Genomic DNA, 57671 nt, shown 5'->3' with positions numbered 1-57671 from the left:
GAGGGAAAGGCTTTTGTCCATTTGCGGCTTGTAAAACAACATTACCTTGCGATACGCCAACTAATTGCTTACCAGTTGCCACCTTAATCGTATTTTCCACCGATGCAGCAGTCACTTCGGCACGCATATTAAAATCTGGAATATTTTCGCTCCATACCTTCGCTAACATGCCACCTAGCGGATAATAGGTTCCACTTTGACTCCCGGTGCCAATGGTATAACTCGCTGAAAATGCAGGCAGCGCAAACAATGTTGCGGCTAGAACTAACAATCCTCGTTTGATCGACTGGTACATACATGTACTCCTTTTTTATAGGTAGGTAACCCAGCAAATTTCGTCCAAATACAACATGTTGCTGAGCTGTATACCCAAATGACCTCAAGATGAGCTCCCGAAGGGCGAGTTTTATTCGCTTCTAGGCTGTGTGACTGATTTTCAACGTAGAATGACTATGTCTTCAAATCAGTGCCTTGCCTAAGGGCGAAACAATTCTCGCTGAAACAGCATCTTGAGGTTACTTGGGTATATTTATAATCCTTTATGGGTATAGTGCATTTATTTATGAAAGAGATTCGGTTTTTCGTCAATCAGACAAAACGAGAAATGAGAGGTATGAGGGAATTTAAATAGAATAAAAACCCACATATTAGGGTTTTTATTCATATTTAGTGATTAGTTATTTATTTAAGCGTTTAACTTTGCCACAGCAGCTTTGATCTCATCAGCGACAGCACTATTCGTTGGCTGACCTTTTTCGAGATCAAAATTATCGTAAAAACTTGCGACAGAAACGGTTGCTTTCACATTACCACCAAAGAAAGGCGCTGACCCTTTTGCGGCAGCTAAAACAGATTGTGCTCCACCTGGGCCAGGTGAAGTGGCTAAATAGACAGCGGGAATATCTTTAAAGACCTTTTGATCAATACGAGTTGACCAATCAAATAGATTTTTATAAGCCGCTGGGTAATGACCATTGTGTTCAGCAAAAGAAATGACCAAGGCATCAGCGGTGGCAATTGCATCGAGAAAGGCTTTGGCGGCTTCTGCTTGTCCAATTTCTTTCTCTTTGTCTTCACTAAACATAGGGACTGGATAATCGTTGATGTCTAACACGGTTACATCCGCGCCAGGGATAAGGTTGGCTGCATATGTTGCCAACGCCTTGTTAATGGAAGTAGAACTGGTACTTGCTCCGTAAGCGATAACCTTCATTTGATTAACCTCGTTAATGGTTGAATATAAAAAGATTAGTCCGACTTACGGTTTGCAACAACCATAAATTTTCCACGTTATTATTCAAAAATTTAAAACTTCAATTTTTATAAATTAAAACCATATTCCCAAATGAAGTGTTTGATGTTCTCTTACGCCCCAAATAAAAATGGAGCCTAATTAGCTCCATTTTTATTCTTTAATTGACTATTTTAAGCGGAAACGTTCGCCAATAACTCCTGCCAAAGCTCATTCACGATCACTCGATCTGCGGGTGTCAGTTCTGAACGAGCATCGTTCAAACTTGCTTCAATACGCTCTTTTAGAACATCCACATCACTGATATTTTCGTCTTCACATGACGCTGCTGATAAAGAGATATGACCACGTAAATAACCACCAGCAAACAACTCATCATCATTAGCAGTCGCGATGCGTTGATCGATGATATCTAACAATTTCTCTTCAAATTCAATAATCATATCTTTCTCGTTAATCCACTTTATAGGCAAATTAAGCCACTAAAAATTGCTCGGCTGACAATGGTGGCGTGTGATAAAACTCGCGTAAAGCTTGGGAAAGCTGTGCCACCCGAGTAGGTAACCCTTGTTCTAATATTCCCATCACTTCACGATGTACGCGCTGCATGAACGCTAATCTGTCAGGCTCACAATCCCCGTTCAAATTATCGCAACTGACATTGAATGGGAATCCTGCGCTCATCGCTATAATCCATTCATACGCTTGCGGACGAACTTCTACATTTTCAAACTGGGCCTGCACTTCTGCAGTTCGTCCATCAGGTTCGTACCAATAACCAAAATCTTCCAGTAAACGCCTTTCCGGCCCTGCCACCAGCCAATGCGCAATTTCATGCAATGCTGAAGCATAGTAGCCTCGAGCAAAAATAATACGGTGATCTGGATGGGATTCATCTGCCGGTAAATAAATCGGCTCATCGCCACCTAGCTCTAATCGCGTTTGGTATTCAGCGTAAAATGTATTATTAAAAATTTGGATAATATCGGTATTTTGATGGGTCATGGACTTATGGGTATAAAATTTCCGTCTACATAGACGGAGAGCATTTTCCAGATTTTCTCGCCAAGGTAAAGGAGAAACAAAAAAGACATCCAAATGGATGCCTTTTGTAACGAACTAACGACGGTTAAATTTGCGGTGTTTCAGTCGTCACATTCGCATTTTGACCGCGATGGCGTAATAAATGATCCATCAGTACAATTGCTAACATCGCTTCTGCAATGGGTACCGCACGAATACCGACGCAAGGATCGTGACGACCTTTCGTAATCAACTGAGTCGCTTCGCCTTGTTTGGTTATCGTATCACCAGGTACGGTAATACTCGACGTTGGCTTAAGTGCAATACTCGCAACAATATTTTGGCCGGTCGAAATCCCACCGAGAATACCGCCAGCATGGTTACTCCCAAAGCCTTGAGGGCTGAGTGGATCGCGATGTTGGCTGCCTCGTTGATTCACAACAGCAAAACCATCACCAATTTCAACACCCTTCACCGCATTAATACTCATAAGAGCATGAGCAATGTCGGCATCTAAACGATCAAAGACGGGTTCGCCCAAGCCTACAGGCACTTGTGTAGCGACGACTTCAATCTTAGCACCAATAGAATCGCCATCTTTCTTCAGATCACGAATAAGCTGATCAAATTGCTCAACCTTATCGACATCTGGACAGAAAAACGCGTTGTTTTCAATCTCATCCCAATCGACTTTATCGATGGTCACGTCACCCATTTGCGAAAGGTAAGCACGAATTTCAATACCAAATTCTTGCTTTAAATACTTCTTAGCAATTGCCCCCGCGGCCACTCGCATCGCCGTTTCTCGGGCTGAAGAACGGCCGCCACCACGATAATCGCGAATGCCATATTTTTGATGATAGGTATAGTCGGCATGTCCTGGGCGGAATTTGTCTTTAATCTCAGAATAATCTTTAGAGCGTTGGTCGGTGTTTTCAATCAGTAACCCGATTGAAGTCCCTGTCGTTTGACCTTCAAACACCCCAGAAAGAATTTTCACTTGATCCGGTTCACGGCGTTGAGTGGTATAACGAGAAGTGCCTGGACGACGACGATCCAAGTCTCCCTGCAAATCGGCTTCGCTAATTTCCAGTCCTGGTGGACACCCGTCAACAATACATCCCAGTGCGATACCGTGACTTTCTCCAAAGGTAGTGACCCGGAAGTGTTGTCCGATACTATTTCCTGCCATTCGTTCCTCAATTAAGTGGTTAAAAACCTATTTGGCGATGAGTTTCTAACCAACATTACTATTCTTCGTGGCTCAATAGTCGCTTTATTACGAATTGATGTAAAGCCTTATTCTCCGACAAAGAGAGTAAAAACAAATAACGCCGACCCTAAGGTCGGCGTTATAAAATCATTTAGATTGCTAAGTATCTTAAATTAATCTAGATACAACGAGAATTCATCAGCACAATCCACTAACTGTTGGCGAGTTAACATGAAGACACCGTGACCACCATTTTCAAATTCAATCCAAGTAAATGGGATATTTGGATATTGTTCCATCAGGTGAACCATAGAATTACCCACTTCACAAATCAAAATGGCATTTTCACTCATGTACTTAGGTGCGTTAGCAAACATACGGCGTACTAGTTTCAAGCCATCAGAACCAGCGGCCAAACCAATTTCAGGTTCGTGACGGAATTCCTCAGGCAAGCTCGCCATGTCTTCCTCATCCACATACGGAGGGTTAGACACAATCAGATCGTATTTCACTTCTGGCAAGTCGCGGAACAAGTCAGAACGCATAGGAATCACTTGCTGCTCAAGACCGTGATCTTGAATATTCTGCTCTGCCACTTGCAGCGCATCCAGCGAAATATCAACCGCATCAACTTCTGCATCAGGGAAAGCATAAGCAGTGGCAATAGCAATACAGCCACTTCCGGTACATAAATCCATAATGCGAGTAGGCTCTTCAACTAGCCACGGTTGAAATTGGTTTTGAATGAGCTCACCAATCGGTGAACGTGGAACAAGTACACGCTCATCAACGAAAAATTCAAGGCCACAAAACCAAGCTTTATTCGTTAAATAAGCAACCGGAGTATGGTCGTTAATACGTTTGATAACGCGTTCAACAACACGTAAACGCTCGCTGCTTGTTAAGCGAGAGTTCAATACATGGGGAGGCACATCAATCGGCAAATATAGGGTTGGTAGAACCAATTGCACCGCTTCATCCCACGCATTATCAGTCCCGTGGCCATAAAATAGGTTCGCTGCATTAAAACGGCTGACCGTCCAACGAATCATATCTTGAAGCGTATACAGTTCAGAAACCGCTTCATCGACGAAAATCTTATCCAAATTTGCCTCCAAAAAGCGCTACAATACTGCCAGTTTCGATTAATTAAAGTTTATCTATCCCCAATGAGCAAAAAAGACACCGACTTCAAAAACCAGAATGAATTCGATGGCGTTGACGATTTCGCGTTATTTAAGGATGCAGTAAAGGGCGTAAAAAAGTTGCGTCAGGATACCATAATCCAGCCGCCAAAAAGAAACATTAAACAGAAAGAAATTCGCCGTTCTGTACGAGAAGCCAGCGATAACGACTTTTATTTCTCAGATGAGTTCGTCCCTTTGCTCAGCGATGATGGTCCAACCCGTTATTCTCGCAGTGATATTTCTAAATATGAGCTAAAAAAGTTGCGCCGTGGCGTATACGTGCCGGACGTTTTTCTCGACATGCATGGTATGACACAGCAAGAAGCCAAGCGAGAATTAGGTGCTATGGTGGCTTACTGCATTAGAAATAGTGTCCATTGTGCCTGCGTTCAGCATGGTATCGGGAAGCATATTCTTAAGCAGAAAGTGCCTTTGTGGTTAGCACAACATCCAGAAGTACTGGCTTTTCACCAAGCGCCTTTAGAATTTGGCGGTAACGGAGCATTGTTAGTGCTGTTATCCATTCCAGAAAAATAACGCGACGAAGCCTAATAACGAAAGTCAGGAGGGATTGGCATGTTATTTTCATCCAGCACAGGTCTTTTCCCACCTTTACGACGAAATTGTTTGAGCTGGAATACATAGGCCAGAATCTGTGCCACAGCAACAAAGAGACCATCTGGAATTTCTTGTTCTAGCTCAGTGGTATGATACAGAGCACGGGCAAGAGGTGGCGCTGGCACAATGGCAATATCATGCTCACGTGCCACTTCACGAATCTTCATTGCAATATGATCTACCCCCTTGGCAACCACCACCGGCGCTTTATCCGTATTCTGTTTATAACGCAAAGCCACCGAGAAGTGCTCAGGGTTAGTCACTATGACATCGGCCTGTGGCACATCTGCCATCATACGTCGTTGCGCCGCTTCACGTTGTAACTGCCGAATACGTCCTTTCACTTCCGGTTTACCCTCAGTGTCCTTGTATTCGTCTTTCACTTCCTGCTTAGTCATTTTCAACTGATTGGCGTGCTGCCAAATTTGAAATGGGATATCAATCGCCACAACAACCAACAGTGAACAACTGATCATTAAGATAAAATTAAGCAGAATGGATAAGGCATGGAAAATATTGGACGGAAATGAATCTGTAGCCAGTTCGAATAAGTCTTGCTTTGATGCTTCAATCAAATAAAACGCAACGCCAGCAACCAGTGTCACTTTTAAAATTGATTTTAAAAGCTCCACCCAACTCTGCATACCAAACATGCGTTTAAACCCACTCAGTGGATTCATTTTATTAAATTTGGGCATTGCGGCTTGTGCGGAAAAACTGATCCCCCCCAAGCCGATAGCCCCAATCACAGCAGAAACAAATAACGTAATAAGAATCAGCAATAGCGGCCCAATTAAATGAGTTAAGGCGCCAAGTGCAATATCAAATAGCTTACTTAAATTGAACACTTCTTCGCGGCTCAAACTAAATAAGCGTTTCATCACCACCATTAAGCCTTTGGCTAGCGACTCCCCAAACCACATTAAGGAGACAGCTCCCATCACCAAGACAGCAACAGATGCGAGTTCTTTCGAGCGGGCAACCTGGCCTTTTTCCTTGGCCTGCTGTCGCCTTCGGGGGGTGGCTTCTTCGGTCCTTTCTTGACCGTCTGATTCTGCCATCTCAGCCTCCTAGCAACTGGAATGAATTAGGCGACACAATTGCTGTTCACCATGGGACCAGAAGAGATCGTATTGATTATATAACCCGCCGATAATGTACCAGCACAGTAATAAACCAACTAAAAGAGCAAATGAGAAACCCAAAGAGAAAATATTTAATTGCGGTGCTGCACGGGTCATGACACCAAACGATAAGTTCACCGTCAATAAAGCCACAATTCCTGCGAGTGACATACTCAACGCTACTTTAAATATAGTACTTAACCACAAAGCCAATTCACGAAAATCGACAGCTGTTAGCGAACCACTACCGATAGGAATGGTTTTAAAACTGAGCACCACTAAGTGGATCATTTCTAAGTGTCCGTCGCTCGCCAAAAAAAACATGGTTGCTAAGAACATGAATAATTGACCAAGCAATGGTGTGCTTTGACCATTCGCAGGATCGACCATAGACGCAAAACCTAAGCTCGACTGCATACCTAAAATTTGCCCGAGTAGCACAAAAGTTTGAATCATAAACTGGGTAATCATCCCCATTGCAACACCAATTAAAATCTGCTGAAAGGTAATAATCAGACCTTGCAACGAAAATAATTCGATATTACCGGGGATAGCCGGAATAGCAGGCATCACAGCAAAGGTAATCGCTAGACCTAAAAACAGTCGAATTCGCGATGACACAAAGCGGGCACCTGTCACAGACATGACCATTAACATGGCCGATATGCGGGTATAGGGCCAGAAATAGTTGGCAATAAAGTCGAGAATCACACTCGCAGGATATTCCATATCGAAACCTTAGTGCAAAACCTGCGGCAAGCGTTCAATCATGGAATAAAAGAACTCCATCAGCATTTGCGTCATCCAGTGGCCGAAAAACATCAGCGCCAGTAACGTCACAATCAAACGAGGTAAAAAGCTTAATGTCTGTTCGTTGATGGATGTGGCTGCTTGAAATACAGCAACGACCAAACCGATTAATAAGCTAGGTACAACAATAGCCGACACCATGATGAGGACGATCCATAGAGCATGACGAAAAAGCTCAACAAATATTTCTGGTGTCATTATCTGTCCTCCATCACATCACAAAACTGCCGGCTAACGTCGACAGAATTAGGTTCCAGCCATCAACTAATACAAATAGCATCAGTTTAAATGGTAAAGAAACAATCATAGGTGACAACATCATCATACCCATGGCCATCAACACAGATGCCACGACTAAGTCGATGATCAAAAAAGGTAAAAACAGCATAAACCCAATTTGAAAAGCCGTTTTTAATTCCGATGTAATAAAAGCGGGAATCAGAATCGCCATTGATACATCTTCTGGCTGATCGACCTTAGCGCCGGCGATATGTACAAAGGTTTCCAAATCTTTTATACGGGTCTGTTTAAGCATAAAAGATTTCATCGGCTGCTCGGCCTGAGCAAACGCTTGGCGCGCATTAATTTGCTCATTCAAGTAGGGCTGAATTGCACGATCATTAATTTGATTGAATACTGGTGCCATAATGAAAAAAGTCAGAAACAGAGCAATACCAATAATGACCTGATTTGATGGTGTTTGTTGTAGTCCCATCGCTTGGCGTAAAATCGACATCACCACGACAATACGCGTGAACGAGGTCATTAAAATCACCATGGCAGGCAAGAAACCTAACATGGTCATTAACGCTAAGATTTGCAGATTAATCGAATAATCTTCACTGCCATCAGGATTAGTCGTCACTGTTAACGCCGGAATACCGCCATTTTTATTAGTGATTGCGATAGACTTTGCACCATTAGCACTTTGTGTCGTGCTAGTCGATATACTCATCGTTGGACCACCAGCAGAATCTTGCTCTTGCTGAGCATAGCTCGCAAATGGCGTCATGAGTATGACCACGCTGAGGCTGAACAGTAAACACCCTTGTTTGAGATGCTGATTTATAGCCTTAAGAAGATGATTTATCATGCTTTTTCAACAGTTGGGAAAGTTGCGTAGCAAAAGGAGCAGTCGAACTTTCCTCTTGCGCAAGTGGGGTTTCTAATTTAGCAATAAGTTGGATAGATTGAGCTGTAGCACCAATTAAAAATTGCTCTTCTCCGGCTTGAATAATCATGACACGCTCTTTGGTCCCAACAGGTAGTTGGCGCACAATACTTAAACCTTTCTGCTGCCCCATGCTTGGCAGACGCATACGTTTAAGTAACCAGCCTAAAAATAAAATCAACGCAATAACGAACAATAGCGACCCTAACGTGGTCGCTATATCAAACGGTTCCGGTACTTCACTTTGAGCCCATACGGGGCAAGAAACGACCGTTAAGCCAATGATTTTCTTCATTCGCTATCTCAGTTTCTTAATGCGTTCAGTTTGGCTGATAACATCAGTGAGACGAATACCAAACTTATCGTTCACGACAACCACTTCGCCGTGAGCAATCAAAGTACCATTGACCATCACATCTAACGATTCGCCTGCAACTCTATCTAACTCAACAACTGAACCTTGGTTCAATTGCAGTAAGTTACGAATACTGATTTTTGAACGCCCGACTTCCATAGAAATAGTGACAGGAATGTCCATGATGGTATCCAGTTTTCGACGCTCATCATCACTGATTGGCGCTGAAGTGTCTTTCAACTCATCAAGAGGCGCAGCTAAGACTTCGTCGACATCTACTTCAGGCGCATCAGGATCTTCACCTAAGGCAGCAGCCCACTCATCGGCTAGCTTTTGATCTTCGCTTTTTGACATTTGTGTTACCTTTTTTCTTAATCTAAGCCGTTAGACTCATCTTCGGCCTCTTCATTTTCAAGTTCGGCAATAATATCCTTACCTAAAAATGCCAGATCAGTTTTAACTACATCTGGGCGGCGGATTTTTTCTGATATTTGTACCGCTAGCTTGTCATTACTCCGCCCCATTTTTACGCGATAAGTCGGTAATTCTTCAACAAACATAACAGCATGTTTTGGCATATCTATCGGTATAATATCGCCAGGTTGCAATTCCATCAAATCTCGCAGTGCAATATTTTTTTCCAATAAATTGACGCGAAAGTTAACTGGAACATCCATGATTTCTTCTTTCAGCGCCGAGCTCCAACGTACGTCCGTTTCCATTTTATCGGACTGAACACCCGCATCGAGCAACTCGCGAATTGGTTCAACCATCGAATATGGCATCACCACGTGAAAATCACCGCCACCACCGTCAACTTCAATATGGAACGAGCTGACAACAATCACTTCCGTCGGACTAACAATGTTCGCCATACTTGGGTTAACTTCTGAATCCAAGTACTCAAATTCAACGCCCATGACCGGCGACCATGCTTCTTTGTAATCGCCAAACACAATTTTCAACAGCAGTTGAATGACTCGACGCTCTGTCGGAGTAAATTCTCGCCCTTCAATACGTGCATGGTAGCGCCCGTCACCGCCAAAAAAGTTTTCTACAAGAATGAAAACGAGACGAGCTTCCATGGTAACTAACGCCGTCCCTTTTAGGGGACGAAAGCGCACCATATTTAAACTGGTTGGTACATACAGAGTGTTTTGGTATTCACCAAATTTCATCATCTGTACGCCGTTAATCGATACCTCAGCGGTTTTACGCAGCATGTTAAACAAGCTGATCCGCATGTGACGCGCAAAACGTTCATTGATCAATTCCAAGGTCGGCATGCGACCACGGACAATACGATCTTGCGATGAAAAGTCGAACGAAACCGTATCGGCTCCCTGTTCCTCTACCTCATCTTCGGCATCATCGACGCTGTCAACGCCATGCAACAACGCATCAATTTCGTCTTGGCTTAATAGATCGGTCACAGCACACCTATTGCATTACAAAATCAGTAAATAAGACACGTTCAATCACTGGGCTGCCTACTGCTTTTGACAATGCCATTTTGATATCTTCTGTCGCCTTATCGCGTAACTCTATTCGTCCCGTAGGGGTACGAAGTTGCTCTACCGTCGCAGCTGCAAAAGTGGAGAGAATCGTACTTTCGATCAATGGTGAATGATAACGAGCAAGATCTTCATTTTTCGAGCCACGCACCATCAGTTGTACTTTTACTTGAACCATCCGATTACGCTGGTCACCCGTCACGTTAAATACAAACGGTTGGGCAATATTGACATAAGCAACTGGTTCAACAGGTGTCACAACCTCTTCTTTAGGATCACTGTTAGCCGCTTCGTCGCCACCATCATCCCCCATCAAGAAAAAAGCCGCGCCACCACCAACAGCAAGTAACACCACAACGGCGATAATAATGATCAGTAATTTACTTTTGCCCTTGGGCGCGTCTTGTACGTCTTCATCTGCCATAGTCTTTCTATGTTCCTACGCGGTTATGTTATTCATTTTTCTTATTTTAAGCGTAATAACTAATTCCATCACGCTTTGATGTGACATTCAAATCAACTTTGACGTCTCCATCAAGATTTTCTTGCTGTCCTGGCAACTGACTGCTGTTAGTTTGACCATTTCCAGAAGCAAAACTCTGTTGCTGTTGTTGTCCCCCCCCTGAATGCTGCTGTACAGAGGTTCCCCCCAGCTGGACACCTTGTTGAGACATCATTTCACGCAAGCGAGGCATTGATTGCTCAAGTGCATCTCGAGCATGTTGATTAGCAACGGTAAAATGCACAGATGCACCACCGTCATTATGCATATTCATTTTGATATGTAGACGACCAAGCTCTGGTGGGTCGAGACGAATATCGACACTTTTCAAGTTTTTAGACATCATCATCTGTACTCGCTCTGCTAATTGATCAGCAGAGTCTTTAGACAATTGTAGTGGAGATGAAGCAACTTGCTGCGCTTGCTGCGTACCATCGGCTCGCTGTAACTGTTGTAAAGAATGCAAACCTTGCCCTCCAGCAGCAGCCGCTAGTTGATTTGCTAATTGGGATTCTTTACCGCTTAACACCGAGTTTTTCCCAGTCACACCAGCTAATGCTTTTGCTCCTAACGCTTCTTTTAGTGCCGATTCATTCAGCGCTTTTTCTTTGAGAAGATTCACCCCTGCAGCAGGATTAAACGCTCCAGCCACGGTTTGATTACTATCGACTTGCTGAGCCACATGGGTTGCACTATGACCTTGCAATTGTGCAGCTAAAGCCGTCTTATTCTCACCTTGATTCAGTTGCTGTAGAGCTTGTTGCAACGCTGCAGGAGACAAATGCTGTCCTTGTCGAGCCGCTGCTTCTTGAATTAACTGTATTTTTTGTTTATCTGATAACGCGGCTAACTCTTGAGCTTGGGGGGGCATATGTCCTGCGGCCAAAGCACCTAACTGCGCTTCAACCTGAGGTAACGCCGCTTGCTGCTGCTCTTGCTCTCTTTTTGCCACTAACAGCTGTTTCAGCTGATCATCGGTGAGTTCTGGGTGTTCTTTTTTCACTTGAATTAACTGAGCTAACTCTTGCTCAGTAATTGGCTTTTCAGCTAATACATCGGTTGCTTCTGCTGTTGCTGAGCTAGAATGCAACGCTTGCCATTGTTTTAAAGCACTGAGTTCTTGTTTACTTAACACAATCTCTGGTTTAGATTCATCCTGCCCATTGTGCTGTCCTGCTTTAACCAATGATTGAGGCGATATTTTAATTGCCGAATGCTCATTACCTAGAGGCAATGAATTGCCGTCTGAACCTTTCGTCAACGTTTGATTCGCTTGTTGCAGTTTGCCTAGCAGTTCACTGCCCTTAGCCATCACTTGAGCCGTTTTTTCTTTAGCACTCGGTTCAGCTTTTGCTGCTGCGACGTCCTGTCTAAATGTCTCTAATTGCGGTTTTTCTTTCAGTTGCGCTGCTATTGCTTGCTCTAACTGTTTTAGATTCAAACCCTTACTGTTTGCTAAATGGGTTAGTTGTGAGCTATCAAGTTGTAGTAATTGCTTAACTGATAACTCAAGCAGTTTTCCATCTTTATCCGTGAGAGCCTGTTTCAATAAGTCATCTGCGCTAACCGCCGCTTTTCCTTCACTCTTTACGTCGCTCTTCACATCACCCTTGGCATCTGGTTTACCGGTAACTTGTACAGATTCGTCCTCCGTTCCACCAAACATTAACGAGATGAGCTTATCGAAAAACCCTTGATGATCATCAGCACTTTCACTTTTGTCGACTGCTTCAGCCCCTTTGCCTTTGACAGCAACCGTTGCTTTTGACGTATCTACTGTTGGGGTTGTATTGACATTCATATCCATTATCTCGTATTCATGCGCTTAGTAGCTAAATATCACTAATGCTCAGCAACTTAGATGGGGTAGCCATGGCCTGACCACCATAAACCGTAAGAACGAAACATCAAACGGCAATCAGAAAATCTTTATTCAATGCGATTTTTGCAAGATTCAAGCCACATATTAATGGGGAGGGAAACGAATATAGGAACAACGTAAATAATGCTACGAATCAGAATTTAGACGACGGCGATTAAAGCTCAGTGTAGAGAATTCATCCATCATTTTCTGTTCGCGCTTCTCTTCAGCAAGTTGCTGTTCGTGTTGTTTTTTCTCGATCAACCATTCATAAGAACGCCGTTTTTTTCGAACTTCTAACCAATGTTGTTCACAGTTAGTTACTTGCTGCTTAAAGTGATTTTCTGCCTCACGCTGCTTAGACAGTGTTTCATCTAACTGGTTGAGAAAACGCTGTAGATGCCCGTACTGACTCGCCGTTAACCCTTCTTTACCACGATCAATCAACTGTTGGCAGTAATCCATTCGATACTGTTCAATTTGTTTAAGCTGTTGATAGTAATTATCAAGCTCAGTTCTAGACTGATTAAGCGCCATAACCGCTTTATCTTCATTATCTTTGGCTTGCTGTAGAAGAAACTCTAACGCACTATCCATTTCATTTCTCCTTCAGCTTTAGCACAAGATGCTCAAGCTACAATTATTCACTTTGCACACCTAGCACATTACGTAACATACTCAAGCACATATCATAAGGTACAGACTCTTTCATACTTTGCTGCAGATATTGATCTAACTGTGGCTTAAGAGTAAAGGCACTATCAATCGCTTGATCCGTACCAGGCTTATAAGCACCAATCGACACCAAATCTTGGTTTTTACGGCAAATAGACAGTACTTGGCGCACCGCTTTCGACATAAGAACGTGTTCTTCATTGGTGACCTGCGGCATAACACGGCTCACTGATTTTTCCACATCAATGGCTGGATAATGCCCAGCATCCGCCATTTCACGCGATAGCACAATATGACCATCAAGAATCGCTCGAGAGGCATCTGCAATTGGGTCCTGTAAATCATCCCCTTCCGTCAGTACGGTAAAAAATGCCGTGATAGAACCTTGATTCGGACCACCATTACCCGCTCGCTCTACGAGCGCAGGCAATTTAGCAAATACTGAAGGCGGATAACCTTTTGTTGCAGGCGGTTCACCTACTGAAAGGGCAATTTCACGTTGGGCTTGGGCAAAACGAGTTAACGAATCCATGAGCAGTAATACATCTAAGCCTTGATCGCGAAAATATTCAGCGATAGTCAGTGCGGTTTGGCACCCTTTCAAACGCATTAGCGGTGAAGAATCGGCAGGAGCAGCAACAACAACCGAACGCTGACGACCTTCTACACCCAAAATTTCTTCAATGAATTCTTTTACTTCGCGACCACGTTCACCAATCAGACCCACGACAACAACTTGCGCGGTGGTGCCTCGCGTCATCATGCCTAAAGTGACCGATTTACCCACACCTGAACCTGCAAATAGCCCGATGCGTTGCCCTTTTCCCACGGTCAATAATCCATTGATCGCCTTAATACCAACATCCAATGGTTCATCAATGGGTTTTCTTGCTAAAGGGTTAATAGGCTCAGCACTAAGGGACGCTCGATTTTCGGTATAAAGCGGACCTAATCCATCAAGGGGATTACCCACACCATCGACAACCCGACCGAGAAGCTCCATTCCTACAGGCATTCCAGCTTCTTGAGTAAGCGGTGTGACTTTTGCACCTGGCAAAATGCCATTGATTTGTTCACTTGGCATGAGGAAGAGGTTATCACCTGAAAATCCAACCACCTCAGCTTCCATATCACCATTCATGGTTTCTATTTGGCACAAACTACCAATAGGTGCTTTGCATCCAGTAGCTTCCAGAGTGAGTCCAACCACACGAACTAACTTACCCGATGCAATCGGCCGACTCGTCAGTCCTTGGACTTTATAATTGGAAAGTCGCTCAGATAGAGACAGCATTACTCAATTCCTGCGTGATGACGGTTAGCTGCACAAAATTGATTAAGAACGGTACGAATTCTCTCTTCTAACCGGTAATTGACACTGGAGTCACTCGCTTCAATTTGTACATCACCAATATCTAATGCAGGTTCAGCCACAAGAGTCCAATTACGGAAATCCAGCTCCTGGTTCCCATAGGCTTGCTTAACAATTGCAACATCATCCGGATGCAATTTAAGTGTGATGGCATGACCTGCAATGGGTAGTGATTCTACCGATTGCTTAATGGTATCGAGGATAATTTGTGGATTGGTTTTCACTTCAACATGCACGACTTCTTTAGTTAGCGTTAACACCATATCCACCAGCTGTTTCTCAACTTGGGCATTCATCAACTCAAGGGGCTGAGCAAACTGATTAGCCAGTTGGACAAAACGTTCAACTTGTTCTTGAATATGTTCCTGACCGGCGGCGATACCTTCTTCTTTACCAGCAACTAAGCCTTCTTCGTGACCGGATTGGAACCCGGCTTCTTTACCCTGCTCTAAACCCGTTTGAAATCCTTCCTCTTTTCCTTGTTCAAGTCCTTCTTGGTAGGCGGCTTGACGGATTTGTTCAATTTCTTCAACTGAGAGAGGTTTAGGTTCTTCGACTTCGGGTTCATCAAACGAAGGCATCCAGCCAGGGTCATAATTCATGGCTGTTTCTTTAGCAGTTTTCGCCGATTCCGCACCGTAGTCAGGTAGGCCCCAACGTTTTGCTTGTTGCTCTTCTGCGGCGTTGGAATCTGGGCGGATAAACCCTCGTTTTCTTTCAACAGGCATCATGAATCCTAAGTCAATTACTAAAAGAACGAGAAGGAGGCACGAGCGCACCTCCTGAAGGCATTACAAGAACTCGTCAGCACCACCAGACAACATAATTTCGCCTTGGTCGGCCATCTTACGAGCAATTGCCAAAATTTCTTTCTGTGCCGATTCGACATCGGACACCTTGATTGGAGGCATCGCTTCCAAGTCGTCTTTCATCAATTCAGCCGCACGTTTCGACATGTTTTTGAAGATCTTATCACGCAGAGCGTCATCGGCGCCTTTCAATGCACGTTGTAATACATCTTGAGGTACATCGCGCAGCAGTTTTTGAATACCTTGGTCATCCACTTCAACCAAGTTTTCAAAGACGAACATAAGATCTTGAATCTGCGTTGCGAGGTCTTCATCTTGCTCACGCATTTGGTCCATCAACAAGCCTTCAACGTTATTGTCGAAGTAGTTCATGATATCAGCAGCCGCTTTAAGACCACCAATTTTCGCGGCTTGAGCACCCGCTTGACCAGCAAATTGTTTTTCCATGATTTCGTTCAATTCTGCCAACGCAGACGGTTGAACTTCTTCTAGGTTTGCAATACGCATCATCAGGTCGAGACGGTCACGCTCCGCAAACTGAGCCATAATTTCTGCTGATTGATCCGGCTCTAAATAGGAAAGAACAATAGTTTGTATTTGTGGGTGTTCGTTGACAATAATGCTCGCCACCTGGCGCGGATCCATCCATTTGAGTGAATCCAGACCTTTCGACCCCGTACCCAACAGGATCTGATCGACCAAGTTATTTGCTTTATCTTCACCTAACGCAGCGACTAATGCATTACGCATAAAGTCTTCACTACCCATACCAATATTGGTGTATTTCTGAATATCTTCCAGAAATGCACGGTGAACTAACCCCACTTTTTCTTGGCTGAGGTCTTTCGCTTTCGCCATGGCACTACCAACACGTTGAACCTGTTTCGGTTCTAAGTGACGAATAATCCCCGCCGCATCTTCCTCATTTAAACTCAATAACAGAATTGCTGCGCGATCTTCGCCAGAGATCTCCGAAATATCAACGGTTGATTCTACCACTTCTCCACCATTTTCTTTTGTATCAGGCATTTTGCATCCAGTTCTTAACTACTTGAGCCGCCAATTCAGGCTCGTTGGCAACCAAGGCACGTACGGCTTTCAGTACGTCCTCATCCTTGTGCAAGTTTGGTAAATCGATACCACTACCAAACTCAAATAGTTCGCCACCATCAATATCACCACCAATTAGGCTTGTTTCACCATCAGCACCAATCGGTAACCCATCAGGACCATACAAAGTATCTTCGTCGCCCACAGAAGCAGGGTTGAGTAGTTTTTTCAGTGCTGGGCGAACCAGTACGAGCACAACTACAATAATAACGAGAGCACTTGCTAGCCAACGAACCCAGTCACTGAAGTTCGGATTCTCCCAGATAGGAACATCTTGAGCTTCTGCAACTTCAGGCTTAGCAAACTGCATGCTCAGCACGTTTAACACATCACCACGATTTTGATTAAAACCGACAGTCCCAATCAGAACTTGGCGAATTGAATTTAGTTCCGCTTCGCTCAGCGGTGTATAGGTGACATCCCCAGTCGTAGGGTCAACTGTCTGACGATTTTTTACTGCGACAGCAACCGTCTGACGAGCAATCACCCCTGTTTGTTTACGCTCATGACTAATTGTAGTATCTAACTCATAGTTTCGAGTGGCTTCTTTATGTACTGAACCTTGTCCCATACTGCCATTCTTCATTTGAGCTACATCTTCTGGAATAGAAGCATCCGCAGGAGGTTGGTTACTTAACGCTCCAGGCACACCAGCCGTAGTATTACCATTGTTATAATCTTCTAACGTATATTCACTACGAGTTGACGGTGTTTTCGGGTCAAAACTTTTACGAGTCTGCTCTACAGCACTGAAATCAAGATCAATATCCACTTGTGCGGTGTAATTACCCAAGCCCAAAATTGGAATCAAGACAGAATCAATTTTTTGTCGTACGTCCTGTTCTTGTTTACGTTCGAGTTCTTGTTCTTTACGACGCGCTGTAGAAATAGGGTCTTGGGAGCCTGAATTAAGCAATCGTCCATGTTGGTCTGTCACCGTTACTCGAGTTGGAGACATCCCAGGAACAGCACTAGAAACCATATCGACGATAGAATCGACTTCTTCTTGTTTAAGTGATGTTCCCATATTAAGTGTTAAAAAGACCGAAGCAGAGGCTGGCTGATTTTGGCGAACAAAAACACTCTCTTTCGGCATAGCCAGAAGTACCCGTGCTTTACGCACCTGACGCATTTCTTCAATAGTCGTTGCTAACTGTCTTTCACGACTCAGTTTTAAACGTTCTTTCTCAAGACGCTGAGAAACACCAAACCCCATATCTTTTAGCAAGATATCATCGCCAGCAGAGTCAGTGTTAGTATTTAGCCCGGAACGGACCATATTTAATTTCAAATTATTGTAATCAGAAGATGGGACGAGAATAGTATTACCATCAAGCTTGTAATCTTGTTTTTGCTGATCAAGATAATCAAGGACAGGTATCAATTCTTCCGTTTGATATACGCCAAGTGGACGCATTTCAGGCTCTCGAACCCAAAAGAACAGCATTACGATTAAAGCAACACAAATCGAAATCGACAGAACCAGTACGATCTGACGTAATAAATCCAGATCGCCCATCCCAAAATCCAATTTGTTCGAGCGCTTCTCTTCAAGATCAGGGTTTTGTGTTTCCCCACTCAAAGCTGCCTGTTCAGTGCTCGGCATCATTGCATTATCACCGCCGCCACTCACAGCAAGATCAGTGGTATGATTCTCTTCAGCCACAATTACTACCTACTTGTTAAACGGGCATATTCATCAATTCTTTATACGCATCAACAAGTTTGTTGCGTACTTGTATCGTGGCTTCAAAGGCCACACTCGCTTTATTTCGTGCAATCATGACATCGGCAAGTGACACGTTTTCATCCCCACGGTCAAAACGAGTTTGCATATCCCCAGAGGTCTTCTGCAGTCCATTTACGTTATTGATCGCCTGTGACAGCATTTCACCGAAGTCTGCGCCAACCTTTTGACCCGTTGCTGCTGGACGAGAACTCGCAGCTTCAAGCTTCATTGTCTGCATTTCACTTTGTAAACCGTCTAATCTCATCACAACCTCGTGCCAAATGTTTGACTAAAATTTATTCACTATTCTTTAAGGAGCAAGTTACATGCCATACCATTACGAATCGCCCACCGGCGGTGGCGAACAGATTAGCCTGGGATATCAATCCCCGCATCACGCATTTTTGCCAGCTTATAACGTAATGTTCTTGGGCTAATTCCTAGCTTTTCAGCCATCTCCTTACGGCGACCATTACATTCAACTAATGTGTCCATAATGATCGCGAACTCTTGATCACGAAGTTCATCACCCAACCCCACAGAAGATTGAGCAACTGGCTGATCGTCAGTGTTTGAGTAGCCACCAAGTGCTTTGGATAGTTCAGGATCTGCTATGGGTTTAACCGTGGGTGCAACTGCAGTTTCAGCTTGTACAGCTTGCTGTAAACTTGACGCATCTTGCCAATCCAAACCTTCAAGCAAAATGTGTTCAGCATCGATTTCGGCTTGCTCACTTAAAATAAGTGCACGCTGCACCACGTTATCAAGCTCACGCACATTACCTGGCCATTGATACTGTAATAACTTGTTAATAGCAGCCTGAGTAAAATTAGGGACTGGCATTCCGAGTTTTTTACAATGACGCTCCACTAAGTGGTTAGCAAGAGGAGCAATATCTCCCTTGCGGTCACACAGTGCTGGCCAAGCAATTGGAAATACGTTTAAACGATAATATAAATCTTCACGGAAATGTCCTTCTTGGACATACTGCTTGAGATCTCGGTTGCTCGTTGCTAATACCCGTACATCCAACTTAATACTTTTACGACTACCTAGACGCTCCACTTCACGTTCTTGTAACACACGTAATAGTTTAGCCTGCAGGTTAAGATCCATTTCACTGATTTCATCGAGTAAAATGGTTCCGCCTTGCGCTTGTTCAAATTTACCAGGGCACGCTTGAACCGCACCAGTAAACGCCCCTTTTTCGTACCCAAATAGAGTTGCTTCCAGCATGTTGTCAGGAATTGCGGCACAGTTAATCGCGACAAACGGACCATCTTTGCGCAATGAAGCGTTATGTATGTAACGCGACATCACTTCTTTTCCTGAACCACTAGGGCCAAGTACCATGACACTTGCATCTGTTTTCGCTACTTTATCAGCAAGCGCAAGTAATTTAAGACTTTTTTCATCAGCCACAACCGCATCGCCGTTATCATCAGACTTCACTGGAGCGTAGCGACTCACCATATTTAACAGCACTTCGGGAGCAAATGGCTTAGCCATATAGTCAATGGCTCCTTCCTTCATTGCTGACACTGCATCTTCTATATTGGCATAAGCTGTCATAAGTAACACAGGTAGGTTTGGCCAGTGCTGCTTGATATTACGCAACAGAGCAAGCCCACCCATTCCCGCCATTTGCACATCAGAAACAACGATATCCACAGCGTCACTTTTAAGTTTCACTAGGGCATCTTCTGCACAATCTGCTTCCAGCCACTCGTAACCAGCAAGAGCTAAAGTGTCAACTAACGCCTCGCGTAGACCTTCATCATCTTCAACGATTAAGACTTTACTTTGAGCCATTATGCTTCTCCAGTTTCTGTTGAGTCGGGGCTGATCTGACGTTCAAGAGGAATGCACATAGTAAAACATGCCCCTTCTTCATTAGATGAGATCAGTTCCAAGCGCCCATCATGCGCTCGGCATACCATTTGTACGACAGCAAGACCCAGCCCAGTGCCTTGTGAGCGAGTAGTAAAAAACGGCTCCATGATCTTGCTCTGTAATTCTTTGGGAACACCGGGACCGTTATCTTGTACGGAAATCTTTAGTTCACCATTGACAGGACGAAAGAACACATCAATTTGGGCACCTTTGCCCACAATTTGAATCGCATTCATAACTAAGTTACTGAGCGCTGACGCAATCGCATTGGCATTACCCAATAACATAGTCTGCTCTTCTTCTACTTCCTGCACATAATCAATCTGGTTGTTACGTAACGCGGTTTCCACCATAGGATGAAATTCATTCACCAATTCACCAATTGTAAAAGGCTTCACCACTTTGTTATCGCCCCCCTTGGCAAACAGCAACATGTCATTGACCTGCTTTTCGAGATCATGGAGTCGATCAACCAGCTTAGTTTGAAATCGCTCTCGAGTTGTTGCTGGTAAATTAGGAGCACCTAGATTGGAAGCGTACAACATTGCACTAGACAGCGGTGTACGCACTTGGTGAGCCAGTGAGGCAACCATACGTCCTAATGAAGAAAGACGCTGTAAATCACTCACTCGAGCTTGTAAAAGGCGGGTTTCCGTTAAATCGGTGACCAAAATTAATTGCCCGGTCGCTGAAGCTGAGATCGCCAAACGAACCTTACGGCCATTGCGTAACGAAATTTCATGCCCATCGTCATCACGTGGGGCAAACGCCGTTTGAATAATGGTGAACCACTTTTCACCCACTAATGGCACATCTAACAACCGTTGCGCTTCTGGGTTCGCTTCCCGAACAATGCCCTGTGTATCTAAAAGGATCACACCAGCAGGCATCACATCAAGTACTTGCTGATAGCGAGTCACCTGCTCTTCTAGAGAGTCAAAGTGTGAATGTTGCTCCATCGCATTGTCCATCGTCGAAAAACCGCCTAATACAAATAAACAATAGTCTAACACGCAAGAGTCATGCCAGACTATTTTTCTTTATTTACAATTGGTTATCTAGGTGACAATTTATTGACAACAACCATTAAGTGCCAACTCGATCACACTTTGACTAGCGCTGCATATTATATTTACGCATTTTTTCCACTAGAGTAGTTCGACGCATACCTAACATGTCTGCGGCTCTGGCAACAACACCAGCTTGCGCTTCAAGTGCTTGATTTATCATGCTCACTTCTAGATCTGATAACATTTCTTTCAGATTAAGCCCTTCGGGAGGTAAAGACTGAGGAGCATCAACGCCAGCCATAAAATCATCCGTATCATCAAGAGAGAAATCTTCAGCAAAGATATTTGCTAACACATCTCTCTCCTGCTCCTCCACTGATTGAATATCGGTATCATGCAATTGCGGAGAAAATTCAGGAACATCACTATAACGATACTTAGCTGGCAAGTGGTTTACATCAATCAAACTGTTTGGATACAGAATGACCATCCGTTCAACAAGATTCGCTAATTCACGCACATTCCCGGGCCAATGATGCTCCATCAATGAGTTAATCGCTCGAGGAGTAAAACTGATCGGTTGACTGCCTTCCGACTCCATACGAGACATAAGCTCTTGTAGCAACAAAGGTACGTCTTCCTTTCTATCTCTCAGAGCAGGCATTTCAATCGGAAATACATTCAAGCGATAAAAAAGATCTTCACGGAAAGACTCTTCAGCAATCATCTGTTCAAGGTTGCGATGAGTGGCAGCAACGATACGCACATTAACTTTAATCGTTGTATTCCCGCCAACTCTTTCAAAACTACGTTCTTGTAACACGCGCAATAACTTAACTTGCATCGCCATCGGCATATCACCGATTTCATCAAGGAAGAGTGTGCCACCTTCGGCTAATTCAAAGCGCCCTTTTCGAGACGTAATAGCTCCTGTAAAAGCACCTTTTTCATGGCCGAATAGTTCACTTTCCAGTAAGTCACCCGGGATGGCACCACAGTTAATCGGGACAAAAGGGCCATCTTTACGTGATGAATGGTAATGGATATTTCGAGCAACAACTTCTTTCCCTGTCCCCGATTCACCTAGTACCAAAACATTCGCTTCTGTGTTGGCTACCTGGTCAATCAAATGACGGATATGCTGAATGCCATGACTTTGTCCAACCATACTGCGATATAAACTGTCATTTTTCAGCGGTAAGTTAGCTTGTATTCCTTGGCGACTTAAGAATTCCTTACAGCAACGTAAGGCATCACACACTTGAATATAATTCAGGGGGAACTCAAGCTCGCCTAAAAAATTAGAGTAATCAGCAATAGAATAAGGCTGCTTACCTGCAACAAGCAGAGGAATATGATTGGTTCTTAGTAATACATCGGCTAAAGATTCGGGTAGCGTATTACCACTGATGGATCCAAGAATGCAGCCAGCCCAAACAGATGACCATTCAATTTGCTCAATCTGAGAAGACGATATGGACTCACATTGCTCTCCTACAAATTCTAATATGGTATTGAGACTGTGACGCGTCGCTGCATCATCTTCAATCACAATTAATTTTGCTAAACCTTGCATAGGTGAGAATAATTGCCTTAGTTCTGGGAAGTTGCTCTCTGTCGATTGAAAACCGTCACTTAATCTGACAATTTTCTGTCACATCCGTTTTAACGATAGTCAATAATATGAAAACAGCAACAAAAAAAGCCACGTGGCTACTACGTGGCTTTTATTGTATGTGATAAAAATTTAAATACAACCAATCGCTTATAAGTTGAGACAGCGAATTATTGTTTTTTTGTTAACGAACTACCCAATTACTGAGCTGTCAAATTGTGATACTCAGTAGGTATTTGGTCCCAAGCTGACTTAATTTCGCGTACGATATCGATGACGTCATCAATTGGCTCAGCAATATTCTGTTGATTGGCAGTCGTAATCTGACCAATCATAAATTCATACAATTGATCCAAATTTTTTGCGATGTCACCACCATCGTCCATCGACAAACAGCCTCTCAAGCTAATGATGATATCTAAAGCTTTACCAAGACGTTCACCTTTTACAGGGATATTCCCCTGCTGCATAGCTGCTTTACCTTGAATTAAACGCTCGATAGCGCCAGCCATTAGCATCTGAACGACTTTATGCGGTGAGGCCGCACTTAGCTGGCTGTCCACTGATACTTTTTTGTACGCCTGTAAAGAACCACGCATAGTCTTCCTCTTCATAAAAACTTTTTGTATTGCTGAACGGATTTATTCCCATGACGATATCGACGTAATTGTTCACCGATTACCGACGTCTTTGACTGCATCAATTCAACAAGCTGTTGTGTATGACTTATTGCATCACGCCACTGTTTTGATTCGGCTACCTGTGGATGTTCGGCCACGTAAGGTATTAAACTCTGCAATAACTGTTCTCTCTTATCGACCATTTGCACAATTTCTTCAGCGTCAAAATCATTAGTCTTAAGAGTTTGTTCAATTAGGTGATCTAAATCACATAATTTTTGAAGTTGGTCCGTCATCTCACTGACCTAACGCATTCATCATTCCAGCTAATTGAGAATGCATTTTACTGGTTGCATCTTGCATAGCTTCGAATTTGTTGTGCGTACGTTTCTCTAAATCTGACATACGGCGGTCTAACGTACTTTGGTCATCACGTAAACGACGAGTTTGCTCTGAGAGGGTTCGTTCTCGTGTACGAATAGAGCCAGTCACTCCTGTCATATTTTGAATGGCGTCTTCGATACGTTTGGCAAATCCATCTCGACCACCAAAAAATTCTCCTAACTTATCAAAGTTATTCACTAATTGACGGTTGAGCAAATCATAATTGATTTCTAAGTTACCTTGACGAGTGGTGGTAATACCAAGCGAAGTTAGAGAATTCATGGTTTCAGGAGCATCATTCACTGGTTCAGAAAAAACCGCTTTCAAACGAGCATCTGCACTACGAGTAATACTATCCCCTGCCAAAGGCCCTGCTTTCCCTGTGGTTGGATCGACGTTACCTAAACTTTGGTTGACCTGATAAAACTGATTATAGGCACTGACAAATTTTTCAATGTAAGAGCGTACCGTGTCACGGTCATATTCTACATCGACATCAGGCGGACGCTGATTTGGATCGGTCTTCGCCTTTAACGTCAAATCGACACCTGCAATAGCGTCTTCAATCGTATTGTTATTACTCGATAACTTAGCGACGCCATCAAGAATGACCTCTGAATCTTGGGCTTCTTGAACTTGGCTTAAACCATTGTAGTGATCAAAAGAATCTTGCGCGGCTTTGAGGTTATTCTGCGCAGTTTCTACTTTGTCTAAATAAGCACGTTCGTCAGGCGTTAACTTGGCTCTTTCCGCATCTTTTGCTTGTTCCGGCGTCATTTTGCCGCTTTGAACTGCCGCCTCAATTTTTTGCTGCTCTTTATTTAAAACTGCCTGCAGTTTTTTCTCAGCTTCTTTAGGGGTGACGTAGGAGTCATACAAAGTCCCTGAGGCCGTATTTGTCCAACCGGGTACATCCTTGGATTTTGCTTGAGCTTTTTGGTCGAGTTCTGGTTCTGGCTCTTTGTAAGAGTCAAGTAACGTGCCTGATGCAGTCTCGCTCCAACCCGGAATACGATCTTGTGGTCGAACATATTTATTCGAACCATTTACTGTACTGCTTGCTTCTGGATTGGTTGGATCAACTGCTTCACCAGCTGGTTGAGCTGTTTGAGATGCTTTTTCAATTTCTTGGGCAACATCTTTATCCACGATGTGCGCTGCATTCTCAATTTTTTCAGCCACCTTTGCGGCAATTTTTTGCTGCTGTGGTGTCAGTGGATGCAACAATTGCTGTGCTTGGGCACGAGCTGTTTCGAGATCTTTTACTCGATCAGCCAGCGTTTTGAATTCAAGACTTTTTAGTGCATCACCCGATTTAGCTTCAACAGAAATACCAATCCGGTGATCTTTACCTGTTTGGTCTGACGCTAAAATAAGACGTGGACCGTTAGTATCTTTAATGACTGCCGCGCGAACCCCAGGGTTCGCTTTATTACTATTAATGCCATTAACAACATCCATCAAACGTGAATAGGATGAAATATTGACATCAAATGAACGGTTACCTAAGGAAATATGCAGCTTGCCCGGTCCGAATTGTTGACGCTCGTCAAAAGGATTTGACGCCAACTTATGGCTTTGAGCAAGCTGCAACACATCGACTGAATACTTGCCAGCTATGGCATCAGTAGTCGCTGTTGCCGAGACTGCTTTTGAATCAGATGAGTCAACTTTTCGTGAAGCGAATATTTCATTCTGACGAAAGTCACTCATCAAATTCTTCATGGCATCCAACGACTCTCTGAGACGACCATAAGCACTAATACTAGCGGTCACCTTGGCGCGATCATTATCGATGCGTTGCTGCTTAGGAGCACGCTCAGCACCGACAATTTTCTTCACCATGGCATTTATATCCATGCCAGTATTCATACCCATTGGGCCGACACTCATTCAATCACCTCATAAAACAATCACACTTTGGCATTTACAAGACCAGATTTATGGTCTTGCTCTTTCGCTAAGCGGCGCAGTACCTCAAGCATTTCTTCTTCAGGAATTTGACGTATGACATCGCCTGTTGACGCTTCATAAATCGTTACTACCTCTCGACCGGATTCCTTGTCCATTCTGAAAGAAAGCCCCTTATTAATGGAATTAACAAAATCATGCATCTGTTCCATCATTTTAGCGCGTTGCTCCTCATTGAGTTGCTCCCGTTTACGCACCATTTCATTGGTTGCGTCAACAGCACGCCGGCGACGTTCTCTCATCTGTTCAGTTGCAGGATCGGGCATCGAGCCTGCACCTCCGACAGAGGGTTGTTCATCCTTCGAATTCGAAACGCGTTTCACGCTATCGTTTTCTGAAGCAAGTTTAATGCCATTTTGTGAGCCGTAAGGCTGGATGTTCGATGCGTAGGACGGTACTTCCATAACAATCTCCCTTCCACCTCTAGGTGACTAGACAGCTATATGCCACCTATAAGCCCATATAAGTCTACTGGTTTAACCCAGTAGGCTTAGAGCCGCAGATGGTGACTGCTTAGCTTGCGCCAACACAGATGTACTTGCTTGTTGCAATATCTGAGCTTTCGTTAAAGCAGTCGTTTCTTTAGCGTAGTCAGTATCCTTGATGCGACTACGAGACGCATTGACGTTCTCGTTGATATTTTCGAGGTTACTGATCGCATGCCCAAAACGGTTTTGGAACGCCCCGAGTGATGCTCGATGGCTATCAACCGCTTTCAACGCGCTATCAATAACCGATACCGCTTCTTGTGATCCACCGATCGTTGATACGTTAATATCTTTGACCGTCACATTCTTACCTTGTTCAAAGCCAAGTGAAGAACCTAGATCACCACCAATCGTCACATCGCCTGTGATCTTTTGCGAAGAAGCAAACAGTTGTAATTTACCGCCTTCTCCGACCGAAGCGTTGATATCGTCACTTTGACCATTGATGAATGTCGCTAATTCTTCTACGTCATCACCCTTTTTGGCCGTGATCGAAACATTTTTAGCTTCACCTAATGAATTAGTGTAGCTAAAAGTGATGTCTCGAGCATCACCCACTTTCCAATCAGAGCCTAGGGCTTGTTTGGTATGGTATGCTCGTCCACCCATTTCAATATTGTCTGAACGTAAATCACCCATGCTCAGTTTCACAGCTTCTCCAGAATCGGCACCAATCTGAAACGACTTACTACCAAATTTGCCGTTCAAAAGTTTGTTGCCACCAAAAGAAGTTGTTTCAGCAATACGATTTAATTCATCGTTTAGCGCAGAGACTTCTTCCTGAATTGCATCACGCTCAGATCGAGAGTTGGATCCATTTGATGATTGCAACGCAAGATCGCGCATACGTTGAAGAATGTTGGTACTTTCACCCATTGCACCTTCTGCTGTTTGCGCAATAGAAATACCGTCATTCGCATTTTTAACAGCCATATCCAATCCTCGACTTTGAGAAGTCAAACGATTGGAAATCTGTAACCCGGCCGCATCATCCTTCGCACTATTAATGCGATATCCAGACGACAACCGTTCCATGGACTTTTGCGAACTGTCTGCCGCGCCATTTAAATAGCGCTGAGCAGTCATCGCAGACACATTTGTGTTTACGTTAATTGCCATAGTGATCTCCTTTGGCGGATAGTTGATGCATCTTCGAGTCTCTCACCTCTCTCCGATACATCTCATTTCTCTCGTAGTCTATAACGGCCCCTTCTATACATCCTTTAGATAAAATAGTGTTTATTTATTGATCTGTATTAAAAGTGTGATTATCACCTCTTTTTTTATGCAAAAAAAATCCAGCCGAAGCTGGATTTTTGATATAGAGCTAATTTTCTAGCTGATAACTTAACGTAATAAGCTAAGTGCCGCTTGTGGTGCTTGTTTCGCTTGCGCCAAGATTGAACTTGATGCTTGAGAAAGAATCTGTGCTTTCGTCATTGCAGTGGTTTCTTTCGCGAAATCAGTATCACGAATACGGCTGCGAGAAGCATTAACGTTTTCGTTGATGTTATCCAAGTTGCTGATAGCGTGGCCAAAGCGGTTTTGGAATGCACCCAGTGAAGCACGTTGAGAATCTACGTATTTCAATGCAGAGTCGATAACACCAACAGCTTCTTGTGAACCGCCAACAGAAGTAACATCAATATCGTTTACTGTGACTTTCTTACCTGGTTGAAGTTGCAGTTCACCAGCTAAGTTACCGGAGAAAGAGACATCGCCTTTCACTTTATCATCACCAGCAAAGATTTGTAGTTTACCGTCATCATCAACTGATGCTTGAACCATATCAGTCTGACCATTGATATAAGTAGCCAATTCTTCAATATCATCACCTTTCTTAGCTTTGATATCGATATTTTGAACAGTGCCATCTTTACCTGTCAAATTAATGGTTAAGTCATTTTTCCCCGCTTGCACAGTCCAATCTTTATCTTTTGGATTAGCAGCTTTGAATGCAGTGCCGCCCATAGATTCGTTATCGCTACGCATTCCTTTTAGGTTCAACATAACCGCTTCACCGTTATTTGCGCCAATTTGGAATGACTTAGTACCGTAAGTACCATTAAGTAGCTTATTACCACCAAAAGATGTTGTTTCTGCGACGCGGTTTAGTTCGTCATTTAACGCTGTTACTTCTTCTTGAATCGCTTTACGGTCATCTGTAGAGTTTGAACCGTTCGATGATTGCAATGATAAGTCACGCATACGTTGCAGAATGTTGGTTGTTTCCTTCATCGCACCTTCAGCGGTTTGCGCAATGGAAATACCATCGTTTGCGTTGCGTACAGCTACATCCAAGCCGCGACTTTGTGCTGTCAAGCGGTTAGAAATTTGTAGACCTGCCGCATCATCTTTTGCACTGTTGATACGGTAACCTGATGACAAACGTTCCATTGCTGTTTGTTGTGCATCGGTTGCTTTATTTAAGTAACGTTGTGCGGTCATCGCTGATACGTTAGTGTTTACATTAACTGCCATGCTGATATCTCCAATTGATTTTCCGATGTTTCCGGTTTCCGACGTCTCGGAAAACCAAGTAGTCCTCTCAAAGTTACTTTCTGTAACGGCATGAATTTCAGAACCTTTAATGTTTTTTTTCTAATTTAATAAAAAAAGATTCGTCCCGTTGAAAAACGTGATTACATCACCATATTTCACGCTATTTTTAAATTTTTTCTAAAGCTATAGATTCCCGTGTCGATACATTCCCCCCTTCATATTCAGACCGTTTATTTTGCCTAAATAATGAGCGAAAATAGTCTTCATCCACAGCAGAGCCTTACCTAAGAGCGAAACCATTCTCGCTGCAACAGCATCTTGAGGTTACTTGGGTATAAGTGTTCGCGATTAGCTTTTAAAATAAAACAGCCACTATTCAATAGTGGCTGTTGAAATCGGCTTTAGTTATGTCGTTTACTATTGCAATAAGGCGACAACGAGATTTGGCTGCTTTTTAGCTTGCGCTAAGATAGACATGCCAACTTGCTGCAAGATCTGCTGTCGGACCATTTCAGTTGTTTCTTTGGCGTAATCCGTATCTTTAATCCTGCTATTTGAAGCCGCTAAGTTTTCGTGAATATTATCCAGATTACTAATTGCATGCCCGAAGCGGTTCTGCAATGCACCAATACCTGCTCTATTGCTATCAACATACTTCAATGCAGTATCAATAACAGAGACAGCACGCTGCGCCCCACCAACGGACGTAATGTCGATATTGTTTACAGATTCATACCCTGCCAGTCCCATATCAAGCTGACTCGCTAAACTACCACTAAATGACAACGTACCGGAGGTTTTCGCCCCTGCCATATAAATCTGTAACTGCCCATGTTGATTGACAGAAGCAGAAATTTTGTCAGTTTGACCATTAATATAAGTCGCTACTTGCTCAATATCATCACCCGCTTTAGCACTGATATTAATGGTCTGGGAGTGTCCCTTCGCGTCGGTATAATGAATGGTTAACTGATTTTGCCCGGATTCGACGCGCCAACCCTTGTCCGCTTCATTTTTTGCAATGTAACTAAAACCACCCATATTAATGCTGTCAGTTCGCATATTATTCAGTGGTATTTGAACCGCTTCGCCACTTCCAGCACCAATTTGAAATGATGGAGAGCCAAATAAACCATTTAATAACTTCCGTCCACCAAATGATGTTGTTTCAGCAATTCGATTCATTTCATCATTAAGGGCCGCCATTTCTTCTTGTAAAGATTGACGGTCATCATCACTATTTGAACCGTTAGCAGCCTGTAAAGAGAGATCACGCATACGTTGCAACAGGTTCGTCGACTCTTTCATCGCCCCCTCAGCAGTCTGCATAATCGATATTCCATCATTGGCATTCCGTACAGCCACATCCAGCCCGCTCATCTGAGTTTCTAAACGGTTAGAAATCTGTAAGCCCGCCGCATCATCTTTAGCACTGTTAATACGGCTACCCGAAGATAAGCGCTCCAACGACTGATTTAACAGATTCGTTGAATTTGCAAGATGTCTCTGTGCGACTAATGCTGCCACGTTCGTATTTACCGTAATGGCCATAAGCTATCCGCACTATATAAGAGAGTAATCTCATTAATTCTCTTATCGTGCCTAACAAGAAAAACTTTAGAAAAAACTTGATTATTGTGACGAGAAAAGCCTTATTTTCTCTTACCTGTAAAAATAAGCCCTTTCTAATATAAATAACACAAAGCAACTTATTTTATATATAACCTCGACAAAATATCGCGCAACACCTCCTAAAAAACCAAACACTAATTAAGTAAATATTTATTTATTATGATTATTATTTAATATGTTAGGTATTTAAATCACTAATTTTGAGCATTTTTCAATCAAACAGAACTTAAATGCTATTTTTTAAGTTTTATTACTAAAGGTTTCCTTAATCTCTCCGCTAATTATGGGTACATCATACGTTAATGATTTTTGATACAGGGGATTCCGTGTATCAAATGAATATATGTCGGAGTAATTAGAAAGTGACTATCGGGATACGCAGTAACGTTGCTGCCCTAAACGCCCAGCGCTATTTAAATAAATCAAGTGGTAGTCAAGAGGCTGCCATGGAAAAATTAGCCTCAGGTAACCGCATAAACAATGCAACAGACGATGCCGCTGGGTTACAAATATCTAATCGCCTTATGGAACAAAGTAGTGGCTTAAATATGGCGATACAGAATGCGCACAACGGTATTTCTGTTGCTCAAACGGCCGATGGTGCATTAGATGAAACAAGCCAATTGCTAAGAAACATGCGCGATTTATCATTACAAGCCTCCAATGGTTCAAACTCTCAAGATGACCGTAAAGCAATTCAGCAAGATGTTACCGCAATTAATAACGAAATAAATCATATTGCCAAAACTACTACCTTTGCTGGTGATTTATTACTCAATGGCACCTATGGGACCAAATCATTCCAAATCGGTAATGATGGCGGTACTGCAGTACATTTGCATCTGGAGAATATGGGTTCAGACGTCGCAATGATGGGAGGAAAAACCTTTCAAGCGACGAAAGAAGCCGATCAAGACTGGGAAGTTTCTAGTGGTAAAAATGACTTGTCTATCACTTTAAGCAGTGGAGATCAGGCCCAAACCATTAACATTTCAGCTAAAAAAGGGGATGACATTGAAGAGCTTGCCTCTTATATCAATGGACAAACCGACCAGTTACAAGCGTCAGTTAACGAGCATGGCCAACTGCAATTATTTGCTGGTAATAGTAACGTAAACGGCTCAGTAAAAATTACCGGATCATTAGCGGATGAACTAGGCATCAAACAAGGTAAAGATACAACGGTCAATGACATTCAAGTCACGACTGCTGGTGGAGCACAACAAGCTGTTGGCGTCATTGATGCCGCGCTTAAATTTGTGGATCAGCAGCGAGGGCAGCTCGGTGCATTACAAAACAGATTTGATCACACCATCAATAATTTAACCAAAATTAATGAAAATATCATCGCTTCCAATGGCCGGATTCGTGATACAGATTTTGCAAAAACAACCACTGATATGACTAAAGACCAGATTTTATCGCAAGCATCAAGTGCTATTCTGGCGCAAGCGAAACAGTTACCTCAGGCAGCGTTAGGTCTATTACGTTAATTAGCCACTATCCGACATACTTACTATCTAAAATAAAGGACTCCAATGAGCCCTTTATTTTTATCATCTGATTCAACCACAATCTTACGATTCGATCGTCAATGAATTTAACATCTCTTGTGATGGTGCAAAAAAGTAAGCCCCTGTTACCGGCGTAGTAAAACGCAGCATTTGATCAGTTTTACCATCAGACTCACCAAACATACTATTTAACATCACTTGGAAATTATGCAGAGTATTACAATAGGCGATAAACAATAAGCCATGATCACCGGTTACTGAACCATATGGCAAACTATGACGAAGAATTTTTAAGCCTTTGCCATCTTCTTTAATATCGACACGGCCAACATGAGATGCCGGTGGAACATTATCTAGCTCAACAGAATCAGGTTTAGTTCTACCAATCACCTTTTCTTGAGCAGACATATTTAAACGGTTCCACGCAGGTAAGTTATGAATATAACGCTGAACCATGACATAACTACCACCAGCGAATTCACCGTCAGGAACAATAGCGACTTCTTGGCGTTTTTCATTTTTAGGGTTTTCTGTCCCATCAATAAAGCCCGTCATATCTCTCGAATCGAGGTAACGGTAACCATAAACTTCATCAACCACATCAACGTCATCAGCGATGTCAGATAAACAATTACGTAAAACATAAAACAGTAAATCATGGCGAGTTGAATGACAGTGAATTAAGAAATCCATCTCGGTAGTAGGTGCCGTTACCTTATCACTGCCCAACTCAGGAAAATCAACCAACTCAGGAGGCATAGGCGTATTTAGATGCTGCCAAAACGCGTGAGAAAATGAAATAGACACCACCAAGTTGGCACCCGGCTGTTGTTGATTCAATTCTTCAACCAAACGAGGTAATGCTTGTAACTTATCCAGCACCTTAGTTCGGTTCTGTGTGATATTAAACATTGCATATAATGCAAAAGGACCTGCTTCCGGCAGGATTGCAGACTGTGATTGTGACATTGAGTGTGCTCACTTATATTGCTTTCAGTGTTTATTGCCATTCGTCATAGCAATAAATAAATATGGTCACCTAACATCATTTATTAGTGGAGTCCGAATGACGTTGGTGACTATCCCTTTTCTTTAAATGGCCCAATAAAACAAACCTTAACAACTCGACTTTGTTGTAAATACATTCCAAACCACAAAAGTAGCATTAAGGAAAGCCCACTAAACCAATAAAACTGACCATAGTGTAACAAAATGGTGTAGACGCCTATTCCAAATTGCACTAGCGTGATGATAATTGTAATAGGCTTCGCCGAAGCTTGGATAAAATGGGTCAAAGCTTGTCTATCAGGCCCCCTCAAATGCACCAACCACATGTACACCAACGAGGGCAGCCCAAGTACTAACTCTATGTATAAATGACCCTTTTGTGGATAGAACAACTCTAATAATTGAGAGCCTGTATCTCGACTTACTCCAGCCATAACAATTACAACCCAAGCTTTTGCTAACCAACCCCACCCTAGCCACAACCAAATCGGCGGACTGAGATAACCATCCGCATTATATCTATCAATTGAATATTTCACTAACCACCTAATGATTTTAACAATACTTATTACCATTTCATGTGGTTAATTTCTATGCCAAATATAACTATCTCTTGGCTTCCACGAGAAACTGCTATGTATTATCCGCCAAGTAACCTCATTCTACTGTTACTTAGGAATAGGTATCATGTTAATCTATAAAGAAAAATATTGTATCCCCAGATAATCTTAAGCTGCAGGATTCAGCACTGATACATTTACTATTCAATTGGATAATCTTATGAAAAACAAGTCAGTCCCCTCTGTTGAAACGCAAAATGAAGCAGCACAAATCGCCAAAGCAACACAGAAACCAGGACAAACGAAAGAACAAACCAAATTGATTGCTCAAGGAATAGAAAAAGGCATTGCTCTTTATAAAAAACAGCAAAAAGAGAAAAGTAGACAGGCAGATAAAGCCAAAAAAAGAGCTCAAAAACAAAAACAGATAGAACAAGCGATAGATTCTAATGCGACCACTCAGCAAGATATAGATCCGCAACAGGCTTCACAACGTAGTCGCTTCCTACCATGGGCTTTATTGGCAATAAGCTGGGTTGGTTTTATCGCTTACCTGTTAATAAACAAAGCCTAAATTAATGCTGTTTAATAAGAAAAAGCCAGCATGGGCTGGCTTTTTATGCTCTGAATCCAAGGCTTTCTGCAATATCACCTCTACGGTCTAGCACCCATTGACTATCGAATGGTCCCCAATCTGATAATTGATAATAGCCATCGTTATGACGCCGCCCATCTTGAACAAACATGAGCTCAATACCAATACCCGGTAATGCTTTAATCACGTCTTGAATAGTACGACGTGGCCAACCGGTCTTTTCAATCAACTTGGGCACATTTGGTCGTTCAAGGCTCTCAACCAACAATGCTAAATACAGTCGCCTCGCAAAAACTGGACTCAATTCCATTGATACCTCCTAAGTTGTGCAGCACCCATTATTTCTGTTTTAATTTTCAGAGTGTTGAGATTGATCAATAACTCTACGATCGATAGGGTCTTTATCGTAAAATTTGTGCCTCAGCCTTGATTATCACGTGGAATGTTTTGGTGATGCTATGTAAAGCGGCTATTAATGCAATTTTATTCGCCTCAAGTTAAGCATTAATAACCAAACAACCGTCGGGATAGACTTTGTCACATGGCCTGCTTCCTGTTAGGATTTACCCAAATAAGTAACACCCGGCAGCAACATCTGCTAGGGGCATAATAATTCAGTCTCACAAGGATAATTATGAGTATTACCATGTATGGCATCCCAAACTGCGATACCATAAAAAAAGCACGTAAATGGCTAGAACAAGCAGGCATCGACTATCAATTCCATGATTACCGTAAGCAAGGTGTGGATGCAGATATGGTCGCGGAGTTTTGTTCAAACCTTTGCTGGGAAAATGTTTTAAACAAACGTGGCACGACTTACCGCCAACTGACAGCTGAACAAAAAGAATCGTTGAATGAAACTAATGCTGTTGCACTACTCGTGGAAAAACCCGCGATGATCAAACGCCCTATTTTACGCGTTAACAATGATCTACACCTTGGTTTTAAACCTGAACAATACTCTTCTATTTTTGCTTAACAAGGAATTCAAGGATGACGGACAGCCCTGTATTGGCTCTCGCCAAAGACCTCATTAGCCGTAAATCAGTAACACCTGAAGATGCGGGTTGCCAACAAGTAATGATTGAGCGTCTCAAAGCTTTAGGCTTTGAAATAGAAGTCATGGTATTTGAAGATACCACCAACTTTTGGGCCCGCCGTGGCACACAAGCGCCATTGTTTGCCTTTGCTGGCCACACTGATGTCGTCCCCGCGGGTAATCTCGATCACTGGGATACCGCCCCATTTGAGCCCACTGTCATTGACGGTATGCTGCATGGCCGCGGCGCTGCAGATATGAAAGGCTCCCTTGCTTGTATGATCGTAGCAGTCGAGCGATTTATTGCCGAGAATCCTGATCATAATGGATCAATCGCCTTCCTAATTACCTCGGATGAAGAAGGTCCATTCATTAACGGCACCACTCGCGTCGTGGATACTCTAATGGCTCGCAATGAACCCATTGATATGTGCATTGTGGGTGAACCATCCAGCACCAACTATGTCGGCGATGTGGTAAAAAATGGCCGTCGTGGTTCAATTACTGGTGACTTAAAAGTGAAAGGGGTACAAGGTCACGTTGCTTATCCACACTTGGCAAAAAACCCTGTTCATCATGCCCTACCTGCATTAGCTGAACTCGCAGCAACAGAATGGGATAAGGGGAATGACTACTTTCCTCCAACCAGTTTTCAAATTCCTAACCTTCATGCTGGCACAGGCGCTTCTAACGTGGTTCCTGGGGAATGTGACGTTCAGTTCAATTTCCGCTTTAGCACCGAACTCACTGATGTGGCGATAAAAGAAAAAGTTCACGCTATTCTCGATAAACATGCGTTGGATTATGACCTGAAATGGACCCTAAGCGGCCACCCATTTTTAACTGACCAAGGTTCTTTACTGAAATCTGTGGTGAGCGGCGTGACAGAAGTCAATGAAGAAGCACCTCAGTTACTGACCACAGGCGGAACATCAGATGGTCGCTTTATCGCTCGCATGGGAGCTCAAGTTGTCGAGCTTGGTCCTGTGAACGCCACCATACACAAGGTCAATGAGTGCGTTAAAGTTGAAGACCTTGAGAAACTGACGGATATGTACCAACATACTCTTAACCATTTATTGGCTAAGTAATGAATGACCCAAGTTATCTTTTCCGATAACTTGGGCTTTCTTTGATTCTATAAACGGTAACGTCATGACACCAAAGCAATTGACAGGTCAAACAGACACCCATTTGCAACCTGAACAGATAGGCCAAAAAACTTTTTTAGTCGCACCTAGTGTTGCTGACGATTTACACCATCTTCGCCAAGCCGCATTAAACGATGGCTTCAATTTCCATATTGCTAGTGGTTTTCGTTCATTTGAGCGCCAATTATCCATTTGGAATCGCAAAATGTCTGGTGAACTGGCGGTGCTGGATGAAAATAGCCACCCTATCGATATTCATTCGCTCAGTGAAGAAGAACAGATTCAAGCGATTTTACGTTGGTCTGCTTTACCTGGCGCAAGTCGGCATCATTGGGGATCTGACTTTGATGTATTTGACAAAGATGCCCTACCTGACGGGGTTACGTTAAACCTAGAACCAGAAGAGTACCTTAAAGGACATCAACACTCCTTCTATCTATGGTTAAAACAACATGCGGCACAATATGGTTTCTTCTTTCCATTTCAAGGAAAAAACCATGGAGTAGCATTTGAACCTTGGCATATTAGCCATCGAGCAACCGCAACGCATTATCTGCAAAACTTTTCGCTTGAGATGCTCACTCAACAGATCTCTTTAACGCCAATTTTGGGACAACAAGCAATCCTTAATCAGCTACCCTCGATCTACAATCAGTATATTGTCAATATTAGCGATTAGGCTTTCCCTTAAGCTCAGGTGATTCTAAATGGATTTACTATTTAACCCATGGGTTATCAGTATTGTCGTGATTTGTGTGATCGTAGGAAACATAGCGGCGTTGAAATACACTTCACAAATAAAATACGAAGAATTCATGAAGAAAAAAGACCTCGACCGTCTCAATCAGTTAGACAAAGAACGACGTGATGGACACCAAACAGAATCAGTGAACAGTGAGCAGAAAACACACGAACAATTAAACAACGACGAAACATCATCAAAGAATAAGCAATAAAAAAGGATGCAAACAAGCATCCTTTTTCTATCACTTCGATGGCAATTATTTTTCAGCAGGCGCTGGAGATTTAGCCACCACAGAAGACCAAAGCGGTACTAGTGCTTTTAAAATGTCTTCTTTAACTGGCTTACCTTTTGAGTCGGTAAGGTTTATCGATGTACGGTTACCTAAATCACCTAACAGTAAGGTGTACTCTCCAGAATCAAGATCAATAGGTTGAGTATTATGTGCTGTCCAGAAATCGCTATCCGGTTCGTTATACTTTACTTTTACCGTACCTTGAGAACGGTTACGGTCAGTAATATTGAAGCCCATTGGTGTTAGGATTTGCGGTAAACGCTGCCAGAAAACATCATACTCAGCACGAGCTATCATCACAGGCAAACCACTACGATCGTAACCAAACGTAATTGGAATATGTTTCACTAAACGCTGCGCTTTACGCATCTCTTCATGACGTAAATCTGAATCATAACGAGTGGTGATCATATTAGCCATATAGGCCGTATAGCGTGATTTATACTCAGGACTTGGTGTTTTTTGCGTACCTTCACTACGAAAATCAACTAAGTGCACTTTGATCCCAAAGCGATGATTCGCTTGAACACGAGAAATTTGATAACGAGCATCAATTTCACCGTCTTCATCCTTAGAAGCCCAACGAACCCATGCCGTTTCTAACAAAGTATCCGTGGTTTTCACCATAGGAACTTTATTATCTGTTAGTGCTTGTTTGGTTGTGTTCCACACTTTATCCGCTTCATCTTGACGAACCATCCATAACAAAGCATCGCCATTCGACACTTCCGCGCGAGCTCCAGGAATTAATTCGAGGATCTGTTGCGGAGGACGAATATCTACTTTATCGCCTACGCTACCATGGTAGTTACCTTGTGGGATTTGATAATCAGGGTAGAAATGGATAGTAGTACCTTCTGGCATCGCCCACTGATGAAAATCTTTGGCATCCAAATAGGCATAATCGTCTTTTGCTTGACGGCGTTCTGCTGGGGTGCTTGAACAAGCGCTTAACACTAACACAGCTAGTGAGCTAATAACTAGCTGACGCGAAAACTTCATTGAAACTCCTAAAAATAGCCGAGGTACAGAATTGATACCTCGGCATTGTAATCGAAAGTGCCTCAATAATTAAATTTTGGCAGCGGTAATCGCTTCGGCAACAGTTGGTCGAGCTAGTTCAGATAGTTCCGTCAAAGGTAGACGTAGATCACCATTTGAAATCAAACCTAACTTGTGGGCAGCCCATTTTACAGGGATAGGGCTTGATTCAACGAATAAACCTTTGTGTAGAGCCATTAAGCGTTGGTTTATTGCATCAGCTTCAGTATTGTTACCATTGAGTGCGGCATGGACCATTGTCGCCATATCTTTTGCTGCAATATTGTTGGTAACAGAGATAACGCCGTTACCGCCTAATTTAATAGAATCTAAACCCGTTGCATCATCACCACTGAACAAAAGAAAATCTTTGTCACACATTTCACGATGTAGCGATACACGGCTCAAATCACCCGTTGCATCTTTCAAACCAATAATATTGTTAATTTCAGATAAACGAGCCACCGTTTCTGGCTTCATATCAACACCAGTACGACCTGGTACATTGTATAGAATAATTGGGATATCAGTGCCCTGAGCGATCGCCTGATAGTGCAAGAACAAACCTTCTTGAGTTGGCTTATTGTAGTAAGGGGTCACACTTAAATACGCGGCAATGCCCGTTTTATCAAGCAAACGAGAAAACTCTACAGCTTCATGTGTTGCATTAGCGCCAGTTCCAGCAATCACTGGAATACGCCCTGCAGAAAACTCCACGGTTTTTTCTACGACTTTGACATGCTCTTCAACGGTCAGAGTGGCAGATTCACCTGTCGTCCCTACAGAAACAATAGCGTCAGTCCCCGAAGCGATATGATATTCGACCAACTTCTTGAGGTCTGCATAATCCACTTCGCCAGCTGAGGTAAAGGGGGTAATTAACGCTACGATACTTCCTGAAAACATGTCTATCTCCCTAGATGAATACTCTCTGCATGGTACTGCATCGTCGTTGTGCAACACAAGAGATTAAACACGCTTAAACAGACCATTTTTATGAATATTTATCAGATGTTAGAACTAAAGCAAGAATACTGTTTTAACATACTTAATTAACAAAGGCTTGTAGTCAATGTCAGTCTTATGCCATTTTGATGCAAAGCGAAACTAAAAAGCCTTTTGCTCGCGCTTTCCCTATACATCAGGTGTGATAACATTAACGAAAAAGACATTGTGAAGAAATAGCATGACTCAACACTTAGTGATTACTGCGGTAGGGACAGACCGCCCCGGCATTTGTAACGAAATAGTCCGGCTCGTCACGCAATCAGAGCTAAATATCGTCGATAGCCGTATTGCGTTGTTTGGAAAGGAATTTACGCTAATCATGTTAGTCTCAGGGAGCCCTAGCGCCCTGTCACGTATCGAAACTAGACTGCCTCTTCTAGGCCAAGAGCATGATCTGATCACAATGATGAAACGTACAACGCCGCATGAAAGCCTAGATAATAGTTATTTAGTTGAAGTATTTATCGAATCTGAAGATAAACCAGGCTTAACTGAAAAATTCACAAATTTCTTTGCAAATCAAAATATTGGAATGGAATCCCTGAGTGCCCAAACCATCAACAAAGATAAAGTATCTAGCACCACCGATCAATTCCATATTGCAATTACTGCAAAAGTGGACGGCGAGTATAACTTAATGCAGTTACAGGAGGAGTTCGGTCAGTTATGTGACACTCTCAATGTACAAGGCTCTTTAAATTTCATTAAAAATAGTCAGTAATAAAGGAAGCATGATGAATACACTGCAAGCAGGAGATAAAGCTCCAGCTTTTTCTCTCCCAGACCAAGACGGAAACGCGATATCTTTAAGCGATTTTCCTGGTAAAAAAGTTCTACTTTATTTTTACCCGAAAGCAATGACGCCAGGTTGTACCGTTCAAGCTCAAGGCATGCGTGATGTAAAAGCAGAGCTCGACGAACTGAACGTGGTCGTACTTGGTGTCAGTATCGATCCAGTAAAACGCTTAGGAAAATTTATTGAACGCGATAACCTAAACTTCACGCTTCTTTCTGATGAAGACCATGCAGTCGCTGAAAAATTTGGCGTTTGGGGTGAAAAAAAGTTCATGGGCAAAGTCTATGATGGCTTACATCGCATCAGCTTTTTAATTAATGAGCAAGGTGAGATTGAACATGTGTTTAATAAATTCAAAACGAAAACTCACCATGAAGTTGTTCTCGACTACCTTAACCAGGGAACCAAATAACAACTAATCACTCATCATAAAAAATGAATAGTTATTCAAAAGAAACGTCGCCAATTGGCGACGTTTTTATTGAAAAATGAATCAAGATTACACAATAAATTTACTCATGATCGCCGCTTGCTCTCGGACATTTTCCGTTTGAGCTTCTAAGGACACGTTGGACCCTTCAGCGATATCCGCAACTTGAGTAGATAAATCTTTAATCTTCACAGTGTTATTATTAATTTCTTCCGCGACTAAACTTTGCTCTTCTGCCGCTGAAGCAATTTGAATGTTCATATCATTGATTTGAGAAATAGCCGCTCGTATCGTTTGTAATGCCGTATCTGCTAGTTTTGATTTCTCAACAGCATCGATAGCAGTCGTTTTACTCTCATTCATCGCAACAGAAACTGAACTAGCTCCAGCTTGCAGCTGTTCAATCATTGTTTTTATTTCCGTCGTCGACTGTTGAGTTCGTGATGCTAAAGTTCGGACCTCATCAGCTACGACGGCAAATCCACGCCCAGATTCTCCCGCTCGAGCGGCTTCGATCGCCGCATTAAGCGCAAGAAGGTTAGTCTGCTCAGCAATTTCACTGATCACTTTCAAAATAGTTTCAATGTTAGCTGTCGCGGATTCAAGGCCATGAACTTCTTCAACAGCTTGATCAATGCGGGCGGACAATTCATCGATAGAACGAGTGGTATCATTTACCACATTGGTTCCCTCTTCAGTTGCAATATCCGCTTCTTTAGCTGCGGAGGCCGCACTTTGAGCATTACCTGCCACCTGTGTCGCCGTCACTGACATTTCATGCATTGCCGTTGCAAGCTGTTCAAGTTCTTGTAACTGTTGTTGTAAAGCATCTACTGATTGCCGAGAGCCCTGCAGCGTTTGCTCTGTACCATGAATAATTTCTTGACCAATCGCTTTGGATTGCTGGATAAGTTGCTGCAAGGTACCATTAAAGGTGTTAAAACCTTCGGCAAGTTCGGCAAATTCTGGATCCGTGTTGGTATCGATACGCTGAGTTAAATCACCGTGCCCAGATGCCACATCTTTAATCGCATCACGTAATACAACCAGAGGTCGCATCAAGAAACGAATCAGTAACGTCAAGCAAACAACACTAATCACTAACGCGATAACAGCATAAATAATTGAGCTATTTCTCAATTTGCTTAATGCAGAAAAAGCGACCGACTCATCCACAATAGAACCCACATACCATCCTTCTGATGGGATAGGCGTTAAACCAACCAGATACTTATTACCGTTGAGAGTGACCTCTTGTGAGCCCTGTTGAACCTTCACACCAGGTAAATATTCGCTGACGTTTTTACCATTGTTTTTAATATCAGGATGAGCAATTGTGGTGCCATTAGAAGTGATAAGGAAAAGGTAGCCGGCATCAAATAGATTCACAGAATTGACTAATTTCGCAAGCTTACTCAACTCTAGGTCATAAAACATCGAACCGATATATTGCCCATCTTTTTCCACTGGAGTGCTGATTGATATGATCATTTTTTTGGTCGACATATCAAGATAAGGCTGGGTAATTGTTATCTTACCTGCATTTTTAGCATCCTTATACCAAGGACGAACACGAGGATCATAATCTGCTGCTGGAACCCATCCATCATCATTTTCGACCGTTTTACCATCGCTTTGGTAACCTAACCCTATGGCAAGAAAGTTACTTTTTAACGTCGGCTTTTCAATCACATTTTTAACATAATCACGATTGGTAGGATCAATAGCTAATATTTCTGTAGCCGCTTGAGCCATCGATTTCTTGCTTTGCATTTCAGAGCTAATGGTGTTTTCTACCCCATTAACCATCTCTTTCAAACTTGTATTTACCAATGACTCAACTTGAGTCCGCACAGTCGACAACTGCTGAATCGACAGTAAAGCTATTGTTACTAATAGCAATACTGACGAAGCAGCAACGATTTTTTGACTAAATTTCATATATTCCCTCTACAACTTACTATCCTAATTTAGTTCTCGCGCGCATTATTAGCTCACCGTTAAGTACTATCGGCAAGGTTATGCAAATACTTGAATGAAATGACAATAATTTACGAATTATTCGCATCAAACTGAGTGGATGGTGCGATGTACTCGGTCAAGATCACGGTGTATTAGCCATCTCATCATCCTGAGCGGGTAACGCATGCCAAACAGCTTTGACTAAGGTTGCGAGTGGAATAGCAAAAAATACCCCCCAAAACCCCCATAGCCCACCAAAAATCAGGACAGCTGCGATAATAGCCACGGGATGGAGATTAACGGCTTCAGAAAATAAGATAGGCACAAGTACGTTTCCATCTAGCGCTTGAATAATGCCATAGGCCACCAACAGAGTATAAAATTCAGGACTCATTCCCCATTGGAATAAACCAACAATCGCAACAGGTACCGTCACCGCAGCGGCCCCTATGTACGGAATTAATACCGATAGACCAACCGCCACGGCCAAAAGTACCGAGTAACGCAAATCAAGCACCGCAAAAGTAACATAGCTGACAAGACCAACAATGAGAATTTCCAATACCTTACCACGGATATAGTTAGAAATTTGTTGGTTCATTTCTACCCAGACTTGTTTAGCGAGCACTCGATTCCGAGGCATCAATTTACTCACAGATCCCATCATTTGGTTTTTATCTTTAAGAAAAAAGAACACCAATAAAGGCACTAAAATCAGATAAATCGCTAATGTGGCAATACTGACTAATGATGAGAGAGATTCAGTGACAATCGATTCACCGACCCCTAACGCCTTGTCTTTTGCGTTATTCATTATGGGTTCTACGATATCTAAATCCGCTAATTCTGGATAACGTTGGGGAATCGTCGCGATAAATTTTTGCAGCCCGTTATACATTGATGGAATATCATTAACCAAATTCGCGATCTGCTTCCACATGGTAGGTACCAGTCCTAACAGCGCAATTAACATCACACCTATAAAAAGCAGTAACACCAACACAACTGCTACAGTCCGCGGCAATTTTAGACGGCGCAGCTGTACCACAGGCCATTCAAGTAAATAAGCAAGCACAACGGCAACGAGTAAAGGTGCTATCAAATCACCAAAAAAGTAGATAACAATAAATCCGAATAGCAGAATGGCGATAAGACTGACAGCATTGGGATCGGAAAAACGCCGTTGATACCAACGACTCACCATTTCAAACATGAATCCCTAACTCCTTTAAATGTAAATACTTGGGGAATGCTACACAATGGGAGCAGATAACCCACAACATCGTTGTGCTGGTTTTCTTTCAAGAAGCATAGCGTTGCGCTAATCACAGTGCCAGTAGTTGGACGGGCAGAGACTTTCCGATTATGAAATAAATCTTTAGTGAGTAAAGCACTAAATCGTGAGCGAATATGACAAAGATGATTGAGGAAACTTTATTGACTCCTCATTGATATTTAAAACTACAGCCCCACGTATAGTAAACCAATGATATGAGTCACGTTATGTCTGAATTTCAAAAAGAATTTAAGCAAAAGTAACGATTAATCATTATGATATGTTAGGTCTAAGAAGTCTTTTTTAAACGTAAAGCACCTAAGCAATATCGTAGGCAAGTGCTTTGTAAAAAAGCAAAGAAACCTTTACGGTTGCATAGTGTCAAAAAATAGAGTTGGATGAGGAGCTATACCCATAATTATGTTTGCTAAACGTACCCGTTCTTTGCTCTGTTTATACACGGCAACTGCATTTTGTTCGCTCAATCCAATGCTGAGCTACGCTGAGGGAAATGAGTTGCCTGACATTGGTACTGTTGCAGGAGCAACTCTTTCGATAGACCAAGAGCTACAATACGGTGATGCGTATATGCGTATTATTCGAGGTACTCAGCCGGTCATTAATGATCCAGTCATGAGTGAATATGTCGATACTCTGGGTCATCGCTTAGTCTCTCATGCACAAAACGTAAAAACTCCTTTCCATTTCTTTTTGATTAATGATCAAGAAATTAATGCTTTCGCCTTTTTTGGCGGCTACGTGGCGTTACATTCCGGCTTGTTTCTTTATACCCAATCTGAAAGTGAATTAGCATCGGTGATGGCCCATGAAATATCTCATGTCACCCAACGCCATCTTGCCCGCAGTATGGAAGACCAAGCGAAACAAACGCCTGCGACTATTGCAGCTTTGGCTGGTTCATTATTACTCGCCATTGCCGCGCCAACGGCAGGTATCGCGGCGATAACGGCAACCACTGCAGGCAGCCTGCAAGGCAGACTGAACTATACTCGAGCTTATGAAAAAGAAGCCGACCGTTTTGGCATGCAGGTCTTGGCTAAATCAGGTTTTGATGTGATGGCAATGCCTCGTTTCTTTAGCCGTCTAGCAGCAGAGTCTCGTTATTCCAGTAAACCACCTGAAATGCTATTGACTCACCCATTACCGCAGTCACGTATTACAGATAGCCGCGAACGCGCCCAAAGTTATCCTCAAATTCATCCCAAAGCTTCATTACGTTTTAATTTGGCACGAGCTAGGGCAATCGCTCGGTATGCAGGATTGAGTGAACAAGCGGCATTAGCTTGGTTTAATAGGACAGAACAAAAAACGGCCCCTTCCGTTGAGTCAGCGTTCGAATACGGCAAAGCACTTGTTTATCTAGACAATAAAAAGTTACAGCAGTCTGAAAAAATTCTGTCTAAACTGCTAAAAAGCGATCCAGACAACGATTTCTATCTTGATGGAATGTCAGATTTATATTTAGCACTAAAACAAGCACCTAAAGCACAAGCTATGCTTAAAAAAGCACTTGATGAAAATCCGGATAACTCAGTATTACTCATTAACTATGCAAATGTGTTGTTGAAAGAAGAAAAATATGAATCCGCGATCCAAGTGTTACATCGGTACACTCACGACCACCCTGACGACCCTAATGGCTGGAGTTTGCTGTCTGAGGCCAGCAGTCGTTTGGGTAATAGTGAAGAAGATTTAGCGGCTAGGGCTGAGTTACTCGCGTTGAAGGCACAATGGAATAAAGCCATTCAGTACTATACTCAAGCCAGCCAAATAGCTAAGCTAGGAAGCTTAGAGCAAGCTCGATATGATGCTCGTATTGATCAGCTTATCGTGCAAAGAGAACGCTTTATGGCTCTGCAAAAATAGAAGCAATAGGAAGATACTATGTCAGTCGTTATCTATCATAACCCTCGATGTTCCAAAAGTCGTGAAACTTTAGTCTTATTAGAAGCCAATAACGTTAAACCTGAAGTCATTAAATATTTAGAGACGCCACCTGATTTAGCACAGTTGAAACATCTCTATCAGCAGTTAGGCTATACAGAAGTGCGTAAAATGATGCGGACTAAGGAAGAACTGTATAAAAGTCTTAATCTCGGTGATTCATCCGTTTCAGATGAAGATTTGTTTAACGCCATGGTCGAACATCCCAAATTAATTGAACGTCCCATCGTGGTGGCTAACGATAAGGCTCGCATCGGTCGCCCACCAGAAAGTGTATTAGAGATTTTATGACCACTAAGATAGTCGTCCTCTACTACAGTCGTCATGGTAGTACTTTATCAATAGCGAGACATATCGCGCGGGGGGTGGAATCCATCCCCGGTTGTGAAGCGCTCTTGCGCACTGTAGAAGATATTTCCAATGGTTGCAGACCACATCAAGATCCGATCATTCATTTGAACGAACTCAAAGAGTGCGATGGCCTTGCTTTGGGCAGTCCGGTCTGGTTTGGCAATATGGCAGCATCATTAAAACACTTTTGGGATCAAACGACATCATTATGGATAAGCGGCGATCTCATTGATAAACCTGCATGTGTTTTTACTTCGTCATCAACATTACATGGCGGTCAAGAGACCACCCAAAACTCAATGATGCTGCCCCTGTTACACCACGGTATGATGGTGTTAGGCATTCCATACTCAGAACCAAAACTTCATACAACAGAACGGGGCGGAACACCCTATGGTGCAAGTCATGTAACGCTGGGAAATAAGAAACCCGTTTTAACAGAAGATGAGATAACCCTTGCTCAGCAGTTAGGGAAACGTATCGCAACGATTGCTCAGCATCTAAAAGGGATAAAAACTATCTAATCTCGATTCCATTCTAAATAAAGTAGCATCATAGCTGCTCTATGATGGTTTAAGCATTTGGTTTAATTTGGGACAATAAAAAAAGAGCCAACGGCTCTTTTTTTATTGTGCTTATATTCTAGTACTACTCTTTCCATTTGAAGTAGAGCGTACTTGGCACCTTAGCCAACTCATCATCTGCTGTAGCGCCCTGCTCTGTTTCACTACTACTTGTAATCTCTGTATTGTTACTCGCATTAGTTGCGTCGGGGGTTGCTTGAGCATTATTAGCCACAACGGCAGTATTATCGGTGTCCGTACCTTGAGGGGCATTAATACCAGAACCAATCACGTAACCAAAATCAGGTACGGTCTCCCCGCTTGACACAGTTTGAGTATCAACTTTATCCACTAACTTGGTCCGTAACACTTCTTGCTCAAAGTTTTCCGGTGTGGCCAATAGATGTACCCGATATTGCACATCATCACCTTGGATTCTGACGATATCTAAAGCCGCAACAGAACTCAGAGATTTTAAACTTTTCTCTAACGTAAAAAATTCATCAGCATTTTTTATTGCCGAAAAATCGGCAACCACAGACTCCGATGATTGACTTGAAATCAACACCGCATTTTTCTTAGCAAAATATTGGCTAACATCATTCACAACTTGATCAATGGGCTGTTCGCCAGAAGCCTGACCAGTAATAGGCTCTTTCGCATCATCCATCATCTGCTGACCACTTTGGTCATAAAGGGTCCAGTTAATGGCGTCGTCTTGAACACGAATAACTAACACGGCGTCGGTTGGATAACGCGAACTAGCTTGAGCAATAGGCCCAGTAAAATCCCCCCATAAATCCGAGGTTTCTATTCCGGTAATATCGTCAAAGTCCCCGACAGGAACAGTCAAGGGCAAACCGCGCGCTTTTGCATCTTGCACCAATGTTTTAAGAGGTTCTGAATCAGAATGTTCCCAAGCAATTGTACGGTCATAGTTCTTATCTTCCACCAGCCATACTAATACATTTGAACGGTATGCAGGCCAGAACGGTAACTGAGCTTGAGTTAATAGCGAACGGATGTGCGGCTCACTAAAACCAAGCGTCATAGTTTCCTGACCATTATCATCATTGCTACTAATTTGAGTAAGATAGCGGCTATTATGTTGCAACGCTTTCTTAACGACATCATTATCAAGTGATGATTTATCTCCAGTAGCACGAACAATGACTTGCTCCATACCTTGAATACGAGCTTGATCATCTGATTCATCGTTTTGTTGGTCTAACACCACTTCTGTTTGATACAGATTCACCTTGGTAAGGGCTGCAGCAGGCAATGATACGAGTCCCGCTAACAACAAAGCTAAATAGCGCATAAGTTTTGTAGGTTTCCTATAAGTGAAGTTTGATGATAAGCAACTATCACGGACCTAGCAAGCGATGGGCATCAGGATAACGTTAAAATTTACTGGCTAATTGACAAATTCCATTAATGAACAGAGAAAAGATAATTTTCCTAATATTGAATCTGGCAATCGATTACAGAAATGATAAGATCTTGAGAATTTTGTTCTTTATCAGGGAATTTACGATGAAAAATGCCATTCTAGGCGCTCAAATGCTGTTTGTTGCATTTGGGGCACTGGTTCTAGTGCCGCTACTCACGGGGTTAGATCCTAACGTCGCTCTTTTCGGTGCAGGTGTCGGCACCCTCCTTTTCCAATTAATTACTCGCCGATCCGTTCCCATTTTCCTCGCTTCCTCTTTCGCCTTTATCGCTCCAATCCTTTACGGTACAAAAACATTTGGCATTGCTGCCACCATGGGTGGTTTGGCCGTCGCAGGCCTTGTCTATGTCATTTTAGGCGCATTTATCAAAGTAAAAGGGGTAGGATTTATTCATCGCTTGTTACCGCCCGTCGTCGTTGGGCCTGTAATCATGGTGATCGGCTTAGGGCTTGCCCCTTCAGCGGTAAATATGGCGCTAGGACGGTCGGGAGATGGAACCCAAATCATCGATGGACATATTGCACTTTGGGTATCACTAGCCTCGTTGTTAACTACCATTATTGTGAGTGTATTTGCTAAAGGATTCTTTAAACTCATTCCAATTTGTGGCGGCATTTTAGTGGGATACGCTGTTTCTCTTTACTTTGGTATCGTCGATTTTTCACCAGTAACCAAAGCTGCATGGTTTGCATTACCCAACTTCACCTACCCGGAATTCAATCTCAATGCGATACTGTTCATGATTCCTGTTGCTATTGCTCCAGCGGTAGAACATGTGGGTGATATCATCGCTATTTCAAACGTCACAGGTAAAGACTATCTGAAAAAACCAGGACTGCATCGCACCATTACCGGTGACGGGGTTGCCACAATGGTCGCCACATGCCTTGGTGCTCCACCTAATACTACCTACAGTGAAGTGACTGGAGCTGTCACGCTCACCCGAGCGTTTAACCCTGTAATAATGACTTGGGCAGCCATTACATCGATCATTCTCGCTCTAGTCGGAAAATTAGGCGCTCTATTACAAACCATCCCAATGCCAGTCATGGGTGGGATTATGTGTCTACTCTTCGGTTCAATCGCAACAGTTGGTTTAAATTCACTGATCAAACACAATGTCGATCTACATAAATCTCGCAACCTGGTGATTGTCGCAGTCACTCTTGTATTTGGTATTGGTGGAATGGCATTTGATATTGGCGGTTTCAGCCTGCAAGGCGTTAGTCTCTGTGGCATCGTCGCTATTTTGCTAAACCTAATCTTACCGAAAGATTTAGGTGAAACTCACGTCGTCGATAAAGCCGAAATTGACGACTAACGACTCGTTGGTAAAGATAGAAAGCCTTCAAATGAAGGCCTTCTATCTATTTTAATCTAAGCACAAATTAACGAATTCACCACGCGTCAATTTAGCTAAATCCGCTGGCGCTAATTCGATTTCTAGGCCCCTTTTCCCCGCACTGACACACATGGTATCTAACGCCTTCGCACTCTCATGAATAAAAGTCGGTAACGATTTTTTCTGTCCTAATGGACTAATACCACCAACCACATACGCCGTCGTTTTTTCAGCGATAGTCGGGTTAGCCATTTCCGCTTTTTTTGCTTTGGCAGCTTTTGCTGCTAACTTTAGGTTCAATCGATGATCAACAGGAATCACCGCTACAGCAAGATGCTTTTCTTCGCCATTAAGGCAAAATAGTAACGTCTTAAACACCGTTTTTGGGTCTTGTCCTAATAGTTCTGCCGCCTCTTCACCATAGCTTTCTGCATTCGGATCGTGTTCGTATTGATGTACGGTGTGAACAATTTTCTTCTTTTTGGCTAAATTGATTGCAGGCGTCATACCTATTCCTAACTAGACTATTTTTACCTTTAACAATAAAAAAGGCAGATTACTGAATATATTCAGTATAACTCTTCCTTTTAATAGTTTAAATGACCTTTTAAGTCAATTAGTTACAGCTTATAAATAATTTCACCATGTGGAATATATTGGCTTGCATCAACTGGGCTATGGCTATGTAAATAAGCTTTTAACACTTCAGCATCAACAAAACCTGTATCTACGAACCCTTTATGATCAGTGATTTTAGGATAGCCATCACCACCAGCGGCATTATAGCTTGGTACGCTAAATCGGTAGGTTTTACTTGGATCAAGCGGTTTTCCATGAATCTTCACTTGAGATACACTGCGTTTTCCCACTACCATAGAGATACCAGCAAACTGTGGGTAGGCGCCTGAATCAACAGGTTTTGTTGCCACCTTATCTAAATATTTTTTAACATCTGAACCTGACATATCAATGTAAGTAATGGTATTGCTAAATGGCTGAACCATCAGAACACTTTTATATGTCACATCTCCCGGTGTAATTGAACTACGTACACCACCAGAGTTCATAATCGCAAAATCAGCTTTCGTACGCTCCATATGAGCAGTAGCAATCAAACGACCAAGGTTAGTTTGATGGAAACGAACCACTTTACGATCGCCTTCCAGTTTACCCGTTACCGTGGCAACTTTTTGTCCAAGTTTAACCTGCCCCTTATCTTGATATGGCTGAAGCAGTTTTAACATAGCAGGATCTTGCGGTATTTCTTGGGTTGCATACACGCTTTTCGATTCGCCATTAACCTGAACCTTTTTCTTCAAGTTAACCGGTATCAAATGATAACTAACTAAATTGACTTGCCCATTATGAAACTCATAATCAGCACGGCCAACATATTTACCCCATTCAAATGCTTGAACAATTTCGATACCATTTTCTAAATCGGGCTTACACATATCACCAGGTTGGTAATTCACCTTAATATGCGATTTGTCCTGCATACATACTGCATCATGCGTATGACCACCAACAATCAAATCGATATCTTGTTTAGGTAAGTAACGAGCAAGAGAAACATCGCCTGGTGCATTGATACCATAGTGAGCATCATCGTAATGCCCCATATGAGCAACCGCGATAATCATATCAGGATGTTCCGTTTCCTTAAGTTCAGCCACCAATTTTTTAGTTTCAACTTTAGGGTCACGAAAATCGAGGTTTTTTACATAATCAGGGTTACCGACTTTAACCGTGTCTTCTGTGGTTAAACCAATTACCGCAATTTTAATCCCTTGTTTATGCAAAATAATGTAGGGTTTAAATACGCGTTTGCCGGTCGTTTTATTGTAAATATTCGCTGACAACATTGGGAAATGCGCCCAACCCTGCTGTTTTGCTAACACGGAAAGAGGATTATCAAATTCATGGTTACCGATCGCCATTGCATCGTAACCCATTAAATTCATACCTTTAATATCAGGTTCTGCATCCAACAAATCGGATTCTGGAACCCCCGTATTCACATCACCTGTAGATAGCAATAATACGCTACCACCTTCTGCTTTAACCTCTTTACGCACACGATCTATGATTGTCTTACGTGCCGCCATACCATATTCGCCTTTGGCATTTTGCCAGAAGTGTCCATGGTTATCGTTGGTATGTAAGATGGTGAGTTTATAGGTTTTATCCGCCGATAACGTGTGAGCTGACTGTTGAGCACAACCGGACAGTAATGCAATCACTGCAGCACTAACGGCTGCTTTTTTAAATAAAGAACTGTTCATCATTATCCCTTGAAATATTTATACCACTGCTGCTTCAATAGAGTTGAATGACTTTTTGGCGTCTAATCTCTATTGATTGGTTTATTGTGACATACAGAGAGGTGTTTGAGGCACTAAAAATCATCACTAAATTTTATGGGTGGTATAAATTCAAGTTTCAGTTCCTTCAGAAACAAAAAGACCATGACTTATCAGCCATGGTCTTTTACTTATTTAGCATAATCAATTATTTAATATCGATTTCACTAAAGCTTTTGATGAGATCATCAAGCGCTTTCATCTGAGCTAGGAATGGCTCCAATTTATCTAAAGGTAAAGCAGATGGACCATCACAACGTGCTTGATCTGGGTTTGGATGCGCTTCAATAAATAAACCGGCAATACCTGTTGCTAAACCAGCTTTAGCCAATTCAACAGTCTGTTGACGACGACCACCAGAAGCGGCACCTGATGGATCACGCATTTGCAGCGAATGAGTGACATCAAAAATAATTGGGCTACCTTTAGAGGCATTTTTCATCACACCAAAACCAAGCATATCAACCACAAGGTTATCGTAACCATGGCAAGCACCACGTTCACATAGGATCACTTTATCGTTGCCACATTCAGCGAATTTTTCAACAATGTTACCCACTTGACCAGGGCTCATAAACTGCGGTTTTTTCACGTTAATCACCGCACCAGTTTTTGCCATTGCTTCCACCAAATCAGTCTGACGAGCAAGGAATGCGGGTAATTGAATGACATCAACAACGTCGGCTACAGGTTGAGCTTGGGCTTCGTTGTGAACATCGGTAATGATTTTAACGCCAAAAGTATCTTTGATTTCTTGGAAAATTTTTAACCCTTCTTCCAAGCCAGGACCACGATAAGAATGAACAGAGCTGCGGTTTGCTTTATCGAACGAAGCTTTGAACACGTAAGGAATTCCAAGCTTCTCGGTTACTTTCACATAGTGCTCACAAATCTGCATAGCAAGATCGCGTGATTCAAGCACATTCATTCCAGCAAATAGGGTAAATGGTTTATCATTCGCTACTGGAATATCGCCAACATGAACAATTTTCTGTTCCATCTTTTTCTCTCTTTTGGTGTTTAGTGCAAAGTCACATCTGAGTGACTCAATGCATTCACTTGAGTTTTCAATAATTCTGCAGCGGGATCATCCGGACAATGCTCAATAAAATATTGATAGTCGGAAATCGCAACTTGATTACAGTCTAACTGCTGATAGATGAATCCACGATCACGAATCTCATAGGGATCATCAGGGACAAAGGTCAAAGCTAAATCAGTGCAACGTAATGCTAACGTGTAACGCTCTTCACGCAATAATGCACTTTTAAGTAATGCCAACCAACGACCAATAATCGTTGGATGATCAGCCTCTTTAAGGTGTTCTGGTTTTAATTTACTCAGCGGTCCTTTAAGACCAATTAACCAAGCCTGCAACGTATGTTGTGAGACATACTCACCAGAAAATGGATTAATGTATTGAGGCGCTTGCTCTGGCCAACTAACACGCACTAAAAACTGGGTGGGGAAATTAATCCCTTTAAGAGGAAAGCCAAGCTTAGTACCAAAATACAACAGTAACGCACCTAAACTAACCGGAACACCTTTACGACGTTCCAATACTTTATCAATAAACGCATTACTCGAATCAAAATACGCATCACGATCCCCCCTAAACTTCCATTCTTGATAGAAGAGGTGAATGAATGCATCAAAGCGTTGTTGTTCGTTGTTTTCATTGGCTAATGCGAGCTTTGCTTCATCCAAAAGACGTGCCATTTCCGTTTCGGCCCATTCCACTCGCGTGTCAGAGTTAATTGCATTATTGAGTGCAAGAGCACCGTCAACTAACTCCATATTGTCAAAGTCATCATCGGATAAATTTAACATTTACATACTCTGTTTATTAGCTAAAAAACATTGGTAGTTTGGTAACAGCAATTTTTCCTGCCATTGCTAACCAACCTAATGCACCAAGAAATGCGAAAGTCCGTAGCATTTTATTACGCCCAATTTTTAGGGCAAAAACACCTAAAACAATATAAACGACTACGCATGTCAGTTTATCCAGCATCCAAGGAGCAGCTGGAGTAAAAGGAATAAAACCAGTGACAAAAATCAGTCCAACACCGCTTAGTAATAGAACGGTATCCACAATATGGGGGAATACTTTTAAAAATTTGTGCTGTAATTTATCAGAATCCATCATCATCAAAATATAGCGAAGCGTAAGTAGAAAGACGCTGACAGCGATGGCGATTAAGTGTAAATATTTTAGAGAAACGTACATTGCTCTTCCCGTTATAATTGATATTGTCCCAGTGTCACGCGATCTTGCCCCGCGTAATCTTTTTCAGTAACGACGCGACTATAACCTAACTGCTCAAGAATGGTTCTAACTGCATTGCCTTGATCATAACCATGTTCGAACAGCAACCATCCTCCATTTTGCAGATAATCACGAGCTTTATCGCTGATAGTTTTGATGTCTGCTAACCCGTTATCTTTCGCCACTAATGCACTGATTGGCTCAAAACGAACATCACCTTGCGTCAAATGTGGGTCACTTTCTTCAATATAAGGTGGATTTGATACTATCAAAGCAAACTTTGTACCATCAGTGATAGGTTCAAACCAACTTCCTTGCAGAAAAGTGACATTGGATAGGTTTAGGCGCTTACTATTTTCAGTAGCAAGTGCTTGAGCTTCACCACGTAAATCAACCCCAACTAAGCGGCGTTGCGGCAATTCTGACGCTAAAGCTAACGCTATTGCCCCTGTTCCTGTACCTAAATCTAAGATATCACCAGCACAATCAGCCGCTTTATCTAAGGCTAGTTCAACCAAGCGTTCAGTATCAGGACGAGGAATCAGAGTTGATGGTGACACTTTCAATGGTAACGACCAAAACTCACGCTCTCCGATGATGTAAGCAACAGGCTCTCCAGTCACTCTTCGTTCCAACAAAGTGTCAAAACTTTGTTGCTGAGCACTATCTAGTGTTTTATCTGGCCAAGTAAAAAGATAAGAACGCGGTTTTTGTAGAGCGTGGCAAAGAAGTACCGCAGCGTCAATGGCAGGTGAAGTACTGCCGCTGGCAGCAAGTTGAGAAGTTGCCGCCTTTAAGGCGGCATCGATCGTATTTGACATGAATTAGTTTTGTTCAGCTAACGCGGCTAATTGGTCAGCTTGGTGCTCTTGAATGACAGGTTCAATTAGACCTTGCATATCCCCTTCCATAACTTCGCTTAAACGATAAATAGTTAAGTTGATACGGTGGTCTGAAACACGTCCTTGAGGATAGTTATAAGTGCGAATACGGTCACTACGATCACCAGAACCCAATAAGTTACGGCGAGTATCTGAAATCTCAGCAGCACGCTTTGCTTCTTCAGCTTGAGCAATACGAGCAGCCAATACTGACATTGCTTTCGCTTTGTTCTTATGTTGTGAACGTTCATCCTGACACTCAACGACTAAACCGGTCGGCAAGTGGGTAATACGAATGGCAGAATCGGTGGTGTTAACGTGCTGACCACCAGCCCCCGATGAACGGAATGTGTCAATTCGTAAATCCACGGAGCGGATTTCTGGAATTTCTGCCTCGGGAATTTCAGGCATAACCGCAACGGTACACGCTGAAGTATGAACTCGACCTTGTGATTCAGTTTCTGGGACACGTTGCACGCGATGACCACCCGATTCAAATTTTAGAACCCCGTAAGCACCGTCACCCACGACTTTCGCGATCATCTCTTTGTAACCGCCATGTTCAGCTTCATTCGATGACATGACTTCAATTTTCCAACCTTTCTTCTCTGCAAAACGGCTATACATGCGGAACAAGTCACCGGCAAAAATACCCGCTTCATCACCGCCAGCACCAGCACGAATTTCTAAGAAACAGTTGCGCTCATCGTTTGGATCTTTTGGCAACAATAGAATCTCTAGTTCAGCAGTCAAGTTTTCGATTGACTCTTCGGCTGCTTGAATTTCTTCTTCCGCCATTTCACGCATTTCAGCGTCATCTTCCTTCGCCATGTCTTGCGCAGCAACAAGATCTTCTTGAGCCTGTTGATACGCTTGGAAACACTTAGTGATTTCCTCGAGTTGCGAGTACTCCTTAGATAGAGCACGGAACTTATCTTGATCCCCAATGACATCTGGATCGCCCAGAAGCTGTTGAACTTCTTCGTAACGTTCCACAAGGGTTTCAAGCTTTACTAAAATCGACGCTTTCATAGTTTCTTCTTTAAACTCGGGTTAACTTATAATTTTTGGATCGTCTAAACCTAGACTCTCTCTGATCACTGCTAATTTCGCTGGCTCGCCTTGCTCAGCCGCACTCTGCAAAGCTCTGGTTGGTGCATGAATCAACTTATTGGTCAATTTATTACTGAGTTCGATTAACAGTTTTTCCGGATCAGCACCGGTTTCTAAAGCTTGTAGACTTTTGGTCAATAGTTCTTCGCGGATATCGTTAGCATTTTGACGATATTCGCGAATACTATCAACGGCTTGTAGAGAACGCAGCCAAGTCATAAATGAGGCGCTTTCTTCGCTAACAATCGCTTCAGCTTGAATGGCTTCTACTTTTCGCTGCTCCATGTTGCTATCAACAATCGATTGTAAATCATCGACGGAATAGAGATACACATCACTCAATTCACCAACCTGAGATTCAATATCGCGTGGTACTGCAATATCAACCAGCAACATAGGTTGATGTCGACGAGCTTTTAACGCGGTCTCAACCATACCTTTACCAATAATAGGTAATGGGCTAGCCGTTGAACTAATCACAATATCGGCCGCCGGTAAATAGTCAGGAATTTCATTCAATGTAATCACTTCACCACCGAATTCTTCAGCCAATCCCAGCGCCCGTTCTTTAGTACGATTAGCAACGATGATACGTTTGCAATTATGGCTTGCTAGATGTTTTGCTACCAATTCAATCGTTTCACCAGCACCAACAAGTAACACAGTCGCATCTTCAAGCGATTCAAAAATATGTTTAGCTAGAGTGCAAGCTGCATAAGCGACAGATACCGCGTGACCGCCGATTTCCGTTTCAGTCCGTACGCGCTTAGCCACCGAAAACGCTTTTTGAAATAATTTTTCTAATGCAGGATCAACGGCGCGCTGCTCACGGGAGTCCGCATACGCCTGCTTTACCTGACCCAAAATTTGTGGCTCGCCTAGAACTAGCGAATCTAAACCACATGAAACACGCATCAAATGGCGAATAGCCGCTTGCTCTTCATGCAAATATAAGCTGGGTTTAATGTCTTCCAATTTCACATCATGGAACTGAGATAGCCATTCAATGATTTTGTTTTTACTGGTGTTTTTAACGTCACAATAAACTTCAGTGCGGTTACAGGTCGATAAAATGACCCCACCATTCACTGATGAGTTGGTCGATAGTTGCTTAAGTGCATCTTTCAGTTTCTCTGGACCGAAGGCAACTTTTTCTCGCAATTCAACCGACGCTGTATTGTGGTTAATACCAATAGCAAGTAAAGACATCGATAGAGGATTCTCTGGTAAGAAAATTGATCAGGAGCAGAATTTTACTTGATGCCTAACGTGATTGAAAGCCTGTTTCCAATTTGTTTTTCACCGCTTTCTGACATCAATGTTATAGTTTATACCCAAAATAGGCTGGAGTCGTGTTCCACATTTATAATTCTACGGTTGCTTATCTGCCATGAGTTTTTTAGGATTCGACACGCTGCATATGTTGCGCCCCAGGCTTGTGATGGCAACTAAATATTAGCGAGCACTCATATTTTAGACCCTATTAACCTATCTATATATACTTATATAC

General features: G+C 42.6%; 59 protein-coding genes and 1 pseudogene (1 of these 60 running past the window's edge). 13 read left to right on the top strand and 47 right to left on the bottom strand.

Annotation, left to right across the window (positions count from 1 at the left end; genetic code table 11):
* The 6 genes from F9817_RS02535 to prmB all read right to left on the bottom strand — a co-directional run.
* Positions 1-295: the 5' end (the start) of a TAXI family TRAP transporter solute-binding subunit gene (locus F9817_RS02535; RefSeq protein ID WP_161153393.1), read on the bottom strand. The gene continues 641 nt to the left of window position 1, outside the view; the window shows 295 of its 936 coding nt (coding positions 1-295); its start codon is at positions 293-295; its stop codon lies off the left edge, out of view.
* Between the two features lie 390 nt (positions 296-685).
* Positions 686-1213: an NADPH-dependent FMN reductase gene (locus tag F9817_RS02530; protein ID WP_161153392.1), complete on the bottom strand. Its 528-nt coding sequence runs from the start codon at positions 1211-1213 to the stop codon at positions 686-688.
* Positions 1214-1425: 212 nt separating this feature from the next.
* A complete protein-coding gene (locus F9817_RS02525) occupies positions 1426-1695 on the bottom strand; it encodes a YfcL family protein (protein WP_161153391.1) in 270 nt (89 codons plus the stop codon).
* A gap of 31 nt (positions 1696-1726) precedes the next feature.
* Positions 1727-2257: an elongation factor P hydroxylase gene (locus F9817_RS02520; RefSeq protein WP_161153390.1), complete on the bottom strand. Its 531-nt coding sequence runs from the start codon at positions 2255-2257 to the stop codon at positions 1727-1729.
* 124 nt (positions 2258-2381) lie between these two features.
* Positions 2382-3467, bottom strand: a complete 1086-nt coding sequence (gene aroC, locus F9817_RS02515) for a chorismate synthase (protein WP_161153389.1) — start codon at positions 3465-3467, stop codon at positions 2382-2384.
* Positions 3468-3661: 194 nt separating this feature from the next.
* Entirely contained in the window at positions 3662-4594 is a 933-nt protein-coding gene (gene prmB, locus F9817_RS02510) for a 50S ribosomal protein L3 N(5)-glutamine methyltransferase (RefSeq protein WP_161153388.1), read from the bottom strand.
* Between the two features lie 63 nt (positions 4595-4657).
* On the opposite strand from prmB, the gene smrB reads away from it, so the two are divergent.
* A complete protein-coding gene (gene smrB / locus F9817_RS02505; RefSeq protein WP_161153387.1) occupies positions 4658-5212 on the top strand; it encodes an endonuclease SmrB in 555 nt (184 codons plus the stop codon).
* Positions 5213-5223: 11 nt separating this feature from the next.
* On the opposite strand, the gene flhB is transcribed toward smrB, so the two are convergent.
* The 25 genes and pseudogenes from flhB to F9817_RS02380 all read right to left on the bottom strand — a co-directional run bounded on the left by flhB (position 5224) and on the right by F9817_RS02380 (position 30359).
* Positions 5224-6354, bottom strand: a complete 1131-nt coding sequence (gene flhB / locus F9817_RS02500; protein WP_161153386.1) for a flagellar biosynthesis protein FlhB — start codon at positions 6352-6354, stop codon at positions 5224-5226.
* Between the two features lie 9 nt (positions 6355-6363).
* On the bottom strand, positions 6364-7146 hold the full coding sequence (gene fliR / locus F9817_RS02495; RefSeq protein WP_161153385.1) for a flagellar biosynthetic protein FliR: 783 nt from the start codon (positions 7144-7146) through the stop codon (positions 6364-6366).
* A gap of 9 nt (positions 7147-7155) precedes the next feature.
* Positions 7156-7425 (bottom strand): flagellar biosynthesis protein FliQ, encoded by a 270-nt coding sequence (gene fliQ / locus F9817_RS02490; protein ID WP_161153384.1) that lies wholly within the window; start codon positions 7423-7425, stop codon positions 7156-7158.
* Between the two features lie 13 nt (positions 7426-7438).
* Positions 7439-8113, bottom strand: a pseudogene (gene fliP, locus F9817_RS02485) (flagellar type III secretion system pore protein FliP); the annotation flags it as partial.
* A gap of 187 nt (positions 8114-8300) precedes the next feature.
* Positions 8301-8693 (bottom strand): flagellar biosynthetic protein FliO, encoded by a 393-nt coding sequence (gene fliO, locus F9817_RS02480; RefSeq protein WP_161153382.1) that lies wholly within the window; start codon positions 8691-8693, stop codon positions 8301-8303.
* Positions 8694-8696: 3 nt separating this feature from the next.
* Positions 8697-9107 (bottom strand): flagellar motor switch protein FliN, encoded by a 411-nt coding sequence (gene fliN / locus F9817_RS02475; protein WP_161153381.1) that lies wholly within the window; start codon positions 9105-9107, stop codon positions 8697-8699.
* A 17-nt stretch (positions 9108-9124) separates the two neighbouring features.
* Positions 9125-10186 (bottom strand): flagellar motor switch protein FliM, encoded by a 1062-nt coding sequence (fliM, locus tag F9817_RS02470; RefSeq protein ID WP_161153380.1) that lies wholly within the window; start codon positions 10184-10186, stop codon positions 9125-9127.
* Positions 10187-10193: 7 nt separating this feature from the next.
* Positions 10194-10691, bottom strand: a complete 498-nt coding sequence (gene fliL / locus F9817_RS02465; protein ID WP_161153379.1) for a flagellar basal body-associated protein FliL — start codon at positions 10689-10691, stop codon at positions 10194-10196.
* Positions 10692-10737: 46 nt separating this feature from the next.
* The gene (locus F9817_RS02460; protein WP_237476184.1) at positions 10738-12570 is read right to left on the bottom strand and encodes a flagellar hook-length control protein FliK; all 1833 of its coding nucleotides are present in this window, start codon (positions 12568-12570) and stop codon (positions 10738-10740) included.
* A 207-nt stretch (positions 12571-12777) separates the two neighbouring features.
* Positions 12778-13227, bottom strand: coding sequence for a flagellar export protein FliJ (gene fliJ, locus F9817_RS02455; RefSeq protein ID WP_161153377.1), 450 nt, complete (start codon positions 13225-13227; stop codon positions 12778-12780).
* A gap of 43 nt (positions 13228-13270) precedes the next feature.
* The gene (gene fliI, locus F9817_RS02450; protein WP_161153376.1) at positions 13271-14599 is read right to left on the bottom strand and encodes a flagellar protein export ATPase FliI; all 1329 of its coding nucleotides are present in this window, start codon (positions 14597-14599) and stop codon (positions 13271-13273) included.
* Positions 14599-15405, bottom strand: a complete 807-nt coding sequence (fliH, locus tag F9817_RS02445) for a flagellar assembly protein FliH (protein ID WP_161153526.1) — start codon at positions 15403-15405, stop codon at positions 14599-14601. Before fliH ends, fliI begins: the two co-directional genes overlap by 1 nt.
* A gap of 63 nt (positions 15406-15468) precedes the next feature.
* Positions 15469-16515, bottom strand: coding sequence for a flagellar motor switch protein FliG (gene fliG, locus F9817_RS02440; RefSeq protein ID WP_161153375.1), 1047 nt, complete (start codon positions 16513-16515; stop codon positions 15469-15471).
* Complete coding sequence (gene fliF, locus F9817_RS02435; protein WP_202436324.1) at positions 16508-18205, bottom strand: flagellar basal-body MS-ring/collar protein FliF; 1698 nt, start codon at positions 18203-18205, stop codon at positions 16508-16510. The genes fliG and fliF overlap by 8 nt, the downstream gene beginning before the upstream one ends.
* A 73-nt stretch (positions 18206-18278) precedes the next feature.
* A complete protein-coding gene (gene fliE / locus F9817_RS02430) occupies positions 18279-18590 on the bottom strand; it encodes a flagellar hook-basal body complex protein FliE (protein ID WP_161153373.1) in 312 nt (103 codons plus the stop codon).
* Between the two features lie 104 nt (positions 18591-18694).
* Positions 18695-20137, bottom strand: coding sequence for a sigma-54-dependent transcriptional regulator (locus F9817_RS02425; protein WP_161153372.1), 1443 nt, complete (start codon positions 20135-20137; stop codon positions 18695-18697).
* A complete protein-coding gene (locus tag F9817_RS02420; RefSeq protein WP_161153525.1) occupies positions 20137-21189 on the bottom strand; it encodes a sensor histidine kinase in 1053 nt (350 codons plus the stop codon). The genes F9817_RS02425 and F9817_RS02420 overlap by 1 nt, the downstream gene beginning before the upstream one ends.
* Before the next feature lie 142 nt (positions 21190-21331).
* A complete protein-coding gene (locus F9817_RS02415; RefSeq protein WP_161153371.1) occupies positions 21332-22804 on the bottom strand; it encodes a sigma-54 dependent transcriptional regulator in 1473 nt (490 codons plus the stop codon).
* 239 nt (positions 22805-23043) lie between these two features.
* Positions 23044-23442 carry a flagellar export chaperone FliS gene (fliS, locus tag F9817_RS02410; protein WP_161153370.1) on the bottom strand — a complete coding sequence of 133 codons (399 nt, stop codon included), beginning with the start codon at positions 23440-23442 and terminating at the stop codon, positions 23044-23046.
* Positions 23443-23453: 11 nt separating this feature from the next.
* The gene (fliT, locus tag F9817_RS02405; protein ID WP_161153369.1) at positions 23454-23759 is read right to left on the bottom strand and encodes a flagellar protein FliT; all 306 of its coding nucleotides are present in this window, start codon (positions 23757-23759) and stop codon (positions 23454-23456) included.
* Between the two features lies 1 nt (position 23760).
* Positions 23761-25740, bottom strand: coding sequence for a flagellar filament capping protein FliD (gene fliD / locus F9817_RS02400; protein ID WP_161153368.1), 1980 nt, complete (start codon positions 25738-25740; stop codon positions 23761-23763).
* 20 nt (positions 25741-25760) lie between these two features.
* Positions 25761-26222, bottom strand: coding sequence for a flagellar protein FlaG (gene flaG, locus F9817_RS02395; RefSeq protein WP_161153367.1), 462 nt, complete (start codon positions 26220-26222; stop codon positions 25761-25763).
* 72 nt (positions 26223-26294) lie between these two features.
* Positions 26295-27425: a flagellin gene (locus F9817_RS02390; RefSeq protein ID WP_161153366.1), complete on the bottom strand. Its 1131-nt coding sequence runs from the start codon at positions 27423-27425 to the stop codon at positions 26295-26297.
* A 228-nt stretch (positions 27426-27653) separates the two neighbouring features.
* Positions 27654-28787, bottom strand: coding sequence for a flagellin (locus F9817_RS02385; protein WP_161153365.1), 1134 nt, complete (start codon positions 28785-28787; stop codon positions 27654-27656).
* A gap of 438 nt (positions 28788-29225) precedes the next feature.
* Positions 29226-30359, bottom strand: coding sequence for a flagellin (locus F9817_RS02380; protein WP_161153364.1), 1134 nt, complete (start codon positions 30357-30359; stop codon positions 29226-29228).
* Positions 30360-30802: 443 nt separating this feature from the next.
* On the opposite strand from F9817_RS02380, the gene F9817_RS02375 reads away from it, so the two are divergent.
* Positions 30803-31933: a flagellin gene (locus tag F9817_RS02375; protein ID WP_161153363.1), complete on the top strand. Its 1131-nt coding sequence runs from the start codon at positions 30803-30805 to the stop codon at positions 31931-31933.
* Positions 31934-32017: 84 nt separating this feature from the next.
* On the opposite strand, the gene F9817_RS02370 is transcribed toward F9817_RS02375, so the two are convergent.
* Both F9817_RS02370 and F9817_RS02365 read right to left on the bottom strand, forming a co-directional pair.
* Positions 32018-32923, bottom strand: a complete 906-nt coding sequence (locus F9817_RS02370; protein ID WP_161153362.1) for a Dyp-type peroxidase — start codon at positions 32921-32923, stop codon at positions 32018-32020.
* 110 nt (positions 32924-33033) lie between these two features.
* Positions 33034-33501 carry a DUF2919 family protein gene (locus tag F9817_RS02365; protein ID WP_161153361.1) on the bottom strand — a complete coding sequence of 156 codons (468 nt, stop codon included), beginning with the start codon at positions 33499-33501 and terminating at the stop codon, positions 33034-33036.
* Positions 33502-33742: 241 nt separating this feature from the next.
* Here F9817_RS02365 and F9817_RS02360 point away from each other — a divergent pair, with 241 nt between their 5' ends.
* Entirely contained in the window at positions 33743-34096 is a 354-nt protein-coding gene (locus F9817_RS02360; protein WP_161153360.1) for a DUF2956 domain-containing protein, read from the top strand.
* A 43-nt stretch (positions 34097-34139) separates the two neighbouring features.
* Here F9817_RS02360 and F9817_RS02355 read toward each other — a convergent pair whose 3' ends face one another.
* The gene (locus F9817_RS02355; RefSeq protein ID WP_161153359.1) at positions 34140-34427 is read right to left on the bottom strand and encodes a winged helix-turn-helix domain-containing protein; all 288 of its coding nucleotides are present in this window, start codon (positions 34425-34427) and stop codon (positions 34140-34142) included.
* Between the two features lie 324 nt (positions 34428-34751).
* Between F9817_RS02355 and F9817_RS02350 the strand changes: the two genes are divergently transcribed.
* The 4 genes from F9817_RS02350 (at position 34752) to F9817_RS02335 (ending at position 37266) form a co-directional block, all read left to right on the top strand.
* A complete protein-coding gene (locus tag F9817_RS02350; RefSeq protein ID WP_161153358.1) occupies positions 34752-35099 on the top strand; it encodes an ArsC family reductase in 348 nt (115 codons plus the stop codon).
* A 14-nt stretch (positions 35100-35113) separates the two neighbouring features.
* On the top strand, positions 35114-36250 hold the full coding sequence (gene dapE / locus F9817_RS02345) for a succinyl-diaminopimelate desuccinylase (protein WP_161153357.1): 1137 nt from the start codon (positions 35114-35116) through the stop codon (positions 36248-36250).
* 64 nt (positions 36251-36314) lie between these two features.
* Complete coding sequence (locus F9817_RS02340; RefSeq protein ID WP_161153356.1) at positions 36315-36989, top strand: M15 family metallopeptidase; 675 nt, start codon at positions 36315-36317, stop codon at positions 36987-36989.
* 28 nt (positions 36990-37017) lie between these two features.
* A complete protein-coding gene (locus F9817_RS02335; protein ID WP_161153355.1) occupies positions 37018-37266 on the top strand; it encodes a DUF2897 family protein in 249 nt (82 codons plus the stop codon).
* Between the two features lie 45 nt (positions 37267-37311).
* Here the strand turns inward: F9817_RS02335 and bamC are convergent, their stop codons facing one another.
* The gene (bamC, locus tag F9817_RS02330) at positions 37312-38349 is read right to left on the bottom strand and encodes an outer membrane protein assembly factor BamC (RefSeq protein ID WP_161153354.1); all 1038 of its coding nucleotides are present in this window, start codon (positions 38347-38349) and stop codon (positions 37312-37314) included.
* Positions 38350-38418: 69 nt separating this feature from the next.
* On the bottom strand, positions 38419-39294 hold the full coding sequence (dapA, locus tag F9817_RS02325; RefSeq protein WP_161153353.1) for a 4-hydroxy-tetrahydrodipicolinate synthase: 876 nt from the start codon (positions 39292-39294) through the stop codon (positions 38419-38421).
* A 280-nt stretch (positions 39295-39574) separates the two neighbouring features.
* Between dapA and F9817_RS02320 the strand changes: the two genes are divergently transcribed.
* Positions 39575-40117: a glycine cleavage system transcriptional repressor gene (locus tag F9817_RS02320; protein ID WP_161153352.1), complete on the top strand. Its 543-nt coding sequence runs from the start codon at positions 39575-39577 to the stop codon at positions 40115-40117.
* Between the two features lie 13 nt (positions 40118-40130).
* Complete coding sequence (gene bcp / locus F9817_RS02315) at positions 40131-40604, top strand: thioredoxin-dependent thiol peroxidase (RefSeq protein ID WP_161153524.1); 474 nt, start codon at positions 40131-40133, stop codon at positions 40602-40604.
* 87 nt (positions 40605-40691) lie between these two features.
* On the opposite strand, the gene F9817_RS02310 is transcribed toward bcp, so the two are convergent.
* Positions 40692-42563, bottom strand: coding sequence for a methyl-accepting chemotaxis protein (locus tag F9817_RS02310; protein WP_161153351.1), 1872 nt, complete (start codon positions 42561-42563; stop codon positions 40692-40694).
* A gap of 163 nt (positions 42564-42726) precedes the next feature.
* Positions 42727-43797, bottom strand: a complete 1071-nt coding sequence (locus F9817_RS02305; RefSeq protein WP_161153350.1) for an AI-2E family transporter — start codon at positions 43795-43797, stop codon at positions 42727-42729.
* Between the two features lie 483 nt (positions 43798-44280).
* Between F9817_RS02305 and bepA the strand changes: the two genes are divergently transcribed.
* Genes bepA through wrbA form a run of 3 tightly spaced genes read left to right on the top strand, consistent with a single transcriptional unit; the run spans position 44281 to position 46700 of the window.
* Entirely contained in the window at positions 44281-45747 is a 1467-nt protein-coding gene (bepA, locus tag F9817_RS02300) for a beta-barrel assembly-enhancing protease (protein ID WP_161153349.1), read from the top strand.
* 18 nt (positions 45748-45765) lie between these two features.
* A complete protein-coding gene (gene arsC / locus F9817_RS02295) occupies positions 45766-46116 on the top strand; it encodes an arsenate reductase (glutaredoxin) (RefSeq protein WP_161153348.1) in 351 nt (116 codons plus the stop codon).
* Entirely contained in the window at positions 46113-46700 is a 588-nt protein-coding gene (gene wrbA, locus F9817_RS02290; RefSeq protein WP_161153347.1) for an NAD(P)H:quinone oxidoreductase, read from the top strand. Before arsC ends, wrbA begins: the two co-directional genes overlap by 4 nt.
* 124 nt (positions 46701-46824) lie before the next feature.
* Here the strand turns inward: wrbA and F9817_RS02285 are convergent, their stop codons facing one another.
* Positions 46825-48060, bottom strand: coding sequence for a DUF2066 domain-containing protein (locus tag F9817_RS02285; protein ID WP_161153346.1), 1236 nt, complete (start codon positions 48058-48060; stop codon positions 46825-46827).
* Between the two features lie 215 nt (positions 48061-48275).
* On the opposite strand from F9817_RS02285, the gene F9817_RS02280 reads away from it, so the two are divergent.
* Positions 48276-49514 carry a uracil-xanthine permease family protein gene (locus F9817_RS02280; RefSeq protein ID WP_161153345.1) on the top strand — a complete coding sequence of 413 codons (1239 nt, stop codon included), beginning with the start codon at positions 48276-48278 and terminating at the stop codon, positions 49512-49514.
* A 51-nt stretch (positions 49515-49565) separates the two neighbouring features.
* On the opposite strand, the gene ybaK is transcribed toward F9817_RS02280, so the two are convergent.
* The 8 genes from ybaK to hemA all read right to left on the bottom strand — a co-directional run bounded on the left by ybaK (position 49566) and on the right by hemA (position 57370).
* Positions 49566-50042 (bottom strand): Cys-tRNA(Pro) deacylase, encoded by a 477-nt coding sequence (gene ybaK, locus F9817_RS02275; RefSeq protein ID WP_161153344.1) that lies wholly within the window; start codon positions 50040-50042, stop codon positions 49566-49568.
* A 113-nt stretch (positions 50043-50155) separates the two neighbouring features.
* Entirely contained in the window at positions 50156-51820 is a 1665-nt protein-coding gene (ushA, locus tag F9817_RS02270; RefSeq protein ID WP_161153523.1) for a bifunctional UDP-sugar hydrolase/5'-nucleotidase UshA, read from the bottom strand.
* A gap of 226 nt (positions 51821-52046) precedes the next feature.
* A complete protein-coding gene (gene kdsA, locus F9817_RS02265; protein ID WP_161153343.1) occupies positions 52047-52898 on the bottom strand; it encodes a 3-deoxy-8-phosphooctulonate synthase in 852 nt (283 codons plus the stop codon).
* Between the two features lie 20 nt (positions 52899-52918).
* Complete coding sequence (locus F9817_RS02260; protein WP_161153342.1) at positions 52919-53728, bottom strand: SirB1 family protein; 810 nt, start codon at positions 53726-53728, stop codon at positions 52919-52921.
* 16 nt (positions 53729-53744) lie between these two features.
* A complete protein-coding gene (locus F9817_RS02255; RefSeq protein WP_161153341.1) occupies positions 53745-54128 on the bottom strand; it encodes a SirB2 family protein in 384 nt (127 codons plus the stop codon).
* A gap of 11 nt (positions 54129-54139) precedes the next feature.
* Positions 54140-54988, bottom strand: a complete 849-nt coding sequence (gene prmC, locus F9817_RS02250; protein ID WP_161153340.1) for a peptide chain release factor N(5)-glutamine methyltransferase — start codon at positions 54986-54988, stop codon at positions 54140-54142.
* Between the two features lie 3 nt (positions 54989-54991).
* Positions 54992-56080: a peptide chain release factor 1 gene (prfA, locus tag F9817_RS02245; RefSeq protein WP_161153339.1), complete on the bottom strand. Its 1089-nt coding sequence runs from the start codon at positions 56078-56080 to the stop codon at positions 54992-54994.
* 21 nt (positions 56081-56101) lie between these two features.
* Positions 56102-57370, bottom strand: a complete 1269-nt coding sequence (hemA, locus tag F9817_RS02240; protein ID WP_161153338.1) for a glutamyl-tRNA reductase — start codon at positions 57368-57370, stop codon at positions 56102-56104.
* Positions 57371-57671 lie beyond the last annotated feature (301 nt).

It is taken from the genome of Vibrio eleionomae (assembly GCF_009874545.1).
Lineage (GTDB): Bacteria > Pseudomonadota > Gammaproteobacteria > Enterobacterales > Vibrionaceae > Vibrio > Vibrio nitrifigilis.
Note: the sequence above shows the minus strand (reverse complement) of the source record. Positions and strands in the feature narration are given on the sequence as shown.

Excerpts from the sequence above, each read along its gene's own strand:
- ybaK (WP_161153344.1), bottom strand. The coding sequence starts at position 50,042 with ATGACGCCTGCAATCAATTTAGCCAAAAAGAAGAAAATTGTTCACACC.
- fliG (WP_161153375.1), bottom strand. The coding sequence starts at position 16,515 with ATGCCTGATACAAAAGAAAATGGTGGAGAAGTGGTAGAATCAACCGTT.
- fliF (WP_202436324.1), bottom strand. The coding sequence starts at position 18,205 with ATGATGCCGAGCACTGAACAGGCAGCTTTGAGTGGGGAAACACAAAAC.
- bcp (WP_161153524.1), top strand. The coding sequence starts at position 40,131 with ATGAATACACTGCAAGCAGGAGATAAAGCTCCAGCTTTTTCTCTCCCA.
- F9817_RS02530 (WP_161153392.1), bottom strand. The coding sequence starts at position 1,213 with ATGAAGGTTATCGCTTACGGAGCAAGTACCAGTTCTACTTCCATTAAC.
- fliI (WP_161153376.1), bottom strand. The coding sequence starts at position 14,599 with ATGCTGTCTCTATCTGAGCGACTTTCCAATTATAAAGTCCAAGGACTG.
- fliN (WP_161153381.1), bottom strand. The coding sequence starts at position 9,107 with ATGTCAAAAAGCGAAGATCAAAAGCTAGCCGATGAGTGGGCTGCTGCC.
- F9817_RS02425 (WP_161153372.1), bottom strand. The coding sequence starts at position 20,137 with ATGGCTCAAAGTAAAGTCTTAATCGTTGAAGATGATGAAGGTCTACGC.
- arsC (WP_161153348.1), top strand. The coding sequence starts at position 45,766 with ATGTCAGTCGTTATCTATCATAACCCTCGATGTTCCAAAAGTCGTGAA.
- F9817_RS02385 (WP_161153365.1), bottom strand. The coding sequence starts at position 28,787 with ATGGCAGTTAATGTAAACACTAACGTATCAGCGATGACCGCACAACGT.
- fliH (WP_161153526.1), bottom strand. The coding sequence starts at position 15,405 with ATGCCTGTTGAAAGAAAACGAGGGTTTATCCGCCCAGATTCCAACGCC.
- F9817_RS02525 (WP_161153391.1), bottom strand. The coding sequence starts at position 1,695 with ATGATTATTGAATTTGAAGAGAAATTGTTAGATATCATCGATCAACGC.
- F9817_RS02310 (WP_161153351.1), bottom strand. The coding sequence starts at position 42,563 with ATGAAATTTAGTCAAAAAATCGTTGCTGCTTCGTCAGTATTGCTATTA.
- prmC (WP_161153340.1), bottom strand. The coding sequence starts at position 54,988 with ATGTCAAATACGATCGATGCCGCCTTAAAGGCGGCAACTTCTCAACTT.
- wrbA (WP_161153347.1), top strand. The coding sequence starts at position 46,113 with ATGACCACTAAGATAGTCGTCCTCTACTACAGTCGTCATGGTAGTACT.
- F9817_RS02350 (WP_161153358.1), top strand. The coding sequence starts at position 34,752 with ATGAGTATTACCATGTATGGCATCCCAAACTGCGATACCATAAAAAAA.
- dapE (WP_161153357.1), top strand. The coding sequence starts at position 35,114 with ATGACGGACAGCCCTGTATTGGCTCTCGCCAAAGACCTCATTAGCCGT.
- F9817_RS02415 (WP_161153371.1), bottom strand. The coding sequence starts at position 22,804 with ATGCAAGGTTTAGCAAAATTAATTGTGATTGAAGATGATGCAGCGACG.
- aroC (WP_161153389.1), bottom strand. The coding sequence starts at position 3,467 with ATGGCAGGAAATAGTATCGGACAACACTTCCGGGTCACTACCTTTGGA.
- F9817_RS02335 (WP_161153355.1), top strand. The coding sequence starts at position 37,018 with ATGGATTTACTATTTAACCCATGGGTTATCAGTATTGTCGTGATTTGT.
- F9817_RS02390 (WP_161153366.1), bottom strand. The coding sequence starts at position 27,425 with ATGGCAATTAACGTAAACACAAATGTGTCTGCGATGACTGCTCAGCGC.
- F9817_RS02520 (WP_161153390.1), bottom strand. The coding sequence starts at position 2,257 with ATGACCCATCAAAATACCGATATTATCCAAATTTTTAATAATACATTT.
- fliE (WP_161153373.1), bottom strand. The coding sequence starts at position 18,590 with ATGAGATTAGACGGTTTACAAAGTGAAATGCAGACAATGAAGCTTGAA.
- F9817_RS02285 (WP_161153346.1), bottom strand. The coding sequence starts at position 48,060 with ATGCGCTATTTAGCTTTGTTGTTAGCGGGACTCGTATCATTGCCTGCT.
- F9817_RS02355 (WP_161153359.1), bottom strand. The coding sequence starts at position 34,427 with ATGGAATTGAGTCCAGTTTTTGCGAGGCGACTGTATTTAGCATTGTTG.
- fliJ (WP_161153377.1), bottom strand. The coding sequence starts at position 13,227 with ATGGATAGTGCGTTAGAGTTTCTTCTACAGCAAGCCAAAGATAATGAA.
- F9817_RS02305 (WP_161153350.1), bottom strand. The coding sequence starts at position 43,797 with ATGTTTGAAATGGTGAGTCGTTGGTATCAACGGCGTTTTTCCGATCCC.
- kdsA (WP_161153343.1), bottom strand. The coding sequence starts at position 52,898 with ATGGAACAGAAAATTGTTCATGTTGGCGATATTCCAGTAGCGAATGAT.
- fliO (WP_161153382.1), bottom strand. The coding sequence starts at position 8,693 with ATGAAGAAAATCATTGGCTTAACGGTCGTTTCTTGCCCCGTATGGGCT.
- hemA (WP_161153338.1), bottom strand. The coding sequence starts at position 57,370 with ATGTCTTTACTTGCTATTGGTATTAACCACAATACAGCGTCGGTTGAA.
- fliS (WP_161153370.1), bottom strand. The coding sequence starts at position 23,442 with ATGCGTGGTTCTTTACAGGCGTACAAAAAAGTATCAGTGGACAGCCAG.
- smrB (WP_161153387.1), top strand. The coding sequence starts at position 4,658 with ATGAGCAAAAAAGACACCGACTTCAAAAACCAGAATGAATTCGATGGC.
- fliD (WP_161153368.1), bottom strand. The coding sequence starts at position 25,740 with ATGAGTGTCGGCCCAATGGGTATGAATACTGGCATGGATATAAATGCC.
- flhB (WP_161153386.1), bottom strand. The coding sequence starts at position 6,354 with ATGGCAGAATCAGACGGTCAAGAAAGGACCGAAGAAGCCACCCCCCGA.
- F9817_RS02420 (WP_161153525.1), bottom strand. The coding sequence starts at position 21,189 with ATGGACAATGCGATGGAGCAACATTCACACTTTGACTCTCTAGAAGAG.
- ushA (WP_161153523.1), bottom strand. The coding sequence starts at position 51,820 with ATGAACAGTTCTTTATTTAAAAAAGCAGCCGTTAGTGCTGCAGTGATT.
- F9817_RS02340 (WP_161153356.1), top strand. The coding sequence starts at position 36,315 with ATGACACCAAAGCAATTGACAGGTCAAACAGACACCCATTTGCAACCT.
- F9817_RS02380 (WP_161153364.1), bottom strand. The coding sequence starts at position 30,359 with ATGGCCATTACGGTAAATACGAACGTGGCAGCATTAGTCGCACAGAGA.
- F9817_RS02280 (WP_161153345.1), top strand. The coding sequence starts at position 48,276 with ATGAAAAATGCCATTCTAGGCGCTCAAATGCTGTTTGTTGCATTTGGG.
- bamC (WP_161153354.1), bottom strand. The coding sequence starts at position 38,349 with ATGAAGTTTTCGCGTCAGCTAGTTATTAGCTCACTAGCTGTGTTAGTG.
- prfA (WP_161153339.1), bottom strand. The coding sequence starts at position 56,080 with ATGAAAGCGTCGATTTTAGTAAAGCTTGAAACCCTTGTGGAACGTTAC.
- F9817_RS02260 (WP_161153342.1), bottom strand. The coding sequence starts at position 53,728 with ATGTTAAATTTATCCGATGATGACTTTGACAATATGGAGTTAGTTGAC.
- bepA (WP_161153349.1), top strand. The coding sequence starts at position 44,281 with ATGTTTGCTAAACGTACCCGTTCTTTGCTCTGTTTATACACGGCAACT.
- fliR (WP_161153385.1), bottom strand. The coding sequence starts at position 7,146 with ATGGAATATCCTGCGAGTGTGATTCTCGACTTTATTGCCAACTATTTC.
- F9817_RS02460 (WP_237476184.1), bottom strand. The coding sequence starts at position 12,570 with ATGAATGTCAATACAACCCCAACAGTAGATACGTCAAAAGCAACGGTT.
- F9817_RS02320 (WP_161153352.1), top strand. The coding sequence starts at position 39,575 with ATGACTCAACACTTAGTGATTACTGCGGTAGGGACAGACCGCCCCGGC.
- flaG (WP_161153367.1), bottom strand. The coding sequence starts at position 26,222 with ATGGAAGTACCGTCCTACGCATCGAACATCCAGCCTTACGGCTCACAA.
- F9817_RS02360 (WP_161153360.1), top strand. The coding sequence starts at position 33,743 with ATGAAAAACAAGTCAGTCCCCTCTGTTGAAACGCAAAATGAAGCAGCA.
- dapA (WP_161153353.1), bottom strand. The coding sequence starts at position 39,294 with ATGTTTTCAGGAAGTATCGTAGCGTTAATTACCCCCTTTACCTCAGCT.
- F9817_RS02370 (WP_161153362.1), bottom strand. The coding sequence starts at position 32,923 with ATGTCACAATCACAGTCTGCAATCCTGCCGGAAGCAGGTCCTTTTGCA.
- F9817_RS02255 (WP_161153341.1), bottom strand. The coding sequence starts at position 54,128 with ATGTACGTTTCTCTAAAATATTTACACTTAATCGCCATCGCTGTCAGC.
- fliL (WP_161153379.1), bottom strand. The coding sequence starts at position 10,691 with ATGGCAGATGAAGACGTACAAGACGCGCCCAAGGGCAAAAGTAAATTA.
- fliQ (WP_161153384.1), bottom strand. The coding sequence starts at position 7,425 with ATGACACCAGAAATATTTGTTGAGCTTTTTCGTCATGCTCTATGGATC.
- fliT (WP_161153369.1), bottom strand. The coding sequence starts at position 23,759 with ATGACGGACCAACTTCAAAAATTATGTGATTTAGATCACCTAATTGAA.